The organism is Sunxiuqinia sp. A32 (assembly GCF_052690465.1).
The window spans coordinates 1-57,671 of record NZ_JBQYLI010000016.1 but is presented as its reverse complement, the minus strand read 5'-3'; the positions used below and the strand labels follow the sequence as shown (position 1 = coordinate 57,671).

General features: G+C 38.2%; 52 protein-coding genes (1 of these 52 running past the window's edge). 42 read left to right on the top strand and 10 right to left on the bottom strand.

The annotated features are described in order from the left end of the window. The 14 genes in view from ACUNWD_RS15655 to ACUNWD_RS15590 are tightly spaced (at most 56 nt apart) and all read left to right on the top strand, a layout consistent with a single transcriptional unit that may run on beyond the window. Positions 1-957 carry the 3' portion of an outer membrane protein assembly factor BamB family protein gene (locus tag ACUNWD_RS15655; RefSeq protein ID WP_445588777.1) on the top strand. Its footprint begins 294 nt before the window's first position, so 957 of the gene's 1,251 nt are visible here — the last part of the coding sequence; its start codon lies off the left edge, out of view; the stop codon is at positions 955-957. Further along, positions 954-2,375, top strand: coding sequence for an outer membrane protein assembly factor BamB family protein (locus ACUNWD_RS15650; RefSeq protein ID WP_445588776.1), 1,422 nt, complete (start codon positions 954-956; stop codon positions 2,373-2,375). The genes ACUNWD_RS15655 and ACUNWD_RS15650 overlap by 4 nt, the downstream gene beginning before the upstream one ends. Positions 2,376-2,377: 2 nt before the next feature. After that, positions 2,378-3,352 (top strand): hypothetical protein, encoded by a 975-nt coding sequence (locus ACUNWD_RS15645; protein ID WP_445588775.1) that lies wholly within the window; start codon positions 2,378-2,380, stop codon positions 3,350-3,352. Further along, on the top strand, positions 3,345-3,539 hold the full coding sequence (locus ACUNWD_RS15640) for a hypothetical protein (RefSeq protein WP_445588774.1): 195 nt from the start codon (positions 3,345-3,347) through the stop codon (positions 3,537-3,539). Before ACUNWD_RS15645 ends, ACUNWD_RS15640 begins: the two co-directional genes overlap by 8 nt. Then, complete coding sequence (locus tag ACUNWD_RS15635; protein ID WP_445588773.1) at positions 3,529-4,113, top strand: hypothetical protein; 585 nt, start codon at positions 3,529-3,531, stop codon at positions 4,111-4,113. The genes ACUNWD_RS15640 and ACUNWD_RS15635 overlap by 11 nt, the downstream gene beginning before the upstream one ends. A 2-nt stretch (positions 4,114-4,115) precedes the next feature. After that, on the top strand, positions 4,116-5,381 hold the full coding sequence (locus ACUNWD_RS15630; protein WP_445588772.1) for a 4Fe-4S binding protein: 1,266 nt from the start codon (positions 4,116-4,118) through the stop codon (positions 5,379-5,381). A 32-nt stretch (positions 5,382-5,413) separates the two neighbouring features. Continuing rightward, positions 5,414-7,294 (top strand): outer membrane protein assembly factor BamB family protein, encoded by a 1,881-nt coding sequence (locus tag ACUNWD_RS15625; RefSeq protein WP_445588771.1) that lies wholly within the window; start codon positions 5,414-5,416, stop codon positions 7,292-7,294. Between the two features lie 6 nt (positions 7,295-7,300). Next, positions 7,301-9,655, top strand: coding sequence for an NAD(P)H-dependent oxidoreductase subunit E (locus ACUNWD_RS15620; RefSeq protein ID WP_445588770.1), 2,355 nt, complete (start codon positions 7,301-7,303; stop codon positions 9,653-9,655). A gap of 39 nt (positions 9,656-9,694) precedes the next feature. Next, a complete protein-coding gene (locus ACUNWD_RS15615; RefSeq protein ID WP_445588769.1) occupies positions 9,695-10,024 on the top strand; it encodes a four helix bundle protein in 330 nt (109 codons plus the stop codon). Positions 10,025-10,080: 56 nt separating this feature from the next. Next, positions 10,081-11,649 (top strand): FAD-dependent oxidoreductase, encoded by a 1,569-nt coding sequence (locus ACUNWD_RS15610; RefSeq protein ID WP_445588768.1) that lies wholly within the window; start codon positions 10,081-10,083, stop codon positions 11,647-11,649. 44 nt (positions 11,650-11,693) lie between these two features. Then, positions 11,694-12,797 (top strand): outer membrane protein assembly factor BamB family protein, encoded by a 1,104-nt coding sequence (locus tag ACUNWD_RS15605; RefSeq protein WP_445588767.1) that lies wholly within the window; start codon positions 11,694-11,696, stop codon positions 12,795-12,797. Between the two features lie 50 nt (positions 12,798-12,847). Then, positions 12,848-14,143 (top strand): glycosyltransferase family 4 protein, encoded by a 1,296-nt coding sequence (locus ACUNWD_RS15600; RefSeq protein ID WP_445588766.1) that lies wholly within the window; start codon positions 12,848-12,850, stop codon positions 14,141-14,143. Between the two features lie 3 nt (positions 14,144-14,146). Continuing rightward, positions 14,147-14,821: an ABC transporter ATP-binding protein gene (locus ACUNWD_RS15595; protein ID WP_445588765.1), complete on the top strand. Its 675-nt coding sequence runs from the start codon at positions 14,147-14,149 to the stop codon at positions 14,819-14,821. A gap of 1 nt (position 14,822) precedes the next feature. Next, positions 14,823-18,059, top strand: coding sequence for an FtsX-like permease family protein (locus ACUNWD_RS15590; protein WP_445588764.1), 3,237 nt, complete (start codon positions 14,823-14,825; stop codon positions 18,057-18,059). Here the strand turns inward: ACUNWD_RS15590 and ACUNWD_RS15585 are convergent. From ACUNWD_RS15585 to ACUNWD_RS15565, 5 genes are all read right to left on the bottom strand, one after another. Then, entirely contained in the window at positions 18,056-20,059 is a 2,004-nt protein-coding gene (locus ACUNWD_RS15585) for a DUF4954 family protein (protein WP_445588763.1), read from the bottom strand. The two genes, ACUNWD_RS15590 and ACUNWD_RS15585, sit on opposite strands and share 4 nt — an antisense overlap. Positions 20,060-20,066: 7 nt before the next feature. Then, entirely contained in the window at positions 20,067-20,783 is a 717-nt protein-coding gene (locus ACUNWD_RS15580; RefSeq protein WP_445588762.1) for a methyltransferase domain-containing protein, read from the bottom strand. Further along, on the bottom strand, positions 20,784-21,071 hold the full coding sequence (locus ACUNWD_RS15575) for a hypothetical protein (protein ID WP_445588761.1): 288 nt from the start codon (positions 21,069-21,071) through the stop codon (positions 20,784-20,786). A gap of 194 nt (positions 21,072-21,265) precedes the next feature. Beyond that, positions 21,266-22,786 carry an OmpP1/FadL family transporter gene (locus ACUNWD_RS15570; RefSeq protein ID WP_445588760.1) on the bottom strand — a complete coding sequence of 507 codons (1,521 nt, stop codon included), beginning with the start codon at positions 22,784-22,786 and terminating at the stop codon, positions 21,266-21,268. 54 nt (positions 22,787-22,840) lie between these two features. Continuing rightward, entirely contained in the window at positions 22,841-24,346 is a 1,506-nt protein-coding gene (locus ACUNWD_RS15565; protein WP_445588759.1) for a hypothetical protein, read from the bottom strand. Between the two features lie 96 nt (positions 24,347-24,442). Here ACUNWD_RS15565 and proS point away from each other — a divergent pair, with 96 nt between their 5' ends. From proS to ACUNWD_RS15525, 8 genes are all read left to right on the top strand, one after another. Further along, entirely contained in the window at positions 24,443-25,918 is a 1,476-nt protein-coding gene (proS, locus tag ACUNWD_RS15560; protein ID WP_445588758.1) for a proline--tRNA ligase, read from the top strand. 78 nt (positions 25,919-25,996) lie between these two features. Further along, a complete protein-coding gene (locus tag ACUNWD_RS15555) occupies positions 25,997-26,677 on the top strand; it encodes a hypothetical protein (protein WP_445588757.1) in 681 nt (226 codons plus the stop codon). A 5-nt stretch (positions 26,678-26,682) separates the two neighbouring features. After that, positions 26,683-27,912: a peptidase T gene (gene pepT, locus ACUNWD_RS15550; protein ID WP_445588756.1), complete on the top strand. Its 1,230-nt coding sequence runs from the start codon at positions 26,683-26,685 to the stop codon at positions 27,910-27,912. Beyond that, on the top strand, positions 27,902-29,227 hold the full coding sequence (gene tilS, locus ACUNWD_RS15545) for a tRNA lysidine(34) synthetase TilS (RefSeq protein WP_445588755.1): 1,326 nt from the start codon (positions 27,902-27,904) through the stop codon (positions 29,225-29,227). The genes pepT and tilS overlap by 11 nt, the downstream gene beginning before the upstream one ends. Before the next feature lie 172 nt (positions 29,228-29,399). After that, a complete protein-coding gene (locus ACUNWD_RS15540) occupies positions 29,400-30,098 on the top strand; it encodes a hemerythrin domain-containing protein (RefSeq protein ID WP_445588754.1) in 699 nt (232 codons plus the stop codon). Position 30,099: 1 nt separating this feature from the next. Next, positions 30,100-30,696, top strand: coding sequence for a response regulator transcription factor (locus ACUNWD_RS15535; RefSeq protein ID WP_445588753.1), 597 nt, complete (start codon positions 30,100-30,102; stop codon positions 30,694-30,696). Between the two features lie 215 nt (positions 30,697-30,911). Then, positions 30,912-32,072, top strand: coding sequence for a hypothetical protein (locus tag ACUNWD_RS15530; RefSeq protein WP_445588752.1), 1,161 nt, complete (start codon positions 30,912-30,914; stop codon positions 32,070-32,072). Beyond that, on the top strand, positions 32,072-32,584 hold the full coding sequence (locus ACUNWD_RS15525; RefSeq protein WP_445588751.1) for an FMN-binding protein: 513 nt from the start codon (positions 32,072-32,074) through the stop codon (positions 32,582-32,584). The genes ACUNWD_RS15530 and ACUNWD_RS15525 overlap by 1 nt, the downstream gene beginning before the upstream one ends. Here ACUNWD_RS15525 and ACUNWD_RS15520 read toward each other — a convergent pair. Then, the gene (locus ACUNWD_RS15520; RefSeq protein WP_445588750.1) at positions 32,579-34,441 is read right to left on the bottom strand and encodes an ABC-F family ATP-binding cassette domain-containing protein; all 1,863 of its coding nucleotides are present in this window, start codon (positions 34,439-34,441) and stop codon (positions 32,579-32,581) included. The genes ACUNWD_RS15525 and ACUNWD_RS15520 overlap by 6 nt on opposite strands. Before the next feature lie 145 nt (positions 34,442-34,586). Here ACUNWD_RS15520 and nth point away from each other — a divergent pair, with 145 nt between their 5' ends. Together nth and ACUNWD_RS15510 are read left to right on the top strand one after the other, a co-directional pair. Continuing rightward, a complete protein-coding gene (gene nth / locus ACUNWD_RS15515; protein ID WP_445588749.1) occupies positions 34,587-35,240 on the top strand; it encodes an endonuclease III in 654 nt (217 codons plus the stop codon). A 127-nt stretch (positions 35,241-35,367) separates the two neighbouring features. Further along, positions 35,368-35,538 carry a DUF362 domain-containing protein gene (locus ACUNWD_RS15510; RefSeq protein WP_445588748.1) on the top strand — a complete coding sequence of 57 codons (171 nt, stop codon included), beginning with the start codon at positions 35,368-35,370 and terminating at the stop codon, positions 35,536-35,538. A 152-nt stretch (positions 35,539-35,690) separates the two neighbouring features. Here the strand turns inward: ACUNWD_RS15510 and ACUNWD_RS15505 are convergent, their stop codons facing one another. Next, the gene (locus tag ACUNWD_RS15505; RefSeq protein WP_445588747.1) at positions 35,691-36,191 is read right to left on the bottom strand and encodes a metallophosphoesterase family protein; all 501 of its coding nucleotides are present in this window, start codon (positions 36,189-36,191) and stop codon (positions 35,691-35,693) included. A 63-nt stretch (positions 36,192-36,254) separates the two neighbouring features. Between ACUNWD_RS15505 and ACUNWD_RS15500 the strand changes: the two genes are divergently transcribed. The 6 genes from ACUNWD_RS15500 (at position 36,255) to ACUNWD_RS15475 (ending at position 40,404) form a co-directional block, all read left to right on the top strand. Continuing rightward, on the top strand, positions 36,255-36,749 hold the full coding sequence (locus ACUNWD_RS15500) for a SixA phosphatase family protein (RefSeq protein WP_445588746.1): 495 nt from the start codon (positions 36,255-36,257) through the stop codon (positions 36,747-36,749). After that, the gene (locus ACUNWD_RS15495) at positions 36,749-37,450 is read left to right on the top strand and encodes a 16S rRNA (uracil(1498)-N(3))-methyltransferase (RefSeq protein WP_445588745.1); all 702 of its coding nucleotides are present in this window, start codon (positions 36,749-36,751) and stop codon (positions 37,448-37,450) included. Before ACUNWD_RS15500 ends, ACUNWD_RS15495 begins: the two co-directional genes overlap by 1 nt. 84 nt (positions 37,451-37,534) lie before the next feature. Beyond that, positions 37,535-38,101 (top strand): hypothetical protein, encoded by a 567-nt coding sequence (locus ACUNWD_RS15490; protein ID WP_445588744.1) that lies wholly within the window; start codon positions 37,535-37,537, stop codon positions 38,099-38,101. 190 nt (positions 38,102-38,291) lie between these two features. Beyond that, positions 38,292-39,221, top strand: a complete 930-nt coding sequence (locus tag ACUNWD_RS15485; protein WP_445588743.1) for a magnesium transporter CorA family protein — start codon at positions 38,292-38,294, stop codon at positions 39,219-39,221. A 263-nt stretch (positions 39,222-39,484) separates the two neighbouring features. Beyond that, positions 39,485-40,099 carry a hypothetical protein gene (locus tag ACUNWD_RS15480; protein WP_445588742.1) on the top strand — a complete coding sequence of 205 codons (615 nt, stop codon included), beginning with the start codon at positions 39,485-39,487 and terminating at the stop codon, positions 40,097-40,099. Positions 40,100-40,104: 5 nt separating this feature from the next. After that, complete coding sequence (locus tag ACUNWD_RS15475) at positions 40,105-40,404, top strand: winged helix-turn-helix domain-containing protein (RefSeq protein WP_445588741.1); 300 nt, start codon at positions 40,105-40,107, stop codon at positions 40,402-40,404. 39 nt (positions 40,405-40,443) lie between these two features. Here the strand turns inward: ACUNWD_RS15475 and ACUNWD_RS15470 are convergent, their stop codons facing one another. After that, a complete protein-coding gene (locus ACUNWD_RS15470) occupies positions 40,444-41,673 on the bottom strand; it encodes an aminotransferase class I/II-fold pyridoxal phosphate-dependent enzyme (protein WP_445588740.1) in 1,230 nt (409 codons plus the stop codon). A gap of 156 nt (positions 41,674-41,829) precedes the next feature. Between ACUNWD_RS15470 and ACUNWD_RS15465 the strand changes: the two genes are divergently transcribed. The 10 genes from ACUNWD_RS15465 to ACUNWD_RS15420 all read left to right on the top strand — a co-directional run bounded on the left by ACUNWD_RS15465 (position 41,830) and on the right by ACUNWD_RS15420 (position 50,991). Then, positions 41,830-42,486: a DUF4159 domain-containing protein gene (locus tag ACUNWD_RS15465; protein ID WP_445588739.1), complete on the top strand. Its 657-nt coding sequence runs from the start codon at positions 41,830-41,832 to the stop codon at positions 42,484-42,486. 52 nt (positions 42,487-42,538) lie between these two features. Beyond that, positions 42,539-43,114: a flavodoxin family protein gene (locus ACUNWD_RS15460; protein ID WP_445588738.1), complete on the top strand. Its 576-nt coding sequence runs from the start codon at positions 42,539-42,541 to the stop codon at positions 43,112-43,114. A 52-nt stretch (positions 43,115-43,166) separates the two neighbouring features. Continuing rightward, entirely contained in the window at positions 43,167-43,397 is a 231-nt protein-coding gene (locus ACUNWD_RS15455) for a 4a-hydroxytetrahydrobiopterin dehydratase (protein ID WP_445588737.1), read from the top strand. Beyond that, positions 43,397-43,975, top strand: a complete 579-nt coding sequence (locus ACUNWD_RS15450) for a hypothetical protein (RefSeq protein ID WP_445588736.1) — start codon at positions 43,397-43,399, stop codon at positions 43,973-43,975. Before ACUNWD_RS15455 ends, ACUNWD_RS15450 begins: the two co-directional genes overlap by 1 nt. 53 nt (positions 43,976-44,028) lie before the next feature. Next, a complete protein-coding gene (locus ACUNWD_RS15445; RefSeq protein WP_445588735.1) occupies positions 44,029-44,322 on the top strand; it encodes a DUF6787 family protein in 294 nt (97 codons plus the stop codon). 81 nt (positions 44,323-44,403) lie between these two features. Next, positions 44,404-44,931 (top strand): peptide-methionine (S)-S-oxide reductase MsrA, encoded by a 528-nt coding sequence (gene msrA / locus ACUNWD_RS15440; protein WP_445588734.1) that lies wholly within the window; start codon positions 44,404-44,406, stop codon positions 44,929-44,931. A gap of 362 nt (positions 44,932-45,293) precedes the next feature. Continuing rightward, positions 45,294-46,736 carry a carbon starvation CstA family protein gene (locus tag ACUNWD_RS15435; protein WP_445588733.1) on the top strand — a complete coding sequence of 481 codons (1,443 nt, stop codon included), beginning with the start codon at positions 45,294-45,296 and terminating at the stop codon, positions 46,734-46,736. A 42-nt stretch (positions 46,737-46,778) separates the two neighbouring features. Beyond that, positions 46,779-49,790: an FAD-dependent oxidoreductase gene (locus ACUNWD_RS15430; RefSeq protein WP_445588732.1), complete on the top strand. Its 3,012-nt coding sequence runs from the start codon at positions 46,779-46,781 to the stop codon at positions 49,788-49,790. Between the two features lie 33 nt (positions 49,791-49,823). After that, the gene (locus tag ACUNWD_RS15425; RefSeq protein ID WP_445588731.1) at positions 49,824-50,501 is read left to right on the top strand and encodes a 3-keto-disaccharide hydrolase; all 678 of its coding nucleotides are present in this window, start codon (positions 49,824-49,826) and stop codon (positions 50,499-50,501) included. Between the two features lie 13 nt (positions 50,502-50,514). Continuing rightward, positions 50,515-50,991: a hypothetical protein gene (locus ACUNWD_RS15420; RefSeq protein WP_445588730.1), complete on the top strand. Its 477-nt coding sequence runs from the start codon at positions 50,515-50,517 to the stop codon at positions 50,989-50,991. Between the two features lie 17 nt (positions 50,992-51,008). On the opposite strand, the gene ACUNWD_RS15415 is transcribed toward ACUNWD_RS15420, so the two are convergent. Further along, positions 51,009-51,887 (bottom strand): MerR family transcriptional regulator, encoded by an 879-nt coding sequence (locus ACUNWD_RS15415; protein ID WP_445588729.1) that lies wholly within the window; start codon positions 51,885-51,887, stop codon positions 51,009-51,011. 274 nt (positions 51,888-52,161) lie between these two features. Between ACUNWD_RS15415 and ACUNWD_RS15410 the strand changes: the two genes are divergently transcribed. Then, positions 52,162-54,210, top strand: coding sequence for a BatA domain-containing protein (locus ACUNWD_RS15410; RefSeq protein ID WP_445588728.1), 2,049 nt, complete (start codon positions 52,162-52,164; stop codon positions 54,208-54,210). Here ACUNWD_RS15410 and ACUNWD_RS15405 read toward each other — a convergent pair. Beyond that, complete coding sequence (locus tag ACUNWD_RS15405) at positions 54,191-56,104, bottom strand: tetratricopeptide repeat protein (protein ID WP_445588727.1); 1,914 nt, start codon at positions 56,102-56,104, stop codon at positions 54,191-54,193. The two genes, ACUNWD_RS15410 and ACUNWD_RS15405, sit on opposite strands and share 20 nt — an antisense overlap. Before the next feature lie 213 nt (positions 56,105-56,317). Here ACUNWD_RS15405 and rocD point away from each other — a divergent pair, with 213 nt between their 5' ends. Beyond that, entirely contained in the window at positions 56,318-57,541 is a 1,224-nt protein-coding gene (gene rocD / locus ACUNWD_RS15400) for an ornithine--oxo-acid transaminase (RefSeq protein WP_445588726.1), read from the top strand. Positions 57,542-57,671 lie beyond the last annotated feature (130 nt).

Below are 57,671 nucleotides of genomic sequence, written 5' to 3'. Positions count from 1 at the left end.
GAGTCCTGGAAGAAATCATTCCCTGATACCAGAAGCACACCTACTATTGAAAACGACCGGATTTATATAATCAGTGGAATTGGCGAACTGGTTTGTCTCAATGCTGAGACTGGTGAGATTAACTGGAAACAGAATGTAGATAAAGATTACCACGCTGACTGGCATATTTGGGGAGTTTCAGAATCTCCTTTAATAGTAGACGACAAAGTGATTTGTACTCCTGCCGGAACCGAAACTTCAGTGGTAGCTTTCAACAAAATAACTGGTGAAGAAGTTTGGGAGTCTGAATGTATTGAAGGACAGCGTTCATATGCGTCACCCACATTGTATGAATATCAAGGAAATCAGTATATCTTAGCAGTTACAGCCAGCCATTTACTTGCACTGAATCCGGATGATGGAGAAATCAAAATGGTCTATAAATATTTTAACCCAGATGTGTGGAAATATCAACCCAAAGGGATGATCTGGACAAATGTCCCCGTGTATAAAGGCGACCAGATTTTTTTAACATTGGGTTATGACTATCCAGCTAAGATGGTTAAAGTAAACAGCGATGCTACGGGGTTTGAAGAAGTATATACCGACACTATTTTTGATAACCATCATCACGGTGTAATTGAATTAGATGGCTATATCTATGGTTCTAACTGGGAAAATAACCGTAAAGGAAGTTGGTTATGTAAGAACTGGGAGACTGGAGAAATCATGTACAACTCTGAATGGAATACTAAGGGTGCAATCATTTACGCTGATGGCATGCTTTATTGCTTCGAGGAAAAAAGCGGAAATGTTGGTTTGGTAAAACCAGATCCTAAAGGATTCGAGGTTGTTAGCTCGTTCCAAATGAAAGAAGGAAGCGGTCCATACTGGTCTCACCCGTATATTTATAATGGTAAACTTTTCCTACGTCATGGTGAAGTGATGCAGGTATACAATATCTCAGCAGAAAATTGAATAACAAACTCGTAAATATCGCAGTTGGGATCACAATTGGCATTGGAATCATTTCATTGATTTTTTGGCTGACAAAAGATCCTACTTCCAATTTTGATATCAGCAAGCCCGGTGCCGACAATCGGAAATCGGGAAGCCTGATTGAAGAAATCATCCGCATTGGTGAAAAATTTAAATTGTTTGACCATTCCGCACCCGAGATGAAGGGCACCTGGCCTCGTTTCAGAGGGGAAGATTTTGATAACATTAAGAAGGATGCCGTTCCATTAAAAGACTCGTGGGATGAAAATGAACCCGAAATTCTATGGTCTGTCGAATTGGGTGAAGGGCATGCCGGTCCAGCTATTTATAAAGGACAGGTTTTCTTACTCGATTACGATGAAGAAAAACGGGAAGATGCTCTTCGCTGCTTCTCGTTAGAAGATGGACAAGAAATTTGGCGGCGTTCATACGGAATCCATATTAAACGAAATCATGGCATGTCCCGAACAGTTCCTACTGTTACTGAAGATTATGTACTTAGTATTGGTCCTCGGGGGCAGGTTATGTGTGTTGAACGTGAAACCGGCGATTTACTTTGGGGATTGGATTTAATGAAAAAATATGAATCTGAACTACCGCAATGGTATACTGCTCAATGCCCATTAATTGATGGCAACAAAGCCATTCTTGCTCCCGGCGGAAAAGCCATCATGATTGCCGTTGATCTGCAAACCGGAGAAATACTTTGGGAAACTCCAAATACGATGTTGTGGAAGATGTCACATTCGTCCATCGTGCCCATGGAGCTGAATGGAAAAAAAATGTATGTGTACAGTGCAGATGGTGGTGTTTGTGGTATTTCTGCGGATGAAGAAACCGAAGGTCAGGTTTTGTTCCAAAGTAATGCATGGAATCACTCCGTGGTTGCTCCGTCTCCTGTCATTTTTAAGGATGGCAGAATCTTCCTGACAGCAGGCTATGGAGCAGGCGGAATGATGATCAAAGTGGTACCAAATGAGGAAAAGTTTGACGTACAGGTTTTAAATGAATACAAAGCGAACGGAGGTCTTGCCAGTGAACAGCAAACACCTGTGGTTTGGCAGGGGCATTTGTTTGGAATTCTACCTAAAGATGGTGGAGCAAACCGTAACCAGCTAATTTGCGTAAATCCCGATGACGTAACGACGCCTGTTTGGATATCCGGAAAAACCAACCGCTTTGGTTTAGGGCCGTATATGATTGCAGATGGTAAAATGTATATTCTCAGTGACGACGGAACATTAACCATGATTAAACCAGATACGAAACAATACATTCAACTGGCCCAAAAGAAAATTTGTGATGGGCATGATGCCTGGGCTCCGCTTGCCATCGCCGACGGACGTCTCTTAATGAGGGATTCAAAAACCATGTTTTGTCTTGACATCAGTAAATAAACATGAAGAACAAAACTATCATAAATACCCTCCTGATTGTAATGGCAATGGCCATTGCCTTTATCATTGTTCGTGACTTTGTGACCAATAAAAAAGGGAAGGACATCGAGAATCCATACGCATTTGATGTAAGTGAATATACGAAAGTCAATCCTTCTGAAATCTTATACAACGAGGTTAAAACCATCCAACTAACTGCTGAATATCCTACAGGAATTGACGTTTCTGAGAACGGAATTTTTGTTGCAGCCAAGGGACTGGTTTCCCAAATCAATGAAAATGGTGAAGAGTTATCATCATTTGAAATAGACTCAACAGCTACCTGTATTAAACTTTCACCAACTGGCGAAATCTATTTGGGATTAAAAAATAAGGTTGTGGCATACAATTCAGATGGAGAATTGCTTACAAGTTGGGAATCATTTGGTCCACGCTCAGTAATAACATCCATTATCCCGACAACTGACAAAATCTTTGTTGCAGATGCCGGAAACCGGGTAGTATATCAATGCTCAAAAGAAGGAGAAATCATTCTTCGAATTGGTGAAAAGGACGATGACAAAGCCGTTCCTGGTTATGTAATTCCCAGTCCTTACTTTGATATAGCATTGAACGAAGAAGGTTATTTATGGGCTGTAAATCCGGGAAGACATAGTTTAGAAAATTATACCGCTGAAGGTGCTTTGCGCTCAAGCTGGACACAATCGTCAGTAAAAACCGAAGGGTTCAGCGGTTGTTGCAATCCGGCACACATGACCATTATGGATGACAACACCTTCGTGACCAGCGAAAAAGGAATCGTTCGGGTAAAAATATACGACCAGCATGGTGAGTATCAGGGAGTAGTTGCTGCGCCAAATCAGTTTGATGAAGCCTCTCCCGCACCAGATGTTGCTGTTGATGATAACGGGAAAATATTCCTGTTGGACTTCAATCGAAATCAGGTACGCATTTTTGAAGCGAAAAAGAATGGATAGAAAAGAATTTATAAGAAAGAGCCTCCAATTGGGGATTGCAGCAGGAATGCTATCCGGAACTGCTATCTTGCTGAAAAGGAACCAGGTTGATGTAATCTGCAAACCTGATCAATTCTGCAAAAACTGCTCAAAATTTGAAGGGTGTGAGTTGGATAAAGCAAAATTAAGTCGGGAAAATGAGCGATAAGAAAAAAATATCAACCAATCGTCGGGAATTTATCCAAAAAGGCATGCAAGTTTCATTAGGGCTTGGCTTGGCCGGGATTGCCGGCTTTTCAGCTCTAAAAGTCAGTGCCGATGATTATGTGTGGCAAATAGATCCCTTTAAATGTGTTCAATGTGGACGTTGCGCCGACTATTGTGTAGTATCGCCATCGGCTGTAAAATGTGTTCACGCATATGATCTTTGTGGATATTGCGATTTGTGCGGTGGCTATCTGAAACCAGATGCCAATGAACGTTCCACTGCAGCAGAAAATCAGCTTTGTCCAACTGCTGCCATCAAACGAAAATTTGTAGAGGAACCCTATTTTGAATATGAAATCATTGAAGATTTATGCATCGGCTGTGCTAAATGTGTAGCCGGTTGCACTGCCTTTGGCAACGGGTCATTGCACCTTCAGGTCAGACATGACATCTGCGTAAATTGCAATGAATGCTCCATCGCCAGAGTTTGCCCGGCGGATGCCTTTCAACGTGTTCCCGCAAGTAATCCATATATGATAAAAGGCGATTTCACCGCCGGTAATGATCCTGCATAAACATGAATAAAGTTAAACATATACTATTTACAATAGCTTCATTTTTAATTAGCCTACCTGTTTGGGCACAGGCCAAGCAGCGCTTTCCAAAACCCGAGTTTGAGACTGGTTATTTGCAACCACCAACGTCCCAAACTGCACCAAGAGCATTGTTTCTCGAATACCTGGATGTAACCGTGCTCATTTTGGTTTTGGGATTGGTAACTTACTTTGCTCTAAAAAAACGCTCGAGAAGTGGCATTTTCTGGACTTCAATCTTTTCGTTGCTCTATTTTGGATTTTACCGGGAAGGTTGTATTTGTTCCATCGGTGCCATTCAAAATGTTGCCTTGGCTATTTTTGATCCCGCTTATACCTTACCATTAACAGCGTTGCTTTTTTTCCTAATTCCACTGGGAGTTGCATTGTTCTTTGGAAGAACCTTTTGTGCCGGAGTCTGCCCGCTGGGTGCTATTCAGGACCTAGTAGCTTTCAGACCTATTGAATTGCCCAAATGGTTACAAAAAGTATTGGGAATCATTCCATATATTTACCTGTCACTCGCCATCTTATACGCGGTCACCAAATCAGATTTCATCATTTGCAGATACGATCCGTTCGTGGGCATTTTCCGCTTTGATGCCGAATTTCAGATGCTGTTGTTAGGTGGATTATTCCTACTGGTTGGCGTGTTTGTTGCTCGCCCCTATTGTCGTTTCTTTTGCCCTTATGGAGTTCTTCTGGGCTGGATGTCAACCTTCTCTAAAAAACATTTGACCATCACCCCCAAGGAATGTATTCAGTGTAAACTTTGTGCCAACTCTTGTCCATTTGGCGCCATCGCCGAGCCTGTTAAAGAAACCGGCAATCGTCGAACAGATGTGAAACGTTTCATTGTTTATTTAATGTTTATCCCTTTATGGATGGGACTAGGTGGTTTAGCTGTGTCCATGTTGCATGTGCCGCTTTCAAAAATGAATCCAACAGTTTCATTGGCTGATGAATTAATCAAACATCCCGAATTGAAACAAAATCCGGATCACATTGATGCCCGCACGTTTATGCAATCGGGAAAAAGCATGGATCAATTAGTTGTAGAAGCTAAAGAAATTCAAAGCCAGTTCTACTGGGGAGGATGGATTATTGGAGCATTCTTAGGATTGGTTATCGGACTTACTTTGGTCAAATTGTCATCACACAGAAGCAGAGAAGATTATCAACCAGACAAAACCAACTGCCTGAGTTGTGGACGGTGTATGGATTATTGTCCAGTCAAAATAAATACCTAAAAAACTAATATCGAATATCAAGTATCGAACATATGAGTATTTCAGTAAAAGATAAAATAAACATTTCAAGAGCCATCGCATGGTTTTCTGCGCTATTCAGCCTGATGATTTGTGTACTACTAATTGCCAACTACCTACAATTCAAATCAGTTGACCCACTGGAAAGCAAAGCTCTAAATACCTTGGTAGAACGGTTAAAAGACAATCCACAGGATGAAGCTCTAAAAGAAGATATTCGTGCGCTTGATTTGTTGATTCGAAAAGCTTATTTCACTAGCCAGTGGCAAGTCAGGACAGGAGCTTATATGCTCATTTTTGGAGTGATTCTATTTACATTGGCTGTCCGTTACCGAAATTCGCTAAAATCAAAATTAGACGAACTGGAGGGCATTGAAAAGGATCCGTTTCTCGATAAACAGCTTGCAAGAAAGTGGGTTATTTATGCAGGAGGAGGTTTATTTACATTGGCACTTGTGGCCGGCTTCTTATCTTTTAATTCATTGGAAGAATACTCCCCAAAACAATTGGCACTAACTGATAGCAACGATAATGCTGGAAACAACCCTGAAGTCATCCAGATCACTACTAAAGCAGAACAAGAATCAAGTGAAATAAAAGAAGAAGCAATTGTTGAAGAACAAGCTCAAGGGGAAACTGAAACTCCAAAAGAAGTAGCAACTGATCAACAAGAAACTTCAGCTGTTCAGAAAGAAACTGAAAAGCCGACATCAAAACCAGCAGTAAGTGAAGGGGTAACTTTGGCTGAGCTCAAAAAGAATTATCCGTTTTTCCGCGGTCCACAAGGGAATGGAGTAGCCTGGAAAACCAATACTCCTGAAAATTGGGATGGTGCAACTGGCGAAAATGTATTGTGGAAAGTAAAAACCCCAAAGCACGGATACAATTCTCCCATCATCTGGGGTGATAAATTATTCATTAGCGGAGCAGATAAAACTGCCAGACAAGTATATTGCTACGATAGAAACACAGGAGCTCTTCTTTGGCAGGCAAATGCTGACAACATTCCAGGATCTCCGGCAAAAATGCCTAATGTAACTGAAGATACTGGATTGGCAGCTCCTACTATGGCAACTAATGGAAATGCAGTTTTTGCAATTTTCGGCACAGGCGATTTGATTTCATTCGACATGAATGGAAATAGGCTTTGGGCAAAAAACCTGGGAGTTCCGGATAACCATTATGGTCATTCATCTTCACTAGTAATTTATAAAGACAAATTAATTGTCCAATACGATACCAATAAAGGAGGTAAGGTCATGGCTTTCAACACGGCCTCAGGTGAACCTGCATGGGAAACCATCCGATCTGGAGTTCGCATTTCATGGGCATCACCGGTGTTAGTCGACACAGGAAATCAGGATCAACTAATTCTCAACGCAGAACCATTGGTGGCATCTTACGATCCTAATACCGGAGAAGAACTTTGGAAAGCTGAATGCATGATGGGTGAAGTTGGCCCGTCAGTTGGGTACACAGATGGCATTGCTTACGCAGCAAACGAATACGCGACTTTAGCAGCGATTGATGTGTCCAATGGAGAAATCCTATGGGAAGACAATGAATATTTACCTGAAGTTTCCAGTCCTTTGGCGGCTGATGGCTTGTTGGTTATTGCAACCAGCTATGGTGTTTTAGCTTGCTATGATCCCAAAGACGGAACCAAATACTGGGAGCAGGAATACAACGATGGCTTTTATGGTTCAGCAATTCTGGCCGATGGGAAAATATACATCATGGATATGAGTGGTAAAATGCACATCATCAAAATGGCGAAAGAATTCGAGTTAGTTGCGGAACCAGAATTAGGTGAAAAAGCAGCATCCACACCAGCATTTTCCGACGGACGGATTTATTTGAGGGGATTTGAAAATTTGTATTGTATTGGAAAATAAAAGGGAATGGCAGAAATCACAATAGATATAATCGGCAAAACAGACGAGATTATTGCTTCAAAAGGAACAACTAAAAAAGCGTTGATTCCTATTCTGCAGGCAATTCAGGATGAATTTAATTATCTGCCTGAAGAAGCATTGCGTCATTTGGCTGAAACAACAGAAATCACTCCAGCTGACATCACAGGTGTTGCTAGCTTCTATTCCCAATTTCGAATGCAGCCCGTTGGCGAGCACATGATCAAAATATGCATTGGAACGGCTTGTCACGTAAAAGGTGCAGTGCAGGTTTATGATGCATTTAAACGCCATTTTAAACTTTCGGGCAATGAAATTACTGATCCATCTGGCAAATATACACTTGACAAAGTTTCGTGTCTGGGTTGTTGCACCCTTGCTCCGGTTGTTCAAATTGATGATGTGACCTACGGCCACGTGACCACCGACATGGTGGAAACATTGATTCACGATTTTGAGAGTCAGGTGGGCAAAACAAGCAAAAAGAAACTATTCAAAGACAGTGGTGATTCAGAATTTCAAGGAGAAATTCGCATTGGACTTGGCTCTTGTTGTGTTGCCAGCGGCAGTGAAGATGTAAAAAAAGAGATTGAAGAATCGGTAGTTGGAAGTGGAATCAATGTCCAACTTAAACATGTTGGCTGTGTAGGAATGTGCCACCAGGTTCCGCTTGTTGAAGTGATTGACAAAGACAAAAAAAGCAAGCTTTACGCCAAAGTAAAGCCACAAGAAGTTCGTCAAATTATAGATACTCATTTTAAGTCACAAAGCCTGTTTAAGCGAGTGGCAAACAAAGCGTATAACTACCTTGAAAAAGTACAAACTGACGAGGTTTGGGAACCTGTGGAGCGATACTCAATTGATGTGCGTGATGAAATGGTTTCCAACTTTTTAGACCGGCAAATTCCGATTGCAACGGAACACCGCGGCTTCATTAATCCGCTGGATATTGAAGAATACAAACAGAATGGTGGTTTCGATGCGCTAAAAATCGCCTTGGAAATGAATCCTGATGAAGTCATTCGCACTGTAAAAGACAGTGGTTTGAGAGGGCGAGGTGGTGCCGGATTTTTAACCGGACTAAAATGGGAACTCGCCAAGAAAGAAATCGGCGAACGAAAATACCTGATTTGCAATGGTGATGAAGGCGACCCTGGCGCATTCATGGATCGCATGCTTTTAGAATCCTATCCTTATCGAGTGATCGAAGGAATGTTGATTGCAGCTAAAGCCGTGCAGGCTGATGAAGGCTATTTTTATATTCGCGCTGAATACCCACTGGCCGTTAGGCGAATCCGTCAAGCCCTCATTAATTGCCGAGAGCAAAACCTGCTTGGCAAGAACATATTGGGTTCCGATTTCAACTTTGATTTACAAATTTATGAAGGAGCTGGTGCTTTTGTTTGCGGTGAAGAAACAGCACTAATTGCCTCCATCGAGGGAAACCGAGGTTTTCCGAGAGTACGCCCGCCTTTCCCTGCACAAAAAGGATTGTGGGGTCAACCCACTCTCATCAACAATACGGAAACGTTTTCAATGGTCTCCTATATTTTCCGTAAAGGGAAAGACCACTTTAGCTCGATTGGTACTGATGGCTCTAAAGGCACCAAGGTATTTTCATTAGCGGGTAAAATTAACCGTGGTGGTTTAATTGAAGTCCCTATGGGAATTACGATTCGACAGATTGTTGAAGAAATTGGTGGTGGTGTTCAGGATGGCAAAAAATTCAAAGCGGTACAGGTTGGAGGCCCTTCAGGCGGCTGCATCCCTGCTTCATTATATGATACACCAATTGATTATCAATCGTTAATTGCAGTCGGTGCCATGATGGGCTCTGGTGGATTGGTTGTCCTCGACGAAACCGACTGCATGGTGGATATTGCCAAATACTTCCTTTCGTTTACGCAGCATGAATCGTGTGGTAAATGTACTTTTTGCCGAGTCGGAACCAAACGGATGTTGGACATCCTCACCAAAATAACCGAGGGAACAGGGACTAAGAAAGATTTGGAAGAACTAAAATATTTGGCAGAATGGACGCAAAAAGGAAGCCTATGTAATTTGGGCAAATCAGCACCAAATCCAATTATTACCACGCTGAAGTATTTCTACGAAGAATATGAAGCACATATTGAAGGCCGCTGCCCGGCAGGAAAATGCACCGGGCTAGTTCAATACTCCATTAATGATGAATGTATTGGCTGCACCAAATGCGCACAAAAATGCCCGGTGGACGCCATTAAATTCGAGCCACATAAAAAACACGAAATAAACACCGAGCTTTGTATTAAATGCGATGCATGCCGTCAGGTTTGCCCGGTGGATGCGGTGGAGGTGAAGTGAGTTACGAGGTACAAGTTGCGGGTTACAAGTTAAAATACTATGAAAAACTACACGGACTTAGACATATACAAATTGGCTCACGAACTGGCAATTAAAGTTCACAAAATGACTATGGGCTTACCGAAACACGAGCTTTACGAACAAGGCAGCCAGGTCAGAAGATCGACAAAAAGTATAAAAGATAATATTGTTGAGGGGTATGGAAGAAGACGATACAAAAATGATTTTATTCGTTTTTTTGTTTATGCTCATGCTTCTTGCGATGAAGCGTTCTCTCAACTTACAATGATAAATGAGTTGTATTTCTCGAATACGGAACTAAACGACCTAATAAGAAGAATACAATTCATTGGGAGCCAAAATCAATAAGTTTATTCAATACGTTGAAAAAAACAGGGAAACAACCCGTAACTCGAAACACAAAGATGATCAAACTCAAAATAAATAACACATCAGTTGAAGTTCCAAAAGGAAAGACAATTCTCGAAGCGGCTCAAACTATTGGAATCCACATTCCAACTATGTGCCATTTGGAAGGAACCGAGCATTTCACATCTTGTATGGTTTGTTTGGTAAAAGACGCCAAAACCGGAAGGCTGATCCCCTCATGTTCCGTTCCGGCGATGGATGGCATGGAATTGGTGACAGACGACGAACTGTGCCGCGAATCACGAAAAGCTTCTCTTGAATTGTTGCTGAGTGAGCATGTTGGCGATTGTGAAGCTCCCTGCCAATTGGTTTGCCCGGCCCATATGAACATTCCGCTGATGAATCGCCTAATTGCAGCAGGAAATTTTGAAAAAGCAATTGAAGTAGTCAAAAAGGACATTGCGCTACCCGCCATTCTTGGACGTATCTGCCCTGCCCCATGCGAAGCAGGATGTCGACGCAAACAGGTTGATAATCCGGTTTCCATTTGTCTGCTGAAAGGATTTGTCGCTGATGAAGACCTTACAAAAGAAAATCAACCTTTAAAAACACCGAAAACATCAGGAAAGAAAGTGGCAATCATTGGTGCTGGCCCCGCTGGATTGGCAGCAGCTTTTTATCTCAGTAAGAACGGACATCAAGTTCAAATCTTTGAGAAAAATGAAAAAGCCGGCGGTGACTTGTTAAAGATTGAAGAAGATGTTCTTCCAAGCCAGGTTTTAGAAAATGAAATTCAAGTCATTCTCCATTCTAATATAAAAATTGACTATCAGGTTGATATTGACAAAGACAAATTCAATCAACTTACAACAGAGTTTGATGCGGTAATTATTGCCACTGGAAACAATCCGGAATTGGCCAATAGGTGGGAATTAAAAACAACAACGAATGGAATTGTCATTAATAAAACCACTTATCAAACTTCTAAAGAAAACGTATTTGCCATTGGAAATGCATTGCGTTCATCAAAACTTGCTGTACGTTCGGTTGGGCAGGGAAAAGAGCTCGCACAAATTCTTGATAAATGGTTTCAATCAGGCGAACTAAATGAACTTCATCAGCGGTTCAACTCCAAATTTGGAAAATTACGTCAACTGGAATTCGCCGAATATTTAAAGGAATCTGACAAATCAGACCGACATCAACCAAAGAATGGAAAAGCAACAGGTTTTACAATAGAAGAAGCAATTGCGGAAGCCAACAGGTGCTTGCATTGTGACTGCCGGAATCCTGAGAGTTGCAAACTACGGGAACTCTCAGACGAATTTGGAGCTGTTCAAAAACGGTTTCAATACGACGAACGAATTTCTGTTCAAAAGAGCTTTTCACCACAAAACATTGTTTATGAGCCATCAAAGTGTATCAAATGTGGAATTTGTGTACGAATAACCCAACAATACCAGGAAACTTTTGGTTTTAGTTTTATTGGCAGGGGTTTTGATGTAAAAGTTGGAGTTCCTTTCAATGAAAGTGTAGAGAAAGGACTGGAAAAAACAGCTGCTTTGGTTGCTGAAAAATGCCCAACCGGAGCACTGTCAATGACTGATATTGAAGAACAACTCTAAATGAAAGGTCGTCCCGAACTTGATTCGGAATTTCAAAATAGCTTATGAAAAAATATTTATTAATTGGTTTAATTCTGTTCTTCACTCCTTCATTGTTCGCACAAAACGAATGGCTAACGTTCCGTGGTGACCGCCAATTAACGGCATCTGTTTCAAACAAGCTTCCCGGTAATCTAAAACTACTTTTTTCGTTCCCCACTGGCGATGACATCAAAGCTTCTCCTGTGGTTAAAAATGATGTAATTTACTGTGGATCAACAGATGGAAGTTTTTACGCAATTAATTTCGACGGAAAGTTAAAGTGGAAATACAACGCTGAAAATGCGATTGAAGCACCTGCAATCATTATAGACGATGCAGTCATATTTGGGATTTTAGATGGGTGGCTAATCAACCTAAATGCAGACTCTGGCAACCTTATTTGGAAATATGAAACTGACAACCAAATCATCGGCTCTGCCAATTGGAATGAAGTAGACGGGCAAAAAGTATTAGCGGTTGGAAGCTACGATTATTACCTGCACGGAGTAGATCTTACAGACGGTACTAATCTGTGGAAATATGAATCAGATAATTTCATTAACGGTGCACCTGCACTATGGGAAAATAACGTTGTTTTTGGCGGATGCGATGGTTATCTGCATGTAGTGGATTTAGAAACCGGGGAAGCAATTCGAAAGATCAATATTGAAACCTATGTGGCTTCATCTCCCGCTATTGTTGATGACTTTGCCTATGTGGGCGACTATGAAGGTCAATTTTTCTGTGTGAATTTAGAAGAAGGTAAAATCGAGTGGACTTATGACAATGAGGAGAAAAACCTTCCTTTTATTTCATCGGCTGCAGTTTCGAAAGACAAAATTGTAATTGGAAATGAAGATAGAAACCTCTATTGTTTTGACCGGAAAACGGGTGAGAAAATATGGGATAAACGGCTGACTAACCGAATCAATTCGTCATCGGTCATTGCTGACAAAAAAATTGTAACAGCGACCATGGATGGGATGCTCTTTATTCATAACTTAGAGGATGGTAGCGAAGTATGGAAATACGAAATTGGCAGTCAAATTGTGAGTTCTCCTGCACTATATAAAGGAAAAATTATCATCGGAGCGAACGATGGACGGATTTATGTGTTTGGAGAATAAATAGAAGTTGGATGCTGAGAGCTGGAAGTTAGTAATTGAAATTTTTAAAGATGAAAATAGCTCATATCATACCTGGTTCCGGCGGTAGTTTCTACTGTGGAAATTGCCTGCGCGATAGTAAATACATGAAGGCCTTGCTTGATTTGGGCAAGCAAGTCATTAAAGTTCCTTTGTACCTCCCTATTTTTGATGACGCTCACGATTTGAATGAAGTGCCTGTATTTTATGGTGCTGTCAATACTTATTTGAAACAGCGGTTCCCTCTATTCCGGCACATGCCTGCTTTTGTTGATAATATACTCGATTCGAAAAAAGTACTTCACCTTGCTGCACAAAATGCAGGATCGACGAGGGCAAAAGGATTGGAAGAAATGACTGTTTCCATGCTTTTGGGCGAAGAAGGTTTACAGAAAGAAGAGTTGGAGCGAATGGTTCACTGGTTAAAAGATGAAGCCAAACCCGATATTGTTCATCTTTCAAATGCCTTATTAATAGGTCTCGCCCGGCGAATTAAACAGGAAATGGATATTCCCGTAGTTTGTTCCCTGCAAGACGAAGATGTTTGGGTAGATGTCATGTCTGATAAATTCCGGGAAGAATCGTGGGAGCTTATGACCGAGCGGGGAAAGGAAATTGACGCATTTATTGCAGTCAGTGATTTTTATGCCGAAGCCATGAAAAAGCGGCTAAAAATTGAAGATGGAAAATTGTTCAAAAATTACATAGGTGTGGATGCAGCCGATTATAAAGTTGTTCCGATTGAACAAAAACAGCCAATTATCGGGTTCATTTCACGCATGTGCGAGGAAAATGGATTGGGCGTTTTGGTTGATGCATTTATTCATTTAAAAGAAGATGAAAAATACAGGGAAGTCAAGCTGAAAATTACTGGTGGAAAAACGAATGATGATACTGCCTTCATCAAAGAGCAAAAACACAAAATAAAAGAAGCGAAGCTCGAAGAAGATGTTTTATGGGTGGAAGAATTTGAAGGTGAAGCCCGTCAAATCTTTTTTGATTCGGTCTCTTTATTATCCGTTCCTGTATTAAATGGAGAAGCATTTGGCCTTTATCAACTCGAAGCTTTAGCCTCCGGAATCCCGTTGGTTCAACCAGCTCTGGGAGCATTCCCCGAAGTAGTTGGACTTTCAGAAGGTGGCGTTACCTATCACCCAAACTCAGCAAAAAAACTAAGCAAGGCCATATCAAGCCTTATTCTTGATAAAGAAAAACTTACAGATCTCAGCAAGAAAGGCCTCGCTGGTGTGAAAGAACATTTTGACGTTAACAAGCAGGCTGAAAAGCTAGTCGATATTTACGAGCAATTCACCAAAAAGAAAGTATAACCCATGCTTGAAGTAAAAAACATTTACAAAAGCTTTTTATCCGGTTCGGGGGAAAAAAGAACCATTCTGGATGATTTAAAATTTAGTATTAAAAGTGGCGAAAAAGTGGCAATTGTCGGGCCATCCGGTTCTGGAAAAACCACCTTGCTAAATTTAATTGGAACATTGGACAGACCAGATTCTGGTGAAATACTTATTGATGATCAGCCCGTTTTCAATAAAAACGAAAAAGAACTGTCGGCATTTCGGAATCAATCCATTGGTTTTGTCTTCCAGTTACATCATTTGCTACCCCAACTTAGTTTGCTTGATAATATTTTGGTTCCCATTTTAGCCAATAAAAAGAAAGTTGACGATGATGATTTGGCTCATGCAAATCAATTAATTCGTTCACTTGGATTAGACGCAGTGAAACAACAAAAACCAGGTCAACTTTCTGGTGGAGAATGCCAACGAACGGCTGTGGCCCGTGCTTTAATCAATCGTCCAAAACTAGTACTTGCCGATGAACCAACGGGTGCATTGGATCATCATTCTTCGTCCCAGCTAACCGATATGATCATTCAACTGAATGAAAGTCAAAAAACGGCTCTGCTCGTTGTAACTCACTCGATAGAACTTGCCAAAAAGATGGACAAAATTTACCAGTTAACTGATGGAAAACTGATCCAACAATAAGATGAATTTGTTTCGCTATACCATAAAATCGTTCCTCCATTTCTTCAAGCTCAATTTAACTGTCATTTTGGGGGTTGCACTTAGTATGGCTATTCTTCTTGGTGCATTTATCATTGGCGACTCTGTTAAATTCAGCCTGCAACAAATTACGGTCAGCCGCCTGGGGAATACTGAATATGTCATTACTGCTGGCGAACGTTTGTTTCGATCAGCCCTCTCTGATGAAATAAATGAAGACGGCCTAAGAACCTCCAGTCTGTTACTAGCCAATGGAATGGCGATTTTAAACGGTGGCGAAGCCCGGGCAAATAAACTACAGGTTTGGGGTGTAGATGATCAATTCAATTCATTTGCGGGGACAGACAGCCTTTTTAATATAGAAAACGGAGAAGCTGTTATTAACGATCATCTGGCGAAGATTTTAGGAATTAAAAAAGGGCAGGAACTTCTTATTCGAGTAAATAAACTGAGTACTTTCCCTTCGAACACCCCATTTGTATCGGCGGATGAAACCAGCATATCCTTTCGCGTAACGATCAAAGATATTGCCCAAATTGATCAAACCGGAAATTTCAATTTGCTAAACATTCAATCATCGCCCAAGAACATCTTCATTTCAAAAGAATGGTTGAATGACCAGTTGGAACTTGCAAATAAAGCCAACGTTATTTTGGTCAATGCACAAAATACAACTGATTCCGAACTCCTTGAGAAGATATCAAAACACTGGCAGCTAGATGATCTCAATTTACAAATCAGACATGATCAGCAGTTGGGATTTACTGAGCTAATTTCTGATCGTGTGTTCTTCGAACCCGAAATTGAAGGATTTGTCAAAAGTAATTTTGAAAACAGCTATTCCGTATTCTCCTATTTTGTCAATGAGTTCAAGCTTGGTGATAAAAACACTCCTTACTCATTCGTAAGTGGTGTGCCCAATGAAATTGAACCAATAAATGAGAATGAGATAACCATCAATCAATGGCTTGCTGAAGATCTCTCTGCCAAAACCCGTGACACAATCAACCTCAATTATTTTGTGGTTGGCCCCTTGAGAAAGTTGGAGAATGAAAGCCACCAGTTTGTCGTCAAGCAAATTGTTCCATTGGAAGGGAAATGGGCAGATCAACTATTGATGCCCGAGATACCGGGGCTTTCAGATGCAGGACATTGCAGTGACTGGGAAACCGGGGTTCCTGTTGACTTGTCTTCTATTCGGCAAAAAGACGAAGACTACTGGAATCAATACAAAGGAACACCTAAAGCATTTGTGAATATCGAAACGGCTAAAAAACTCTGGAAAAATCGCTTTGGTGCTTCAACAGCCTTGCGCTTTAACTCATTGGACAAACAAACGATTCAGCAAAAACTGCTAAATCAACTTTCACCTACCGCTGTGGGGTTTCAGGTTACCGCTGCGAAGTCAGAAGGAATGAATGCTGCAAGTAATGGTGTTGATTTTGGAGGACTATTTATCGGACTTAGTTTTTTTGTCTTGTTTGCGGCTCTCCTACTGGCATACCTTATGTTCAAGCTTTATCTAAATTTCCGTAGGCAAGAAATAGCAACGCTGCAAGCCATTGGATTCAATTCATCAAAAATACGTATTGTATTTTTTAATGAGTCCACTTTTATAATTCTTACTGGAATTATTTTGGGAATCCCGATAGGATTGGCATACAACAGCCTTATTTTAAACGCGATTGGCACGATTTGGTATGACATTGTTTTAACATCAATACTTGTAGCTCATGTAACTTTTTCTGCCATTCTAAAAGCAATAATAAGCATCTTAGTTATTGGACTGTTAACAGTCTGGCTTATATTGAAAAAGTATACAAAAAGCACGTCCAAATCGCTGCGAGAAGAAGAATCTATTGGAAAGAAAAAAGCATCAACCAGTTTTATTATCGGACTCGCGCTATTAGTCGGTTCGATTGGGGTTCTCTTGGGAATGTCAATCAAAGGAGGTGAAGTCAATCCTAATATTTTCTTTGCTAGTGGCTTTGGGTTATTACCCGCTTTAATCTTGTTGCTGAATGCCTATTTCATAAAAAGACAATCTACCAATAGATCTTTACGATCTTATTCACAGATGATTTGGCAACGAATTCATTTCAATCGGAAAAAGAATATCATGCTGGTCAGTTTTCTTTCGGTTGGCATTTTTCTGGTACTTTCAACGGGACTGAACCGTAAAGATTTAACCAGCAACGCAGATCAGCCTTCATCAGGGACAGGTGGTTATACTTTTTTTACAGAAACAAGCTTGCCTGTTTTGCAGGATTTAAATTCCAGCGAGGGACAGTTTGAGTTTGGTCTGGAGAATTCAACATGGAATTTCGTACAATTTCGTGCGTTATCTGGCGATGATGCCAGTTGCCTGAACTTAAATAGAATTAGTCGTCCCAAAGTTCTGGGCTTTGATCCACAGCCTTTTGATGAAAAACAATCATTTACCTTCATTACAAAAACTGATGAATTGGATGAGAAACATCCTTGGCTCTCTTTAAACAAAAAACTCCCGAACGGACAAATTCCTGCAATTGCTGATGAAACTGTTATCAAATGGGGATTTGGAAAAACTGTTGGCGACACCTTAGTCTATAAAAACGAATCCGGTGAAAACGTCACACTAAAATTAATAGGAGGATTGGCAAATTCAATTTTTCAGGGAAATGTATTGATAGCCGATGAATATTTTCTGGAAAACTTCCCTTCTGTCAGTGGTTCTCAAATCTTGCTAGCTGAAGGAGGGTCCAACGATGTGGAAACATTACAATCAGCTTTTCGCAATTACGGAATTGATATTACCCCGACAAAAGAACGTTTGCTTCAGTTTTACCAAATTGAGAATACCTATCTAAATATCTTCCTGCAATTAGGCGCATTGGGACTGCTAATAGGAACCATTGGGCTCGGGATAGTAATATTCAGAAGCTTGATGGAAAAACGAAGCGAGTTCGCTTTATTGAAAGCGACAGGATATACGCGAAGAAAACTCTTCAAGATATCCTTTACTGAATATCTAATTGTAGTCATTCTTTCTATTTGTATTGGAGCTATCCCTGCAGTTATTTCAGCACTTCCAAGTTTATTGTCCAATCTTTATCAAGGGTTAGTCTACTGGACGTTTATTGTAGCCATCCTTGTATTCGCGAGTGCAACTGTATGGATATTGATTGCTGGAAAATTAGCAATGAAGGAACCGCTTTCAGAGGCTTTGAGAAACGACTAATTTAAGACCTTCACCGAATTTAATTGATTGATGACACGCTCCCCCAAAGCTGTTTTCCGTTTGATATGATCCAAAATTTCGGTTACAAAAGTGTTATCCTCAAACTTTCCACGAACGTTTTCAAAATCGAGTTTCTTGATGCGTTTATCGCCATCAATTCCAAAACCAGTCATTGATTCCAGGCGAAATTCTTTTTTAGCATCTTCATACAACATTTCATCAATACCTACAACACTTTTCCTCCATTGATCAATAATTGATACCAGTTCTTCCAATGACATTTCATTGACAGGTTTCCCCATGTATTCAGCTATGAAATCAAAGGTCCAGTTCCACTCATAATTGTAATAATTATCATGCAATATCTTAAAGACTTCGTCAATCTTATCAAGGCTAGATATCTTGCCTGATTCAACGCTATCCAGCATTTCAGTAATTTCCTCATCGGGAGCAATCAATCCTGCCAGATCAATCCATTTTCCTTTTCCAACAATAGAATCAGGAGACAAACATTTGTGAACCTGATCAATATTTTCGAGTTGGCAGGTATTCAAACGGGTAATTACAGAGTTCCCTATAAACTTCATAATTGCCATATGATACAGCTCCAATCCTCTTTTAAGAGCATCACGCCTGAGCTTTGTGTTATTGTATGAAAAAACTTCTGTTGTTTCCCCAGATATCTCCTTAATTTTCTTCAATACATCAATCCCGTTTGACATTTTGCGTATTGTAAATGGGCTCAATAAGTTGAAATTTATGCAATCCAATTTTTCCGGGTCTTTTCGAACGTCTCGACGCGGCCATTTCATCACGTCCCTGATGGTACCTACGCTTTTCAGATTTACACCCGGAGCCAGCCAACTTTCATCCTTATTTTCAACCAAATACGAGAAAGGCATATCCGAAGTGTCTGAATTTTTATAGTGGCGTCCCATCACCAGCGTGAAGGCTCCAATTTTTGCAGGCCATAACAAGTATGAATCACTGGTGGTCTTTGAACCTCTCTCTACAATACCATGATGTATTGGCCCCAACTTATACATGTGGTTACTCTGGTTTGAACCACTCCCTGCATTACAAAAAGAGAACATTCCTGCTATTAGCAAGGTAGATTTATGATGAGTCACCGTATACGGTCCAGCAAATACCGAGCATGATTCACCATGAAAACCCTGGCAATTTGCAAAGAATAGGGAATTTTGCGCAGAGTACTGCGAGCTTAATATACACCCCTGCCCGATAAAACAATGGTCAACAATAGCACCATCTGATATTTCGGAACCTGTTGAGATGATAAAATTCTTAGCGATTACATCGTGACCGATTTTAACCGGTGCAACTTTCTTGCTATTTAACGAAGCATTTTCGAGTTTGCTGGCACCATTCAATTCAGCGTACTCACCAATATTTACATTCTTTATTTCTTTGCAGTTAGCAATTACTGCATGATCACCAATAATACCTTTAGATGAACTTATTTCAGCAGAGTATTCCTGAATTAATTTTTCTATTTTATCGGAAAGCTGATCTCTATGTTTATAAAATGCCTGAATATATGCCAGATGAGCAGATAATTTATTGTAGATCGTAACCTTTCTCCCTCCGGTTTCATCCATTACCTCAACCTTAATACCATTTCCGAAAGAACTAGTTCCGTCAACGGCGCAAAGATCAATATTATCAATTATCACATGATCACCAATTTCGTAATTGGCGATGTAGTTTTTTACGTGATTAATATATACCTGATCCCCTATTTTACAATTATGGATGTGAGCATCATAAATTCCACAATTTCTTTCAATGCCTCCCCAAAACTGTTTTCTGCCATTCAATGCACCGATAAAAATGTTCCCTGAAAAAGTTGAACTTTTTACATTTTCGGCAATAAAACCATCCGCAACATGAATATTATCCCAGTTGTCTGAAAAACATTGGTTCTTCGTTAGAATTTCGATTTCGGTATTCGTTAGACTACGAAAATTTTTCAAATCCATAAATCATCTATTTAGCAATCAGTCTGGCCAGATAATCGAAATGTTCACCTTCAAACACCTGGTCTACTATTAAACCGTTTTCATTGGCTTTTATTGCCAGAATATCTTTGCTGACATACAACCAAGGAAACGGTTTCCCTTTAAAATTTTGAAACTCCGTCTGGTAAATTAACTCTCCATAATAACGGTTCGCATTCAGATCGATTAATGCAGAACCATCATCATCCAGATACAAATATACTAAATCAGATGAGTCTATCAGGATTTGACCATTGGGGTTTAAAAGCTTTTTAAGCTTGCCAAGAAATTTATCTAAGCCCGCAAGAGTACCAGCGATACCTGTTCCATTCATAAGTAATAAAATAGTATCAAAAGTTTCACCTTCATAGTCAAAGATGTCGCTCTTAACAACTTGCTTGATTCCCCTATCTTTTAATACTTCACAGCATAATTCGGAAAGTTCCAGTGCGACAACATCAATTCTTTGCGATTGTAGAACCGTTGAATGACATCCTACGCATGCGCCAACGTCTAACACTTTTCCCTTACAAAGCGATAAAGCCTTTTGCTCTAACGCTGGCATATCGATTAATTTCCTATAAAAATAGGATGGATATACTTCATCCACATCAAAACCATCCGAATGGATTTTTACCGGAATATCTTTCTTTTTAAAATAATAGTGATAAACGCCCCTAGAAATGGGGTCTTCATATTGATTCATTTACTGAAGTGCAGTTTTTATGGTAGAAAACTTCGGTTCAAACTTGAAACAGGTTTCCATTTGTTGTGAATACACATAAAAGCCTTCGTTTTTACCTTCGCCAATGATGAACATTCTAAGGTCAGGATAATTCCTTGAGATTGCTTTTATATTGTCCAGATTAATATTCTCGCGTTGCAACCACTTGGATGTTTTCAAATCTCCAAGCTTTAGCCTCCGCCCGTTGGAGTCAGCCTGCTGAAACATTCGGAGCGACTCGAGATAACTTATTTTTTTAAAATTATCCATTTAATTTTCTTAATCTCTACAAACTAATTTACGGCAATTTGAACTGGAAAAAAATCAATTCTTGTTAAATTTTACAAACAAGTATTAATAACTTGTTGATATCCTTTTAAACCACCAGTAAATACAATAAAAAAAGAGCAATGTATTTTCAAACATATAAATAAACCTTGCTCTTTTCTTTTTATGATAAAGAATTAGAATCTAAATCCTACTGTAAATACAAAATCATCAAGCTTGGTATTGAATTTTGCCAAATCTGAACCTGCATAAACCTCGTGAGATTGCTCGTTCATTTCATGCTTATATGCTGCATCAAGGAAAAAGCCTCCTTGTTTCCAGCCAAATCCAGCAGAAATAGCAGAATCATCGGCATTACTGTTTGGCTGAAATTCACCAAAAGCATTTTTATTAAATGGACTAGGATATCTTTCATATCCACCTCTCAAACTAAAATTATTATCTATTCGGTATTCCAATCCAAGATGCAAGTTGCCAACGGCTTTATAGGCTTCTCCAATTTCATCATTTTCATTGAAAAAGTCATAACCACCGTCACCATCACGAAGCTTAATTGTTGAATAATCCACAAATTCATAATCAACACTTAAAATAGCTGATTTACCGAAAACATATGCCCCACTAAAAATTGCTTTAAAGGGTGTTTCCAATTGATAATTATACCAATCAACTGGAGATAGTGCCTCATAATCTGCAGATCCGTCATCTAAATCGAGTGATGAATACATTGTATTATCAAAATTATCCTGAAGCTTATAGAAAGTCGGAGTATGAACAGCAACTCCCAATCTCAACTCGTTCGTCGGTTTAAAAATTGCTCCTAACTTAAAATTAACGCCTGTTCCTGCAGTTCGCAAATAAGTATTGAAAGTATAATCATTAAAATATTCAATATTGTTATTCTCATCATATTCAAAAAGACTGGTTGTTTCCCGGAAATAAACATCCTGAATACCGACTGTTGCTCCAACGTAAAACTTATGATTAAAATTTGCTGCCAATGAAATTACATACTCATCAATATTTCCTTTTTGGGAGAATGATTTTCGCTGTCCATGTTCGTAATTTGTAAGATCATTGGTAAATGGATTTACTTGCATGTCATGTCCATAAATCAAATCTTCATTCTCTTCTTCTGTAAATATCAGATTTGTACCAAAACCAGAAGATTCATCATAGGCAGCCAATTCCTCATAAAAAGGATCCAATTCCCAAGGTTCGTATCCATCTGCGTTTAAAGAAAATTGATCCAACATCGAAGATGTTACTCCTGATGCATGAACCATCTTTTTTACATCAAAACTCCCCAACCGGTTATATCCAACTCCCAGGCTTAGACTAACCAATGAACTGGAAGAATTACTCATGTTAAAATTTGCTACATACCCAACATTCTGAAATCCCAGATTATACTTGGATTCTTCAGTAGTCATCCCCAAATAACTTGCATCAACACTTGCTCTATTAACATTAGGCGTTATTACAAATTCGCTGCTTCTATAAATCCCAAGCCCTGCTGGATTTATTGATGCTGAAGTAAAATCACCACCGAGTGCTCCAAATGCATTTCCCATTGCAACTGATCTGGCAGTACCCTGTAATCGGAAATCCGAATATCGAAGAGCATCAACTAAATTCTGGCTAATCGCCCCTGAGCTAATAAATAATAATACAATAATATAGTATATCCTTTTCATGGCTGAATGAATTAAATTTTTCAAAATCATAATTAGCAAAAATTCTGTTCTCGATTAACGTCGTCCGCTACCACTTCCACTACTTCTGCTTCCGCTTGATGAACTTCTTGATCCACTAGAAGAGCTTCCTGAAGAATAGCTTTTACTACTACCGGAACTGTAGCTACTTGAACTCCTGCTTGGAGTACTATAACTGTTACTACTTCTACTTGGTGCACTATAGCTGGAACTTTTTGTAGATCGACTACTACTCGAACCTTTGCTATAAGTAGAACTTGATTTATACGTTTTCTTATAACTGGAAGTGCTTTTGGGCGCACTTGTAGAACGAGTAGTTGTACCTGAAGGTTTGCTATAACTTGATGTTCTTGGCTTGCTATAACTATCACTATTATAGTTTGAACGTGTTACGGTTCTTGGTTTGCTGTAGCTTGGTATATACTCCTTTCGTTGAGTTGAAATAGATTTTGTTGTTTGGTAACTTCTTGTTGAACTATTTGTCACAGTCCTTCTCTCTGGAGTACTTGTTGTTGCGGATTTAACAACCGGAGTTTGTGATCTTCCGCCAGAAGAACTACTTACGGATCTACCTGAAGTATTGTCATTTGTTGTAGATAAACTTCTTCGGCCAGTGGAGCTAACACTTGGAGTAGATGTTGAAGTCCTGCGCTTATCTAAAATAGTAGCACTTTTACTGGTAGTACTGCCAGAACTGCTTCGTCCAATACCTGAACCAACAACCGTCGATGTTCTTCTCGAACTGCCATATTGATCATCCCCGGAGGCACTTTTTAATCTGGAGCCACTGCTTGAAGCATTGTAACTTCCCGGACCAAATGCACTTCTGTTTCGAACAACATTTGAATACGATGATCTGCGGTGTCCATAATGATTATCAGGATAATAGTAAGAAGAATAGTATCCGCCACCGTAATAATATGGACTATACCAAGATGAATATGGGCTATAATAATAAGGACTGTACCATGAGCTATAGAAAGGGCTATTCCAACCTATACCCCATCCCCATGAGTAATAAGGATCATAATAACTATACCTCCAAGGGCTGTAGTAGCCTCCATACCATGAATAAGATGGGTAGTACCAGGAATCATAATACCAGGAATCCCAATAGAAAGGATCATAAAAACGAGGACGGTGAAACCTGTTGATTCGATAAGTATAGTCCAACTCATCAGCATCATAGTAGTTATTGATAACGTAATCAATATCACCTTCATTTTCATACATAGTAGTATCTGACTCCATCAACTCCATGTTTTCCATGTCGAAAACTTCAGCATCTACATATTCATCAGCATTCTGAAAAACATGGTTCTTCAGAGTCTTGGATCCATCTTCATTATCTTCCACTTCCTGAATAATAATAGACGCCGGATTATCATTACGTGTTGGCTCTACTCTTTCTTCAACAACCGGAGGTGGAACATCACCGGGGACGAAATAGATATCATCGTACCTGTCAGTCACATAAGTCCCGGTAGAGCAAGCGCCTAATGCAAGTGCGATTGCTACGAGTATGGTAACTTTTGTTTTCATAACTAAACCTCCTGTATCTTTTATGAATAAATTTATTTACTTTGTAGCTCAATTTTCATATACAAAAGAAACAAATACCGTACCAAATCAAAAGAGATGGCCAAAGAATTAACACCCAGAAGTGAAAATTATTCACAATGGTACAATGAACTTGTTGTAAAAGCCGATTTGGCAGAAAATTCTGCAGTACGCGGATGCATGGTTATCAAACCATATGGATACGCCATTTGGGAGAAGATGCAAGCAGAATTGGACCGTATGTTTAAAGAAACAGGACACGTAAACGCCTATTTTCCATTATTTATACCAAAGTCTTTTTTCAGTAAGGAAGCTGCCCATGTTGAAGGTTTTGCCAAGGAATGTGCTGTTGTAACTCATTACCGACTAATGAATGACCCGGATGGGAAAGGTGTAGTTGTTGATCCGAATGCAAAACTAGAAGAGGAACTGATCGTTCGTCCAACATCCGAAACCATTATATGGAATACCTATAAAAACTGGATTCAATCATACCGAGATCTGCCAATTTTATGCAACCAATGGGCCAATGTGGTTCGCTGGGAAATGAGAACCCGTTTGTTCCTTCGCACAGCCGAATTTTTATGGCAAGAAGGACACACAGCTCATGAAACGAAACAAGAGGCCTTGGAAGAAACTGAAAAGATGGTAAATGTGTATGCAGATTTTGCAGAAGAATTCATGGCTGTACCGGTTATCAAAGGCGCAAAATCGGAGAACGAACGTTTTGCAGGTGCATTGGAAACATATACCATTGAAGCTCTGATGCAGGATGGTAAAGCCCTGCAATCAGGAACATCTCACTTTTTGGGGCAAAATTTTGCAAAAGCGTTTGATGTAAAATTCGCCAATAAAGAAGGGAAAGAAGATTACGTATGGGCAACCAGCTGGGGAGTTTCTACTCGATTAATGGGTGCACTAATAATGGCACACTCTGATGATAATGGACTGGTTCTTCCACCTAAATTGGCACCTTTCCAAGTAGTTATTGTACCAATTTATCGCAACGAAGATCAGTTAAAAGCAATTAAAGAAAAAGCTGATGAAATTTCCTCAAAATTAAAAACAAGAGGCATTTCTGTAAAAGTTGACGATAAGGATACAAAAAAACCAGGTTGGAAATTTGCTGAGTATGAATTAAAAGGTGTACCTGTGCGTATTGCAATGGGACCGCGTGATTTAGAAAACGGAACTGTTGAAATTGCACGTAGGGATACTTTGGAAAAACAAGTGGTTTCTATTGAAAATATTGATCAATTCATCAGCGACCTGCTTGAAGATATTCAAAATAATATTTACCAAAAGGCATTTGATTACAGAAAAGAGCACACAACAACAGTTGACAGCTACGATGAATTCAAAGAGGTCTTGAAGAATAAAGGAGGTTTTGTTTTAGCTCATTGGGATGGCTCACCTGAAACGGAACAGAAAATTAAAGATGAAACAAAAGCAACAATCCGTTGTATTCCATTCGACGGTGAAAAAGAAGAAGGGAAATGTATTTACAGCGGAAATCCCTCTTCTCAACGAGTACTATTTGCATTAGCATACTAATTTGAAATTAATGATAGGTGAAAAGCAGTCTAATTAGACTGCTTTTCTTATTTTTATAGAATTCTAAAACCTAATCAAATGCCAAAGAAGAAACTGAATGGACTGGAATCAATTGTAATTAAGTCAAACTCAAAACAATCGGTTTATCAAAATACTCTTTCAACATTCAATTTACTTAAAGAAGTATTAAAAGAGTTAGTTGAAGGCTATTGCAAAGAACTGAAAGGTAAAATACCAGATGAGAGCCTCCCCACTTTTCATGAGAAAGGTTCATTTGAAGCAGAATTCAGATTGGCTGCTGACATGTTGGTGTTTAGTATGCATTCCAATGTATTTGTCTTTAACAGGGAACATCCTATTTGGAAAACAGAATACATAAAAAAGAATCCTCTTAACTCTTATTGTGGAATTATTCACATCTATAATTTTTTATGTGACTCATTTAAATACAATCGTCTGCAAGATATCGGATACCTGATTGCACGTATTTTTATTAATCAGGAAAATCACTTTTTTGTTGAAGGTAAAAGACAATCCGGCGAATTGGTGAAGGATTTTGAAAAAGATATCATGTCCAAGGAGTCACTCAAACAAATATTAGATACTTCAATCCGTTATGCAATTGAATTTGATTTGTTGGTTCCACCATACGACCAGGTGAAAATTGCCTCGGTTGAGCAAATGAAGGAAGAAATTTCTCATTCGAAAATACAAACCGGCAAGCGCCTTGGTTTTAAGTTTAACTCTGATGATGTTTAAATATTATGGAAAAAGTAATTGATCGCTTTATTAGATACGCTAAGATACATTCAACTTCAAATCCCAAAAGCCAATCATTCCCAAGTACTAACAGGCAGCTTGATTTTGCTGATTTATTGGTGCAGGAATTAACTGAGATTGGATTGGTAGATATTGAAAAAGATAAGTATGGGTATGTAATGGCAACTTTGCCCTCTAATACAAAAGAAAAATGCCCAACGATCGGTTTTGTTGCGCATATGGATACCAGCCCTGATTTTTCAGGGGAAAATGTCAAACCTCAAATTTTGGATTACCAGGGAGGAGTCGTTAAGCTAAATGAGAAACTTTCCATTGATCCTAAACAGTTTCCAGAAATTGAAAACTACATTGGCCAAAAAATTATAACCACCGATGGGAACACTCTTCTTGGAGCTGATGACAAAGCCGGAATCGCTGAAATCATGACTGCAATGGATTATTTAAGCAGTCATCCTGAAATTAACCATGGCAAAATCCGCGTTTGTTTTACACCCGATGAAGAGATTGGAAAAGGTGCAGACCATTTTGATGTTGAAAAGTTCGGGGCAAAATTTGCATACACCCTAGATGGCGGTGAAATTGGTGAATTAGAATACGAAAACTTCAATGCAGCAATGGCAACAATTACCATCAAGGGAAGAAGTGTTCATCCTGGTGCTGCCAAAAATAAGATGATCAATGCAATTGTCGTCGGTCATAAACTATTGAATATGCTTCCGGAAGAACAACGTCCTGAACATACTGAAAAATATGAAGGTTTCTTTCACTGCGTTTCTTTTGAGGGAAGCGTTGAAACGACAACTTTAGCATTTATTATTCGGGACCATGACCGTCAAAAATTTGAACAGCGTAAGGATCTGATCAAACAGGTTTGTCAGGTATTAAACATCCAATATGGAGCAGAAACCGTGACTTTAAACTTAGATGATCAATATTACAATATGCGCGAAAAAGTTGAACCGGTAAAATATATTGTTGATTTAGCAGAGGAAGCCATGCGAGAAGTTGGTGTTACTCCAAAAATAAAAGCTATACGCGGAGGAACTGACGGCTCCAGACTTTCATACATGGGGCTTCCTTGTCCAAATATTTTCGCTGGTGGTCACAATTTCCATGGACCTTATGAATACATTCCTGTAAAGTCAATGGTAAAAGCAGTAGAAGTAATCATCCGAATTTCGGAAATGGTGGTAAACTTGGACAATGCATCTTGAATTTCAGCAATATATAGAAAAGGAAAAGCTATTTTCCCCAACAGATAAAATTATTTTAGCTGTTAGCGGCGGTGTTGATTCCATGGTTATGATGGAACTGTTTCGCCAACTTAATCTGGATTTTGTAGTCGCTCATTGTAATTTTAGACTTCGGGGCCACGAATCAGACGCTGACGAGATTTTCATGAGAGATTATTGTGGAGAAAATGCTATTGAATTGTTTGTGAATCATTTTGACACCTTAGAATATGCAAAACTGGAAGGCATCTCCATTGAAATGGCCGCTCGGGAACTTCGATACAATTGGTTTAACGAGTTAATTGAAAGCCTTCAATATGATTTACTCGCAACAGCACATCACCAGGATGATTTGGTAGAAACAATGCTGATTAATTTAAGCAGAGGCACTGGAATCAGAGGTCTTTCAGGAATTCAACCAAAAACAGGAAAAATTATTCGCCCTTTATTATTTGCGAATCGAATACAGATAATGAATTTTGCTTCAAGCGCACAAATCTCTTTTCGAGAAGATTCCAGCAATGAAGAATTGGTTTATCAACGGAACCTGATCCGCCATAAAATAATCCCATTATTTGAAGAAATTAATCCGGCTTTTCGCAAGAATCTGAACCGTACAGCTTCAATCTTACGGGAAACCGAATCAATTTACCAGCAAAAAATTGAGGAAGAGATCGATCGTATAATAGTGGATAATAATGATTCTTATAAAATATCTATTGATTTATTGAGTGAATCAAAGTCAAAAAACACCGTTCTTTTCGAGCTACTTCACCCAAAAGGATTTAACAATGATCAGGTACGGGAAATTATTCAAAGTTTAGATGGAGAAGCAGGAAAAACTTTTTTCTCAAAAACCCATCGATTAGTAAAAGACAGGAAGTTTCTTCTATTAACTCGCATTGAAGAAACTTCTGCGAATCGGTTTTATATTGAAGAAGACTGTTTATCCATTGAAAATCCAATAAGTTTAAGTTTTGAGCATTTCGAAAAAAAATTGGACTTCCGTTTCTCAACTTCCAGGCAAATTGCTGAATTTGACGCCGATCTGTTAAAATTTCCACTCATCATAAAAAAATGGGATCAGGGCGAATACTTTCAGCCCCTGGGAATGGAAGGTTTTAAAAAGATCAGTGATTTTTTTGTCGACGAAAAAATATCCATCCCCCAAAAGGAAAATACCTGGATTTTGTATAGCGGAAGTAAAGTAGTCTGGATTATTGGCAAACGCATGGATAATCGTTTTAAAATCACCGAAAATACGCAGAAGGTTTTCAGAATTATTTATAATCAATAATCCCGTCATCTTTTGAATAGGTTAACCAAAAGAAATCGCACACACTATTTACTTCAAAATCATATTCAAACAGATTCAGTTAGACTAAAGATTAAAATATTCAAAACCTAAACTTCCAAAACTTTGTTAAGAACTAATTGAATACCCAAAAAGAAAGATTGAAATGAAAAAAATGGAGATAATCCATAAAGACATGAAAATGTCGGATTTAATATACATTGATCACTATTTCCTGCTGGTGATAGAACGGTTTGGCATTAAGCTGGGTGTTTCAAATAGAACAATTGAAGAAATATGCACCGAATACCAAATTAGCATTAAAGTATTTTTATCCATTGTACATCTACACCTGAACCCCTCATTGAAATCAACTTTCACATTTAACACTGCTGAACTTAAAAACATAGTTAATTACTTAATCAATTCTCATGAATATTATTTAAAGGAAGTGTTTCCTGAAATCATCAAGAATATTCAACTAATGAGTACCAATAGCAATAAGCCTGAAATGTTGATGGTTGAAACTTTTTTTAATGAGTATAAAAATGAGGTTGAGCAACATTTCGACTATGAGAACCAAACCGTTTTCCCTTACATTCTAAAACTGATAGGTGAAACCGAGTCGCCTAATGATGAAGCGGTTTATTCTGTAGTTGACTACAAAGAACATCATGACGATATTCAGGAGAAACTTGACGATTTAACCAAACTCTTGATTGAACATTTACCTCAAAAAACCGACAACACGTTTCGACGAAAGATTTTATTCCTGCTTTTTGACCTCGATTACGACCTGCAAATACACGCAAAAATTGAGAATGAAATATTGATCCCGGCAACAGAATACATGGAATCTTTACAAAAATCTTAAGTTGAGTCATAAACAAAAAATATTGATCATCGAGCCTTCCATTATCATTAGAGAAGGAATCTCTTCTATTCTGTCGAGCATCGTTCCTAGGATTAAACTTTGCTTTGTTGGCAGTTTTGCTGATGTTTTCACCTTGGCCCGGACTGACTTATTCAACTTAATTTTGATTAACCCGGTAGTATTGAATAACTCTAATGCCAACTCAAAAAAATTGCGAGATTTTTTTAACGGGAAAATTTTGATTGGACTTATATCTACACATTACGACCGTGCTATTTTGAAAGAATTCAATGATAATATCTTCATAAATGACGATGAAGAAACCATTTCCAATACGATTTTAAAAAACTTAAAACCTGGTAATAAGAACAATATACCGGCAAATACGAGCTTAAGCGATCGTGAGATCGATGTACTCAAGCTTCTGGCAATTGGAAAATCGAACAAAGAAATTGCGGAGAGTTTATTTATTAGCATCCACACCGTTGTTTCACATCGCAAAAACATTAGCGTTAAACTCGGTGTAAAATCAACAGCAGCTTTAGTTATTTATGCCGTTGCAAATAACTTAATTAAGCTTGATGAATTTCATCAATAAAAATGAATTCGCTATAAAAATCGGTATACAGTTTATGCCTTTTTAGACTTTCCAGAAAGGAAATAGCATCACACCTATCAGCTATTCTCTCACAAAATCACCATTATTAGCTATATCATATTCGGTAAAATCACAATATAATGTGATTGTGACATCTTTCCTTAGTAGCTATTTTTGCAGTGTATTTTAATTCAATCTAAATTAAAACAGTTAATATGAATAGAAGATTTTTACTTATTGGATTATTGTCCTTTATTTCTGGCTTACCTGTATTTGCTCAAAATACTTCAGAAAAATTATTGGCATCGGAGGAAAAGCTAAGTATTGGAGGATATGCACAAATCGATTATAATCAACCTCTGTCTTCAGATACAAAAAATAACGGAACCCTGGATGTTCATCGATTGGTAATGATGTTTGGTTATCGCTTTAACGATCGAACACAATTTGTAACCGAAATTGAATATGAACATGTTAAAGAAGTATTTGTAGAACAAGCATTTCTTAATTACCGAATTGCAAACTGGGTTAATTTCAGAGGTGGCTTGTTATTAATTCCAATGGGAATTACCAATGAATACCACGAACCTGCAACGTTTAATGGGGTCGAACGCCCAAACCTCGACAATAAAATTATCCCGACTACCTGGAGAGAGATTGGCGCCGGATTTACCGGGCAACTTATTGGACTGGATCTGAAATATCAGGTTTATGTGGTTAATGGATTTAAAAGTTATGATGGAGAAGGAATTCTTCGCGGATCGGATGCATTCCGTAAGGGCCGTCAGAAAGGTGCTGAATCAATATTAACCCACCCAAACCTGGCTGCAAAAGTTAATTACTATGGTATTCCGGGCTTAAATCTGGGTTTAAGTGGTTATTTTGGGAAAACACAATCGAGCCTTTATGCAAATCTGGATGAAACAGATACACAGGCTGAAATGCGGGCAGACTCATCAGTTGTTGGATTGAACCTTATTGGAGTAGATGCCCGTTACAATCATAATGGTTGGCAATTCAAAGGACAGTTAAACTACGGATCAATTAGCAATACTGATCAATACAATCAGTTTACTGGAAAAGATTTAGGAAGTGCGGTATTTGGCTACTATTTAGAAGCTGGCTACAATGTCCTCCAAGGGAAAGGTTCCGATTTACAATTAGTGCCTTTCGTCCGTTACGAAAACTACAATACCCATCAGAAGGTTGAAGGTATTTCAGAAAATCCATCATACAACAGAGATGAAATTACGATTGGAGCTGGTTTATGGCTGGCATCAGGAGCCGTTTTAAAAGCAGACATGCAATTTTTAGGAAATGACGCCATGGATGATTACAATAAGCAACTCAATTTAGGAATCGGAATTATGTTCTAATGAAAACGTTCGCAAGATTATTCACAATTACATTGCTTATCACTTTAGGAACAAGTTTACTGGGAGCTGGAAGTTATTCCAGTTCCCTCAAAGTGATAAAACTAATTTCTAAAGAGAACGGCATTGACAGAAATGCAATATCAGTAATAGAAATTGATAAAGAAATTATAAGTTCAGAGTACATTGACGAAGCCTACCAAGTGAAATATGAAGGGAGCACTATTGGCTTTGCAATTGCAGCTAAAGGAAAAGGTAGATACGATCCTTTCAACTATCTCATCTATTTCAACAAGGATAAAGGAATTGAGTGGATCAGAGTTACCGCCTATTATTCAAATCATGGTGGACAAATTGCATCAAAAAAATGGTTGGAACAATTTAAAGGTTTCACAGGAGGCGAGTTAAAATACGGTGAAGATGTTCAAGCCATCAGTGGTGCTACCCTATCCGGAACATCCATAACAAAAGGAATTGCAGAAATTTCAACGAAACTTAAAAGTTCTGATTTATAAGCGCTCGCTTAATTCAAGCCAGCGCATTTCTTTTTCTTCCAAATCGTCAGTTAGAGATGAAAATCGTTGTGATTTTTCCACCAGTTCTTCTGGTGATAATTTTCCGGAGTTCAACGCTTCTTCCAGTTCCTTCTTTTCTGTTTCTAACTGATCAATTTCTGATTCCAACTGCTCAAATTCTCGCTTCTCATTGAAGCTTAACTTATTGGATTGCTTTTTCGGTTTTTCCTGAACTGGTTTTGCTTTCACCACTGAATCAGCTCTTTTGCGGCTTTCTTCTTCCAAAACATGGTTCCGGTAAATAGTATAATTACCAGGAAAATCTTTAATTCTTCCATCACCCTCAAAGACGAAAAGATGGTCCACAATCTTGTCCATAAAATAGCGGTCGTGAGAAACAATTACCACGCAACCATCAAATCCGGCCAGGTAATCTTCCAACACATTCAGCGTCATGATGTCCAAATCATTCGTTGGCTCATCTAAAATTAGAAAATTGGGATTTTGCATAAGGATGGTACATAGATACAAACGTCTTCTCTCACCACCACTCAATTTCTCAACTAAGTTATATTGAGTCTCTGGTGGAAATAAGAAACGTGTTAACATTTGACTGGCTGTTACCTGCCGCCCATCTTCGTAATGAATAACCTCTGCAATATTTTTAACAACATCAATTACTTTCTCTTCCGGTTTAAAGTCAATACCATCCTGACGATAGTAACCTAATTTAATCGTCTGCCCCCACTCTACCGTTCCAGCATCTGCTTCGATCGAACGAGTAATGATATTTAAAAAAGTAGATTTTCCAGTACCATTTTTCCCAACGATACCAACTTTCTCGAAACGTGAAAAATGATAGGTGAAATTGCTGATCAATATCAAATCACCATAAGCTTTAGAAATATTTTCAATCTCTAAAATCTTCTTCCCAAGCCGTGAAGCGGCAACAGTCAACTCCAAATCATTGTCATTTCGCTTATTTGATGCCTTATCTTTCAATTCATAAAATTGGTCAACCCGATACTTTGCTTTGTGACTTCTGGCTTTTGGCATCCTGCGCATCCAATCCAACTCTGTTCGCAAGAGATTTTTTGCTTTTTCGGTTGCTGCCTGTTCTGCCTCAATCCGCTCTTGTCGTTTTTGCAGATAATAACTATAGTTTCCTTGATAATCGTATGTTTGATTCTGATCGATTTCGATAATTTCATTGCATACACGATCCAAAAAATATCGGTCGTGTGTAACCATAAACAAAGTACAATTGGTTCGTTCAAGATACTTCTCCAACCATTCAATCATATCCAGATCAAGATGGTTGGTTGGCTCATCCAACAATAGTAAATCCGGTTCATTAACCAAGACATTTGCCAATGCCAACCGCTTTTTCTGTCCTCCTGAAAGCTCATAAACAGGCTGGTCAAAATCCTCAATTTTTAATTGAGTCAATATCTGCTTCACTTTAACCTCAAAATCCCAGGCGCTAAGTTCATCCATTCTCACAGTTAGCTCCTCGATTGCCTTCTGATCATTATGCTTTACCGCTGCTTCAAATTGACGAATAACTTCAATCGCAGGATTCTCAGAGCGCAAAGCTTCTTCCAAGACTGTTAAACCTTCATCCAACTCAGGCAATTGGCGCAGATAGCCAATTTTAATATCATTGGTATGCGTAACTTTTCCATCATCCGCAGTATCAAAACTGGCAATAATCTCCATCAGGGTGGTTTTACCCGCTCCATTTTTAGCAATTAATGCAACTTTTTGATCTTTAAAAATTGTAAACGATACATTCTCAAAAAGCATTTGCTCTCCGTAACGTTTCGATAATTGTTCAGCCTGCAGATAAGGGATCATTCTATAAGATTTTGGGCAAAAATAGGAATTTTATGGTTGGAAGCGAGAAGAGTGAAGTTATAAGTTGATTTTACTCGATTAAAACTCCAAGCTTCTATCTTCAAACTTCTTTTTGTTATTTTTGTTCAACCCTGAAAATAACATGATGCAAAAGAAAGAACGATACCAAAAGGTCATTGAATATTTCCAAAAAGAGATGCCTATTGCCGAAACGGAACTGGGTTATAACAATCCTTATGAGTTGCTTGTTGCGGTAATTTTATCAGCCCAATGTACGGATAAGCGGGTTAACCAAATAACACCGGAGCTTTTTAAACGTTTTCCAAAACCCGAGTTGATGGCAGAAGTTGAGCCAGCTGAAGTTTTTGAATACATCCGGTCGTGCTCCTATCCAAACAATAAAGCAAAACACCTGGTAGGGATGGCAAATATGCTGGTAAACGATTTCAAAGGAGTAGTGCCTGATGATGTTGATGAGTTACAAAAACTTCCTGGTGTTGGTAGGAAAACAGCTAACGTTATCGCTTCAGTTGTCTATGAAAAGCCAGCATTTGCTGTAGACACCCATGTATTTCGTGTTGCCAATCGAATTGGCCTGACCACGAACTCAAAAAATCCACTTCAAACAGAAAAAGAGCTGATGAAATATTTTCCCGATGAGATTGTTCCTTTAGCTCACCATTGGCTGATTCTTCATGGACGTTATACTTGCCTTGCGAGAAAACCAAAATGTAAGAAATGTGGATTGACCAGTTTTTGCAAGCATTTTGAGAAGCTTGAAAAGACTGATTCTAAATAAAACACACTCCATGTTAAGCACAGTTTAAGTGTTAATAACATGCCGGATAAAAATCTAAATTTAATTGTTTGATTTTTTATCAATCTTATTACTTTTGCTTGCATTAGTAAACTTAAAACGAAGTGTTATGGCTTATGTAATTTCAGATGAGTGCATTGCATGCGGAACTTGCATCGACGAATGTCCAGTAGACGCTATTGCTGAAGGAGATATTTATACAATTGATCCTGAATTGTGCACTGATTGTGGCTCTTGTGCCGAAGTTTGCCCGGTTGATGCAATTTCTATTGCTGAATAATTTCCGGACAGCATACATTATTCGCCCGTCAATTTTTTGGCGGGCTTTTTTTGTGCAAGAAACTTTGATACTGGATGCCGGATTTAAGAAAATTCGTTATTCAAAGTCATAAATACAACTGCCAACTGTGACTGATCAACGAATTCTTGACCTCAAAATTTAGTTCGCTCCAATTCAAACACTTCCATATCACGAATCTGCTTGCCATCAATTACAAAACGAATGGCTGTGCAAACCCGGTGAAAGCCTTTATTTCCGGCAGCTCCCGGATTAATATGCAAGCAATTAATCTTTTTATCATTAATTACCTTCAAAATATGGGAATGCCCACAAATAAATATCTGTGGAGGATTCGAATAAATTTCTTTCCGGATTCGGGGCTCATACCTGCCGGGGTATCCACCAATATGAGTCATAAAAACTTCAACTTGTTCACATCGGAACCGCAAATTTTCAGGAAACATTCGTCTCAAAACATGCCCGTCAATATTTCCATATACAGCTTTCAATGGTTTCATTGCCGCGAGTTCATCAGCAGTTTCAGGATTTCCGATATCACCGGCGTGCCAGATTTCATCAACTTCCTCCAAAAAATTTAAAATTCGCTTACTTAGCGCTCCATGTGTATCCGAAATCAATCCAATTCGTATCATTATTGTAATTTTATTTTAGCCGGGTCTCAAAAATAATGTAATTTTGAAGAAACATCTATTTCCATGAAACGAGTAGTAATTGTCCGTCACGCAAAGTCTGTTCCTTATGGTTACGACGACGACTTTAACCGAGGATTGAGTGATCGCGGAAAATCTGATGCGAAAAAACTTAGTTCCCAGCTGGTAAAAGATGGAATTCTTCCAGATATGATTGTTAGCAGTCCAGCCAAGCGTGCTTTAAAAACAGCGAAAATATATGCTGAAAGTTTAAGTTTTCCTGAAAATAAAATTTTGTTGGAAGACGATTTTTATGATGGTGTAACCACACAGGAATTCATTGATATTCTGCGTGGACTTCCCGAAAAAGTGGAAACCGTATTCACATTCGGACATAATCCAACAGTTTATTATCTCTGCAATAATCTGGTAAAATATTTCAATAGTGATATGCCAACCTGTTCAACCGTTGGCATAGATTTCAAGGTGGAAAACTGGAAAGATGTTTCAGCCAGAGAAGGAAGTTTATCGTTTCAACTAATGCCACGAATGTTTAAATAATGCAGCTATTTTATACCCCCAACATTACCGGAACAACTTTTAATTTAGACGAAACTGAGTCAAAACATGCAGTGCGGGTATTGCGCTTGAGTAATGGTGATTCTATTCAACTTATTGATGGAAAAGGCAATTTCTTTGAAGCTGAAATCACAGACGCCCACCCTAAAAAATGTTTGATTGAAGTTATTAATACTCAGGCTGAGTTTGGCAAACGTAACCACTACTTGCACCTGGCAGTGGCTCCAACCAAAAATATTGATCGATTTGAATGGTTTCTTGAAAAAGCCACAGAGATTGGGATTGACGAAATTACTCCCATCCTGTGCGAGCACTCAGAAAGGAAAGTGATTAAGCATGAGCGACTTGAAAAAGTAATTATTTCAGCCATGAAACAATCATTAAAAGCTTATCTCCCCAAGCTAAATCCATTAACTCCAATCAATCAGTTTCTTGAATCAGAGTTTGATGGACAAAAATTTATTGCACATTGTTACGAACAGGACAAGCGGGTGTTAAAAAACGAAGTGGTTCCTGGAAAATCTAGTGTTTTACTAATTGGTCCTGAAGGGGATTTCTCACCAGAAGAAATAGACGCGGCCATTCAGCAAAAGTTTATACCCGTTAGTCTCGGTCAAAGCCGTCTACGTACTGAAACTGCTGCCGTTGTTGCTTGCCACACTGTGAATTTGTTAAATGAGTAAGCTATTAATTAATACGAAGCTCCAATCTCTGATATTAATTTGATGATTCGTAACTTGCTATTGGAAATAAAAATCAACAATAAGATGAAAAATTTAATTGGCACTATTAAACGAAACAGCTCCGGCAAAAAAGTATTAATCCTTTTCATTCTAACCAATATCGTTTATGCTTTTATGTTGATGGTAACCATCCCTAAAGTAATGAGCTTTTCAAATGGGATGAAACTATTGGATATGATGCCATCCGGGTACTCCCCTGAGTTTGTTTTGAAACTTCTGGAAACGCTTGGCACTGAAGGACGAAACGTTTATTTATTTCAGCAAATCCCAGTGGATATGGTTTATCCCGGATTATTTGCGATAAGCTATTGCTTAGTCCTGGGTTGGTTGTTAAGCAAAATGAATAATGTAAAAGTTGGTTTCTATTATTTCTGTCTCATTCCTTTCATTGCAGGATTGTTTGATTATTTAGAAAACCTTGGAATCATTCTTATGATTCGCAACTATCCTGATATATCTGATAACTTAATATCAGCAACGAATATTTCCACAATTATTAAAAGCACCTCAACAACAATCTACTTTTTGGTGGTTATTATATGCTTGTCGTTTATCACATGGAATTTCGTGTTTAAACGCACAAATCAATAATTGCTCAAGCTTTTTTTGATAAAAAGTCAGATCAAGTATGATGCAACAAAAATTTTAGACTACTTTTGCTTCGAAATTTAAAATTCAATGACAATGGACGAAGACCCGTATCATAGTATTAAATGGTATTAATAAACCTGTAAGGGGCTTCGTGTGTTTCCTTGCAGAGAAAAAGTAAGGAGACAATTTCATGATTAAAATCTTCAAAACATTTGGTGGTTATAATGAAATCACCGAACCAACAAAAGGTTGCTGGATTAATGTTACCCGTCCAGACCAGCTTGAAATAAGCAGATTATTTTTAGAATTTGGGTTACCAAAAGATTTAATTACCGATATCCTCGATACCGATGAAAGACCTCGTATTGAATTTGAAGATGATTGGACATTAATCATTTTACGAATACCCGTTGAATCGAATAATAACGGAGTACCTTTTCAGACCATTCCTCTTGGAATATTTCTGTCGGAAGATTTTACGCTTACCCTTTGTTTGCAGGATAATCAGGTACTTCCGATCAATCAACCTTCGATTTTGAGAGAACAGTATAAGCAGATTTCTGACAACATTAATTTTGTTCTGCGTTTATTCCTGCGTTCGGGAAACATGTACTTACGGTATTTGAAGCAAATCAATCAAATGACAACTTTAATTGAGCAAGACCTTGAAAAATCAATCAAGAATAAGGAATTGAACAAATTGTTGAAGATGGAAAAATGCTTAGTCTTTTTCATCACCTCGATTAAAGCAAATGAAATTGTACTGGCAAAGCTTCGAAATTCACGAAAGGTTATAACCGAAATCAATGAAGATCTTCTGGAAGATGCTTTCATTGAAAATAAACAGGCACTCGAAATGGCACAAATTTATTCTGATATACAAAGCGGCATGATGGATGCTTTTGCCTCAGTAATTTCCAATAACCTGAACGTAGTAATGAAACAGTTGACCCTGATTTCCATTATCCTGATGATACCTACCTTAGTAGTGAGTATCTTCGGAATGAATGTGCCAAATGGGATGGAAAATCTCTCTTGGGCCTTACCTGCTATTATCTCGGGTTCTCTGATTTTAGCATCAGCCGGGGTTATTTTATTCAGGAAGAGACAGTGGTTTTAACTGGAATCTTAAACAAGAATTAGTAAATACTTCTTTCACATCGATAATCGATGGTGACTTTTTTGATCAGGATTTGTTATGCATCAAGTACTGTAATTGATTGTCATCACTTTAAACAATTTAACTGAAAAGCTGAATTGCTATAATCAATTGATTCCTATCAAGTTTAGTTTTATAAAATAACATCCTTATTTTTTTGGTTTGTAACGCAAACTTAATTAAGTTTGTATTGCAAACTAGTTTTATCAACTAAACACACAATCATGGAAACGATAAAAAAAGAATCAGAATCATTTAGTGAAAAAGAATCGCTTCAAGTAATTAAAGAAATGATTAATGTTTCGAAAAGCAAACTAAGAAAAGATGGAATACTTTTCATTCTATGGGGATGGATATTTGTTATTAATTATTTTTTTCTGAACTATTTAACAAGCATAATCAGAATGCCTTATCTGGTTATGGACATTGTTCACGCTCTTCGAATTATATTGCCCTTAGTTGGTTTAGCTTACAGTGGATATTATATTTTTCAGCAACGAAAAAAAGTAAAAACCTATATTGGAATCTCCCTCAGATATGTTTGGATTTCACTATTCATTTGTTTGTCCTTGGTTAACATGATACAGTTCAATGTACTTCACAGTATCAATTTTGAGCTCCAACACCCAATATTTATGGTTTTCATTGCATTTGCCATAACCGTCACTGGTGGAATACTAAGATATAATTTGATTATAATAGGTGGAGTAATTTTCGCCTTGTTGGCTTACACTTCATCTTATTTTGAGCTTCAGGAACAACTTCTACTTGAATCAATCGCATGGCTAATTGCATTTGTGATTCCCGGTCATATTCTGTATGCTAACCGAAAAAAATAAGGCTCATGTTTAAAGAACTAGATCCCTTGCTACATTCTCAAGTTCGACTAGCCATTATGTCCATTCTAATCAGTGTGAAAGAGGCTGAATTCAGCTATCTTCTTGAAAATATAAAAACGACAAAGGGAAATTTGAGTTTCCAGATGAATAAGCTAAAACAGGCTGGATATATTGAAGTTAATAAATCATTTAAAGGTAATTATCCATTGACGACCTGTACCATCACTCACAAAGGAATTGATTCCTATGAGCACTACGTAAATTCAATTGAAGACTATTTCAAACACTTCAAAAGTTCAGAATAATCACAGTTCTGAACTTTACTATTTTTAAGCACATGGAGTTTAAGCCAAGGCCTTCTCAATGTCTTCAATCAAATCACTGGCTGCTTCAATTCCCACAGACAAGCGCATGCTGGTAGGATTGATCTTCATTTCCCGACGCTGCTCCTCGGAAAATTCAACGTATATTGTAGACCATGGATGAATAATCAAAGTTTTGTTATCATTCAGGTTTGTTGCTCGTCGTATAATCTCCAATTTATTCATAAAAGCAAAACAAGCTTCTTCTGATTCCAAATCAAAAGTCATGATAGAACCCGGTTTGCCTTCAAATTGCTGGGCTGCCAACAGGTAGTTTTCTGAATCTTTTAATCCAGGATAACATACTTTCTTCACCTTAGAATGATTAGACAAATACGCTCCCAATTGCATGCAGTTTTCGTAGGCACGTTCCAGTCGGAGTTCCAGCATATCCAAGCCCATAATCTGGTAATGAGCAGTGTGAGCCGTCATGGCTCCACCTGTATTCCTGTAATAGTTTTTCCTAAGTCGTGCAATGAATGCATCTCTGCCAAACTTTTCTGATACCTCAATCAAATTAGGATTTAGTGACCAATCGAAATTCCCATTATCCAATATCACACCACCAAAAGAAGTAGCTCCACCCGAAATAAATTTAGTAGTTGACATTACTTCAATATTCACTCCAAAGGCTTTAGAATTAAAGACGACTGGTGGAGTAAGTGTACTATCAGCAATCAGGATGAGATTGTATTTTTGAGCAATACCTGCAAGTTTTTTGATATTCGCAATCTCCAATTGAGGATTGGTTACTGTTTCAAAATAGATGGCACGGGTATTTTCATCCACAAGAGTTTCTACCGCGGCTGCATCAGTTGTATCTACAAAGCGTGTTTCAAGACCATAATTTCGCAAGCTCTGATCCATCAAGGAATAACTGTGTGCAAATAAATGATGTCCGGAAATAATATTATCTCCAGTCTTGCACAGTGCCAAAATCGTATTTGAAATAGCCGACATGCCACTGGCAACAGCCAAAGCACCATGCGCCTCTGTTAAATTTTTCATTTTCAATTCAAAGAATTCAACCGTAGGATTGCTTGCACGAGAATAAACATGAGCTGGTAATTCACCTCTAAAATTAGCAGCAATATCTTCCGCAGAATCAAACTCAAATGCTACACTTTCATAAACCGGCATATCTAACGCCCGGTGTGGGTCATCTTTTGGGAAACGCACATGAAGCGATCGCGTTGTAAAACCTTTCTTCATCCTGTAAAAATTTATTTGTTCAAAATAACAGCATTTTTTTCATTTAGTTTCAAATTTCGTGTCTCAAGTTTCAATTAATAGTTGCCGAAACAGCTATTCAACTCTTAATTACCAGCTTCCATCTTCCAGCATTCTTACTATCTTTGAAACTCAATTATGAAAGCAATTCTGTTCACATACTTTTTTGTACTGATCACGCTTTTTTTACAAGCACAGGATCAGCAATTAAAAATTGGCCTTTTAAAATACAAAGGTGGAGGCGATTGGTATGCCGATCCAACAGCCCTTCCAAATTTAGCCCGTTTCTGCAACGCCGAACTGAACACCAATATCAATCCCGATCCGGCAATTGTAGAACCAAATAGTATCGAGATTTTTAATTATCCGTTTGTGCACATAACAGGACACGGAAATATTATTTTTTCGGAAGAAGAAGCTTCAAACCTACAACTTTACATGGAAGCTGGTGGATTCATATATATTGATGACAACTACGGTTTAGACCAATATATTAGGCGCGAAATGAAGAAAGTATTTCCGGATAAGGAATTCGTGGAACTTCCTGATGATCATCCAATTTTTCATCAAAAATTTAATTTTGAAAAAGGTCTCCCCAAAATTCATGAACACGATAATAAACGTCCACAAGGATTTGGAATTTTTGTTGAAGACAAACTAGTATGTTTCTACACCTATGAATCTGATATCAGTGATGGATGGGAAGATCCTTCAGTTCACAACGATCCACCAGAAATTAGGCGAATGGCTTTAGAAATGGGAGCAAACATTATCTCGTATGTCTTTGGAAACTGATCTGAAACATCCGATTTATAAACTTTGAATTCAAACTTGAAATTAACCAAAAATGAAAGTACTTGGTATAAATAGCAGTCCTCGCAAAAACGGAAATACAAAGCATCTTTTAGAAACCGTATTTAAGCCGTTAAACGATGCAGGTATTGAGACAGAGTTATTTCAAATTGGTGGACGACTAGTTCATGGCTGCACTGCCTGCGGAAAATGCCGTGAGGTGTTAAATGGTCACTGCCAAATAAAAAATGACGCCATTAATGAATGTATTGATAAAATGGTTGAAGCAGATGCCATCATATTAGGGTCACCAGTCTATTTCACGGATGTAACAACCGAGATGAAAGCATTGATTGATGTCGCTGGTTATGTCACCCGCGGAAACGGACACTTGTTGAAAAGGAAAGTAGGTGCTGCTGTCGTTTCTGTTCGTCGTGGTGGTCAGTTACATACCTTTGAAACCTTAAATAACTTTTTCCTGATCAGCCAGATGATTGTACCTGGCTCCAGTTACTGGAACTTTGCATATGGAAAAAATGAAGGGGATGTTCTCAATGATGAGGAAGGTATGAAAACGATGCAGATCCTGGGCGAAAATATGGCCTGGTTGTTAACTAAATTAAACAACTAGCAGATTTTGAACTATCCCATTTCAGCCTTGTTTTCACCTGTAAACGAATAACATGAACTGGAAAACAATTAACGGAAAACTTGAAAAAGAATTCACCTTCAAAAATTTCAATGAAGCTTTAAAGTTTGTAAATCAAGTTGGCATTTTTGCCGAGGAATCGAATCATCATCCAGACATCCTGTTGCACAGTTATAAAAAAGTTAATATTAGTCTTTTAACTCATAGTGAGGAAAAAATCACAGAGAAAGACCATAACTTAGCCAAAAAAATTGACAGCCTTTAATGAAGCGACAGCCCAAACTAAAATTTCTGCTTAAAAATATTCTCCGTGGAATATTATGGACTGCTGTAATTGCAGTCTTATACATTCTGTTTAAAGAGTTTATTTACGACAACAACCAGGAAGCCTGGATAGAGCGATTTTATGGAAAACCATTGATTATTTACTTGATCTACCTGGGATCGGAAGTTTTTTTTGGTATTATTCCCCCTGAATTTTTCATGATTTGGGCCTACCATAAAGCAGATATACTTCAATATGTCTTGAATCTCACGTTTTTTGCAGCTATTTCTTATGGTGCCGGTTATTTGGCCTTTTTGGTCGGGCGATTTTTAAGAAGAGTTGTTCTGTTTCGTTATTTAGGCAGAAGATTTTTTAGTAAATATTGGCCACTTTTCCGAAAATATGGATCAGTACTTATTATTGCTGCAGCATTAACTCCATTACCGTGGTCAACTATCAGTATGCTAGTAGGAACGACTGAATACCCAATGAGCAGATATATCTACATTGCTCTCTTTCGAGTGTTGCGTTTTATCGTGTATGGATACATCATTTTTCAAGGACATCAATTCGCATAACAAACCATTTTTTCTTCTTCTTGTTACTTATATCGAGAATCAATTTTACAGACATGATTGAACGATTTAAGGAGCGTTGGGATGTCAAATCCAATTTTCAGTTGCTAGTTATATTCTTTGTTTTCTCAGTGACCGGAAGTGCCGCCGTGATGGTGCGTGGTTGGCTTTTCCACTGGATGGGTGTTGACACAGATATCAACATTTTATGGCTAATCCCAATTTATATTGTGACAATTGTACCAATCTATCAAATGCTATTACTAGTGATTGGCACTGCTTTAGGACAGTTCCAATTTTTCTGGAAGTTTGAAAAAAAAATGCTGCGGAGGTTTGGAGTGAAGTTTTAGAAACGGTGGATGAAAGCGATTTTTCTTTTAATAACCCTATACCTGTCAGTTTTGGCGGGAGCTCAAAGAAATAGTACAAATATGGAAATAGCAACGTTAGGGGCTGGATGTTTTTGGTGTACAGAAGCCATTTATAAGGAACTTCGTGGAGTTGAATCAGTCACATCAGGCTATTCTGGTGGCGACATCATTAACCCATCCTATAAAGAAGTATCTACAGGAAGTACAGGACATGCAGAAGTAATAGAAATTGAATTTGATTCGACTATTATTTCATTTACTGAGATTTTGGAAGTTTTTTTCTCTACCCATGATCCGACGACCTTAAACAGACAAGGTGCTGACGTAGGATCTCAATATCGGTCAGCCATTTTTTACCATAGCGAAACTCAAAAAGAAATTGCTGAAGAAATCGTCAATAGGTTAAATAAAGACAAGGTGTTTAATAAACCGATTGTCACCGAAATAACTGCCTGGAAAAACTTCTTCAGAGCCGAAGAATATCATCAGGACTACTACGAAAATAATCGAGCACAAGGTTATTGTCAATTTGTGATCGTTCCAAAGTTGAACAAGTTCAGAAAAATTTTCAGGGATAAACTTCAATAAACTCTCATATGTGAGAAACTTGGTATTGGGAGCTTTTGAAGGTGGCGAAAGATATCGCAGTCTGTTATTATTCGATATTGAAATCAAAAACGAAGGCTTGAAATTGTAGGCAAAAGCCTGGCAATAATAGCTAAACGCATCGAAATGCAAGCCTTCTACTAATGGGGGACAGAAGAAACAACTCTTCCATAAAGTATGATTAATTAATCTTACCTGTTATGATGCTCTGGGCAAGGTGTAAATTTCGTTTGCGAATCAATAATAGAAACAGCACACTTTTGAATAACACTACGAAATCTAGTGAGGCTTTTTTTTATAAATTTAGCTACTTGTATAAAACCTCTCACTAAACTAGTTAAAAGATGATTACTTTTTTTTCGGCACTGGCTGTACTTTTAATCGGATATTTCATTTATTCAAAAATAATAGAGCGAATTGCCGGGATTGATCCTGATAGGGAAACGCCCGCTTTTTCAATGAAAGATGGTGTAGATTACATGCCCCTCCCCTGGTGGCGGATTTTTCTAATTCAATTCCTAAATATCGCTGGGTTAGGGCCAATCTTTGGTGCTGTTGCCGGAGCCATGTGGGGACCAGTCGCTTTTATCTGGATTGTGTTGGGCTCTGTTTTTGCCGGTGCGGTTCATGATTATTTTTCTGGTATGCTCTCCATCAAGCACAAAGGATTAAGTATTACTGAGATTGTTGGTATCTACATGGGTAATGGAACCAAGCAATTCATGAGGGCTTTCACCGTGTTGCTAATGATCATAGTCGGTGCCGTATTTATTATGGGGCCTGCTAAAATATTATCCGGCCTAACTCCAAATTTTGCCAGCATGACCTTTTGGGTGTGGGTCGTATTCATCTATTATTTGTTGGCAACTATGCTTCCCATTGATAAAGTCATAGGACGAATTTATCCGGTATTTGGATTTGCATTGGTATTTATGGCTGTTGGGTTAATAATAGCTCTTTTTGTAAAAGGGTATCATGTTCCAGAATTAAACTTTGCCAACATTCATAATTATCATGACACTACCGAGAAATTTCCCATTTTCCCCATGCTGTTTATTACCATTGCCTGTGGTGCTATTTCTGGATTTCATGCAACTCAAGCACCACTTATGGCACGCTGCGTTACCAATGAAAAATATGGGAGACGGGTTTTCTATGGAGCAATGATCACTGAAGGTGTTGTGGCATTGATTTGGGCAGCCATCAGTATGAGTTTCTTTGGAGGAATTCACGAACTAAACGAAGTTATGAATGCCAACAGCGGTAATGCTGCTTTCGTAGTTAACGAAATATCCAACTCCCTATTGGGAACTTTCGGTGGGTTCCTCGCCCTATTGGGAGTAGTTGCAGCGCCAATTACCTCGGGCGATACTGCATTTAGAAGTGCCCGTTTGATTGTTGCTGACTTCATGAAATACAAGCAAGGGCCCATTAAAAACCGATTAATTGTAAGTATTCCGCTTTTTGTGGTAGGATTTTTATTGACCCAGATAGACTTTAGTATCATCTGGCGTTACTTTGCCTGGTCAAATCAGACACTGGCTACTATTGTTCTCTGGACTATTACCATTTACCTGGCACAAGAACGGAAATTCTACTGGATAACCTTACTTCCGGCAGTGTTTATGACAGCCGTGATTACAACATACCTGTTATTTGCACCTGAAGGTTTTTCTCTTTCAAAAGACATCTCGTATACCGCAGGCATATTGATCTCCCTGTTGTCGGTTGTTGCCTTTTTCTTTTATCGAAAAACTTACTTTGCAAGAGAGCTCTCAAAAGCTTAAATACGAACAACCGATACCAACTAAATCTAAGCAATCCAAAACATGAAAAGAAGAGATTTTATTTATCAGTCAGCAGCAGGAACCGCCTTTTTAACCATAGGTGGGTTAAAAGCTTTTTCAAATTCAGCAGACGAAACCAAAAAGCAATTTGGATTCCAATCAGCAAGACAGATTCCTGTTGCTTATGTTGTGGATGTGCTGGTGGTTGGTGGTGCAACAGCAGGTGTGGCTGCTGCAATTCAAGCTAAACAGAATGGCGCCTTGACTTTTTTAGTGGCACAGGAACCCTACCTTGGAGAAGACTTATGCGGAACATTTCGCTTGTGGCGGGAAGATTCAAATTATCAAACCGAACTGGAAGAAAAAATCTTCGGGGAAGGTTTACCTACACCAATGCATATTAAACACACCCTCGACCAGGAATTGATTAAAAATAAAATTGACTTCTTGTATTCAAGCTATGTCACGGACGTGGTTCATGATGATCAAAATCAGCTAGCAGGAGTTGTTATTTCCAACCGATCCGGAAGGCAGGCCATTTTGGCAAAAAATATTATTGACGCGACACCCAGAGGCTTAGTTGCCCGATTGAACAATGTAAGCTTTGGGAAATATCCTTCCGGTGAACAAAAATTTAATTTCACAGTTGTAGGTAACGATATCAAAAAAAGGGACGGCATTAGTGCTAAGATTCAATCAGAAATCATTCAAATTAAAGATAAAGAATATAAGGCGATTGAATATTCTATTACTATTCCTATGCCAGACGGGAGTTGGTCTTCTTTCGCAAATGCAGAGCAAGTTGCTCGTGACTTGGTGTGGGATAGTAATCAGGTTGAAAGTGCTGATCTACTATTTCAGGTTCCACCGGATCGGATGAGTGGACAAAAACGTTGGACAAAACCTGAAATTGACAGTGAAAAAATCAGCATGAAAGTTTTTCAACCTCGAAAAAAGAAAAATCTTTTTGTGCTGAGCGGTTCTGCATGTTTATCCGATCAAGCTGCTGAAAACTTGCTTAAACCGGGAAAACTAATCCGTATTGGTGAACGTATTGGTGAAGCTGCAGCAATAGTATCATCTCAACGAAATGAAATACAAAACCCCAAAATAAAAGGGATACCGCAAGCCAATATGGTAACAGGTAATGTTGGTGAATTGCTCGAAGGTTTGCGTCCTTATCTTAATCAGGGAAGAATTATTGCTGAAGATACCAGCCTTCCTGTACTTGGTCATTGGGATGTTATTGTAATGGGAGGTGGCACAGCAGGAGCACCTGCAGCCTTAGGTTCAAGCAGAAACAATGCAAAAACACTGGTCTTAGACTATATGCACGGCATGGGAGGAATTGGGACCTTGGGGATGGTAGGTCGTTATTACCATGGTTACCGAGAAGGTTTTACCAACGAAGTGGATGCGGGTGTCCGGTCATTAGGTGATAATAATCCGCGACAAAAAGAACGATTGGACGAATGGGTATTTGATTGGAAAACGGAATGGTTCCGTTCAGAAATACGGAAAAATGGCGGAGAAATCTGGTTTGGTGTAATTGGGTGTGGCACGTATGTCGAAGATAAAAAGGTAAAAGGCATAGTAGTAGCGACTCCGATGGGAAAAGGAGTTGTTCTTGGACATACAATCATCGACTCAACAGGAAGTGCTGATATTGCAATTGCTGCCGGAGCTTCCTATGATTATACTGATGCTGATACATTGGCAGTTCAAGGAACCGGTATGCCTTATAAAAATCCAGATGATTTTTATAATAACACAGACTGGACCTTCACCAATGACTCGGACATGCTGGATGTATGGAGAACCTTTGTGGTGGGAAAAGAGAAATTTAAGGACCAGTTTGATATAGGCAAGTTGGTGCAAACACGGGAACGCCGACGTATGGTTGGAGATTTCACTATTTCAGTTTTAGATGTCTATAATGGCCGGACTTATCCTGATACCATTTCCATTCATAAAAGTTCATTTGATACCCATGGCTTTACCGTTGATCCCTATTTCGCACTGAAACCACCGGCTCATTCCGGAGTAGATGTAATTGCATACGTCCCCCTAAGGTCACTACTTCCAAAAGGACTTGATAATATTGCCGTAACAGGTTTGGGGGCTTCTGCCCATCGCGATGCTATGCCAGTCATACGAATGCAGCCCTGTTTGCAAAATCAAGGATATGCCGTTGGAATGGCAGCAGCAATGGTTTCGAAAAACGGTAAACAAATCCGTAATGTTGATATCAAAAATCTTCAGCACAAACTAGTTGAGATTGGTAGCCTAATCCCTGAAGTCATCACTTATAAAGACAACTTCCCTCCAAAACTTGAGCAGATTCAAAATGCTGCAAAAACAGTGGTAAATAATCTGGAAGGACTTGAAATACTTCTTTGGAATCGTGAATCCGGCATTACTGCATTAAAGGATCACTATCACCTGTCAAATAATGCTGAACACAAGTTGGTTTATGCACGTATTTTGGGAATGTTCGGTGAAGAAGATGGATCCAATGAGTTATTGAAAGCTGTTAGTGAATTGGAAGAATGGGATGAAGGATGGAATTACCGGGGAATGGGACAGTTTGGAAAGAGCATGAGCTACATTGACTCCCTGATTATTGCTCTTGGAAATTGCAAAAATCCCGAAGCTATTCCTGCGATTGAAAAAATGGCTCAAAAACTGACTCGTGACAGTTACTTTTCACATTTCAGAGCCGTTGCTATAGCTTTAGAAACCATAGCAAGTGAAGAAGGAGTGAAAATTATTTATGACCTGCTACAAATTGAAGGAATTCAGGGACACGCAATGACTGATATTCAAAAGGCTTTGCGAATTACTCCAGCTAACAGCACCGATACCAGCACAAGAAATAACTCACTTCGTGAATTAATTCTTGCCCGAGCGTTGTATAAATGTGGTGATTTTAATGGAATTGGAAATCAAATTTTATTGGAATATTCTAAGGATTTGCGCGGGCACTATTTTCGTCATGCAAGTGGTGTTCTGCAAAAGTATGGCAAAGAAAAAAGACCGGGAATCGAATTATAATCCATAACTTAGCTATCAGTATTTAGAAAGCTAATGAAAATCTTTGCATTACACCTAATCTTATTGTCTGCCTTTCTTACTGCCAATTCACAAACCATTGATCTTTTTAATAAAATCAATTTGGATGGTTGGCACTTGGATGTTCCTGCAATGGATCAAAATCCGGATACAGTTAAGCCTTTTCTGGTTCGAGATGGACTACTTGTTAGCCTTGGAGTACCCGGTGGACATTTGATCTCCGATTCAATTTATGCCAATTATCGATTGGAAATCAGTTATCGTTTTGCTGGAGAACCAGGGAATTGTGGTGTTTTAGTACATGTTTCCACCCCACGGGTTCTGTACAATATGTTTCCTCAATCGATTGAAGTTCAGATGCAGTCGGGTGATGCTGGTGACTTTTGGTGTATTGGAGAAGATATTCAAACGCCTGAAATGATTAAAAGACGTGGTCCGAAGAAAGATTGGGGTATTACAGAGGGCAAGCAACGAAGAATTAAAAATTTAACGGATGATTCTGAGTATCCATTGGGAGAATGGAATACCATGATTATAAAATGCACTGACAGAATAATTAAAGTGTGGGTAAACGGGGATAAAGTTAATTATGGTTTTGAGTGCACCGCCAATAAAGGACAAATTGCCTTGCAAGCAGAAGGTGCTGAAGTTGAATTTAGAAAAGTCCAGCTTACTTACCTGGATTCGGAATAACAATAGAAAAAGTATGAATAGTTATCGTGACATTGCGAATGATCTTATACAATCGATCCATGAGTTAGAGGGTTGGTTAATTAATTTACCAGACCAAACTGTAAGTGAAAAAAAGAATAACCAACATAGAACCATTAAGCAAATACTGGGGCATATGGTTGATTCTGCTTCGAACAATACCCACCGGGTTATTCACCTGCAATATCAGAAAAGTCCGATCAATTTTCCAGACTATGCTAACCATGGAAATAACGATCGCTGGATTGCTATTCAAAACTACCAAGATGAAGAATGGTCTCAACTAGTTCAGCTGTGGAAATATAGCCATTTACACTACTGCCACGTCATTCAACAAGTTGATGCTGATAAGAAAAATCAAGTATGGATTTCTGACAACAATGAGGAATTCACTTTGGACATGATGGTAATTGATTTTCCAAGACATTTTAAACTTCATGTGTCCGAAATTCAGGAATTGGCGAAAGAATAAATCGGGCTGCAATAAAACTAATGAAGTACTCCAAAATACTTTTTAAACGACTGAATATCAGAAACCACTTTAAAGTTTCGTGGTAAATTTGGTTGGTGTTCCAATATTTGGCGCCCACTAACAAAGACTCTTTTCTTGTTTACCAGCTGACTTAACTGAATTAAATAGTTTTCCAAATCCTCTTTTCCCAAAGCATTAATGAATGCCGAAAAAATATAGTCAATCTTGTTCATTTCAGAAATGTGAACCAAATCATCAAAAGGTACATTCTGCCCAAGATAAATTGTTTTATAGCCTGATTTTAGGGCCAGGTAATTATAAAAAAGAAGACTCAACTCATGCTGCTCATCTTCTTTTAAAAAGAATAAAACTGTTTTGCGTGAATTGGAATTATCAAATCGAGATGATTCACGAATCATGCGCTGCCGCACCAAATTGGAAACAAAATGCTCTTGAGCGGGAAATAACGAACCAGTTTGCCAGAATACGCCAATTTTTTCAAAAAGAGGAAAAATTACATTCATAATGGTTTCCTCAAAACCGCTTTCTTCAATTTCTTTTTCTATCAGCTCTTCAAACCTCGGTTCATTGAAATTGACCATTTGCACAACTAACTGATCTAATATTCCGGAATGATCTGCGGTTTTACCATTCAACTTCAATACTTCTTCTCGAATCGTTTGATCATCAAGAACTGAGACTTTAGAAATTTTATAGCCATGCTTAACCAACATTGACACGTTGAGTAATTTCCTCAACTCCTCATCACTATAATATCGAATATTAGTGTTCGATCGATCCGGACTTAGCAAACCATAGCGTTTCTCCCAAATACGAATCGTATGTGCTTTAATCCCCGAAAGGGTCTCCATGTCTTTAATCGTATAATAATTCATCCCACTCTTTTTTTGATATTGATACAATTTACAGGTTAAAGCAATTGATTGATTACAAAAGTAACTAGTAAAACGTTTGTAGTTGTTAAATGAAAAAGTTTTTATAATTCAATGTAACAATAGCTAATGAAACTTTGTTTTATGTTTCAATAAAATAAATAAACAAATTTATAGTGACAACAGAAAATCACAGCCATCTCTGTGGATTGATTATTAATTTTTCTTTTCTCATCAAACAATTCCATTAATTTTGATTTTTGTTAATTCTGAATAAATGATAAAATTTATATACCCTGAATTTTTACTGGCATTGGCAGCATTGCTAATCCCATTAATTATTCACTTCTTTCATTTCAAACGATATAAAACGGTATTCTTCAGCCAGGTAGGCTTTTTAAAAGCAGTACAACAAGACACCAGAAAAAAGTCAGATCTTAAAAAACTGCTTATTCTAATTAGCCGGCTTTTAATGCTCGCCCTGCTGGTCATTGCTTTTACCCGCCCTTATTTATCATCCCACGACACTGAAGCAAAACAAAACAAACAGACAGTAGCTCTCTATCTTGATAATTCATTTAGCATGAATCAGGAAGGGATCAATGGCCCTTTATTGGAAGAGGCCAAAACAAAAGCGGTTAACATTGCAAATGCATTTGAGCCCGGAACCGATTTTCTTTTACTGACAAACAATGCAACTCCAAAGGAATTATTACCAATTAACAGAGAGCAACTAATACAGCGAATCTCTGCCACAAAAGAAAGTCCCAAATCATTGTCACTCTCGGAAACAATCAATTTAATTAATAAAGGACTTTCATCAACTGCCTCAAACAATCAAAGAAACATCTACCTCCTTTCTGATTTTCAGGCTCATGAATTTGACAATCAGGAGGTAAAATGGGATAGTTTAAGCCATCATTTCCTTATCCGTTTTTCAGGCCAATCAAGCAACAATTTAATGATTGATTCCTGCTGGTTCGAAACCCCGGGTAGAAAATCAGGACAGCATGAAACACTCTTTGTCAAAATAAAAAACCAGTCGGAACAAAGCATCCAGAATCAGGCTGTTCGCTTAAGTATCAATGACTCACTAAAGGCAATTAGTAGTTTACAACTGGAACCAGCTGAAGAAAAAATAGTCACGCTGAGCTATCGAAATAATATGAAAGGATTTCATTTGGGCAAGGTTGAATTAGATGATTACCCGATTATTTACGATAACAACTTTTACTTCAGCTATCAGGTGAAACCCACAATTAAAATATTATTGATCTATAATCCAGAGGAAGGTGGCATCAAACAACTAGAGACCTTATTTGAAAATGATTCACTGATTCAACTTGAAACGATTGAAGACCGAAAGGTGCAAACCAGTGCGCTTGCTCAATCAGATTTTGTCGTTCTATTGAATGTAAATACTCTGGGAAGCGGGTTATCAAAAGCGATCAGTGATTTTATTAAAAATGGTGGTACTACCTGTATTTTACCCGGGAAACAAATCAACACTGATGATTACAATTTGTTGTACAGCCAATGCAAGGTAAATCCTATTAATGGAATCGATACAACCAGAATACGGATGAATTCGCTCAATTATAAACACCGTGTTTTTAATAATGTATTTGAGCAAGAGCAAAAGGATTTGAAACTTCCTGAGGTAAATTTCAGATACCAATTCAAAACGATTAGCTCAGTTAAACAGGAAGCCATTATTAGCTTAATTAATGGCGAATCTGCAATAACAGATTACCCTGTTGGAAAAGGACACTTATACAACTTCAGCTTTCCGGTAAATAGCAACGAATTTATACAAGAAGCCATTTTTGTGCCTTTGCTTTATAATATGGCAATAAACAGTCTGGAAACACAAGCAATTAGTTATACGATTGATAACTCCATCATTTCTGAGGTAAGGAAAGAACAAACGGATACACCCCCATTCGAAATTAAAAAAATCGCGGCCAATGAATCGTTTCGAATACCTGTACTAAATGAAAGCGCCAACTATGCCCGGCTCAATTTCAGTCAACTGATTGAAGAAGCTGGAATTTACGAGCTTACATCAGATGAGGAAATTGTTAGTATGCCAGCGTTCAATTTCAATCGGAAAGAATCACTCAACAATAAACTTTCAGTTGATCAGATTAACGAACTCATTGATGAAAATAACTGGTTAAATGTAAAAGTACTCAACAGTGAATTGCCCGATTTTGAACAACAGATCAAACAAATACAAAATGGAAAAGAGTTGTGGCTTTTATTTGTGATTCTAAGTTTGGTTTTTATTGGAATTGAAACAGCGATTATCCGTTGGATGAAGTAGTATCACTTAAAGGAATGGTAAAACGGAAAGTAGCTCCTTCTCCTTTTTTGCTTTCTACCCAAATAATACCATCATTTTTCACAACAAATTCATGACAAATGGCCAACCCAAGTCCACTTCCCATTTCTCCATTGGTACCATTGGTTGAAAGGTTGTGCTGGTGATCAAAAATTAAAGAATGTTCTTCCAGATCAATTCCAATTCCCTGATCAATTACAGACAACTGCACCTTTTGATTAATTTTTTCAGCCTCTACATGAATTTTTGTTTCAGGCTCCGAAAATTTAATGGAATTAAATACCAGGTTGCGAATAACAGTTGCAATCATGTCCTTATCAGCAAATACGTTAATGCTGGGATCAATCTGAATTGATATAGTTTGATTCTTTTCCTCAAGGTTGGATTCAGCTAAATCCTTCACATCGTCGACAATCGTTTTCAAGTTGAAATTTGTTTTATAAACTTTGATGCGATTCGTTTGTGAACGAGTCCAATACAACAAGTTTTCCAATAAATTAAACCCGCGTTCGGTAGAGGTATTTAAGTCTGTTAAGATCTGGGTTAATTCTTTTTTCGTAAATCGATCAATATCAGTCTTCAACAAACTGGTATAACTAATTAAAGCATTAAATGGATTTTTTAAATCATGAGCAATGATGGAGAAAAACTTGTCTTTATCGGAGTTCAACTTTTTCAGTTCCTGCGTTTTTTCCTGCAACTGTCTAGTCAATTTTCGCTCTTTATTGAACATTAAAAAACCTGCCAATAAAATTACAACAACCAGAAAAATAATAACATACAAGTAAAACTGAATTTCTTTACTCATCTTAATCATTTGTTCCTGATCCAGATTGAGTTGCTGTAAGTTTCTTATTTCACTTTGCTTTTTGTCCAGTCGATATTGAGCTTCCAGCTTTCGTATGTTTCGATTCTTGGCTTCACCAAGTAGACTATCATAAACAACGTTGTACAAATCATAGTAATAAAAGGCATTTTTATAGTCTCCCACTTCTTCATAATACATCGATAAATTGCTATAAATATCGCCTACAAAATCGCTCATTTTAAGCTCGGTTGCCAAATCAAGCGCAGTTTTAAAATTCACCAAAGCTTTATCGTACTGCTTTTTATCCAGATAGATGAGCCCGATATTACTATAAACGGTTGCAACACCTTCCATATCACATCTGCTTTTGTACAGTGACATGGCCCTTTGGTAGTATTCCAGACTTTTATCGTAGTTTTTGCGATCATATTCAACTGTTCCCAGGTTGTTAATCACATTTATTATGGATACACTGTCACCGTGTTTCTCTGCTATCTCCAAGGCTTTTTGGTTCAGTTGAAAAGCTGAGTCCAACTTCATTTTATTTTGAAAGGATATTGCCATGTTCAAATAGGACATTCCTATTCCTTCTTCATTCCCAAGAATACTATCTATTTCAAAAGATTTGCGGTAAAAATGAATGGCCTGATCATAATCTTCAATCTCATCAAAAACCATCCCCAGGTTATTATAAAGTTTACATAGCTGTTTCTGGTCATTTGTTGCTTCTGCTAAAGTAATTGCTTCATAATAGTATGTAGCTGCTTCTTCAAAATTACTGGCTGTATATTCAGACAACCCGTAAAAGTTAAGTGCAGCTATTTTTAAAGAATCATTGTGTCGGTGATCTAAAATCGAAAGTGCTACATCTAAATAAGAAATGGCTTCATCGTGATATCGAGCCGAATCGGAATAGAATTCAGCCAATTTAAGTAAAATGGGTAATTTTTTTATTCCACGATTAGTTTCGCTGAGTTCCTGCTTGAGGGAATCAATTCGCGTAGGCCCGGCAAAGACAGTTGGGACACTGGATAACAGCATAAAAAAAACAAATACGACTCGCTTCATTCACAAATGGATTCCGGTAAATTAGCTATCAAAGATAAAATAAAATCAACAGTTTCATATCAATCTGATAAAACCACTAATGACTAATAAAAAAATTGAAACGAAAAAAAGTTTAGATCATTCCCATATCTTTTTTTTAACACTTTGGATAACTTTGATATCAGCCTGATATTCTGTAATTCTGTATAAAAATAAAACTTAATCTGAAATACGATGGAAACAAAAAATGCTCAATATTTCATGGATCGCGAAGCTCGATACGGAGCGCATAACTATCATCCGCTTCCTGCTGTGTTGGAACGTGGTGAAGGAATTTATGTTTGGGACGTGGAAGGAAAAAAGTATATTGATTTCCTGGCAGCCTATTCCGCCGTTAATCAAGGACATTGTCACCCTAAAATTGTAACCGCACTGAATGAGCAAGCCTCAAAGCTTGCTTTGACGAGCCGTGCATTTTATAACAATGTTTTGGGAGAATGGGAAGAATACATGAACAAATTATTTGGATACGATAAAATGCTCCCAATGAACTCGGGTGCTGAAGCAGATGAAACGGCTTTGAAATTAACTCGCAAATGGGCGTATAAAGTAAAAGGAGTACCTCGCAACGAAGCAAAAATTATTGTTTGCAATGGAAACTTCCATGGCCGTACTATTACCATCGTGTCCATGTCGTCTGATCCGGATGCCTACAATGATTACGGCCCTTATACTCCTGGTTTTGTAAATATTCCCTACAATGATTTGGAAGCACTGGAGCATGCATTGCAAGATCCCAATGTTGCCGGTTTTTTAGTCGAACCCATCCAAGCCGAAGCGGGGGTTTATGTTCCGGAAGATGGTTTCTTAAAAAAGGCAGCCGAACTTTGTAAAAAGCACCACGTATTATTTGTAGCCGACGAAGTGCAAACAGGGCTGGCTCGTACCGGCAGAATGCTTGCTTGTGACCATGAAGGTGTTCGTCCTGATATTTTGATTTTAGGTAAAGCTATTTCAGGAGGTATGTTTCCCGTTTCCTGTGTATTGGCTGATGATGAAATTATGCTGACGATTAAGCCAGGAGAACATGGTTCAACCTATGGTGGAAATCCCATTGCAGGCAAAGTTGCAATGGCCGCACTGGACGTAATTCAGGAGGAAAAGCTGGCAGAGAATTCTGAGAAAATGGGAAAAATTTTCCGCAGGGAAATGCGTGCCGTAAAATCGGATATGATTGAAGATGTGCGCGGCAAAGGCTTACTCAATGCTATTGCCATCAAACCAATGCAAGGAAGATCTGCCTGGGATGTTTGCCTGGGAATGAAAGAAAATGGTATTCTTGCAAAACCGACACACGAACATATTATTCGCTTCACGCCACCATTGGTCATCAATGAAGAACAATTAATGGATGCAATCAGTCGAATAAAAAAAACATTTAACGACTTTGGTTTTTAATTGAAATGATCTGAATCTGTGAAAAATACACTTCACTTTAAGTCATAAAAAAAGAGGCCGTCTCAAAACAAGTTTTTGGGACGTTTTTTTTTTCTTTCTCATTTGGTTTTTTCCTGGTTCTATTTTTAGT

What these genes read in the sequence shown, in the direction of transcription:
- ACUNWD_RS15645 (WP_445588775.1), top strand. Translation starts at nt 2,378, where the DNA reads ATGAAGAACAAAACTATCATAAATACCCTCCTGATTGTAATGGCAATG.
- ACUNWD_RS15640 (WP_445588774.1), top strand. Translation starts at nt 3,345, where the DNA reads ATGGATAGAAAAGAATTTATAAGAAAGAGCCTCCAATTGGGGATTGCA.
- ACUNWD_RS15635 (WP_445588773.1), top strand. Translation starts at nt 3,529, where the DNA reads ATGAGCGATAAGAAAAAAATATCAACCAATCGTCGGGAATTTATCCAA.
- ACUNWD_RS15630 (WP_445588772.1), top strand. Translation starts at nt 4,116, where the DNA reads ATGAATAAAGTTAAACATATACTATTTACAATAGCTTCATTTTTAATT.
- ACUNWD_RS15625 (WP_445588771.1), top strand. Translation starts at nt 5,414, where the DNA reads ATGAGTATTTCAGTAAAAGATAAAATAAACATTTCAAGAGCCATCGCA.
- ACUNWD_RS15620 (WP_445588770.1), top strand. Translation starts at nt 7,301, where the DNA reads ATGGCAGAAATCACAATAGATATAATCGGCAAAACAGACGAGATTATT.
- ACUNWD_RS15615 (WP_445588769.1), top strand. Translation starts at nt 9,695, where the DNA reads ATGAAAAACTACACGGACTTAGACATATACAAATTGGCTCACGAACTG.
- ACUNWD_RS15610 (WP_445588768.1), top strand. Translation starts at nt 10,081, where the DNA reads ATGATCAAACTCAAAATAAATAACACATCAGTTGAAGTTCCAAAAGGA.
- ACUNWD_RS15605 (WP_445588767.1), top strand. Translation starts at nt 11,694, where the DNA reads ATGAAAAAATATTTATTAATTGGTTTAATTCTGTTCTTCACTCCTTCA.
- ACUNWD_RS15600 (WP_445588766.1), top strand. Translation starts at nt 12,848, where the DNA reads ATGAAAATAGCTCATATCATACCTGGTTCCGGCGGTAGTTTCTACTGT.
- ACUNWD_RS15595 (WP_445588765.1), top strand. Translation starts at nt 14,147, where the DNA reads ATGCTTGAAGTAAAAAACATTTACAAAAGCTTTTTATCCGGTTCGGGG.
- ACUNWD_RS15590 (WP_445588764.1), top strand. Translation starts at nt 14,823, where the DNA reads ATGAATTTGTTTCGCTATACCATAAAATCGTTCCTCCATTTCTTCAAG.
- ACUNWD_RS15585 (WP_445588763.1), bottom strand. Translation starts at nt 20,059, where the DNA reads ATGGATTTGAAAAATTTTCGTAGTCTAACGAATACCGAAATCGAAATT.
- ACUNWD_RS15580 (WP_445588762.1), bottom strand. Translation starts at nt 20,783, where the DNA reads ATGAATCAATATGAAGACCCCATTTCTAGGGGCGTTTATCACTATTAT.
- ACUNWD_RS15575 (WP_445588761.1), bottom strand. Translation starts at nt 21,071, where the DNA reads ATGGATAATTTTAAAAAAATAAGTTATCTCGAGTCGCTCCGAATGTTT.
- ACUNWD_RS15570 (WP_445588760.1), bottom strand. Translation starts at nt 22,786, where the DNA reads ATGAAAAGGATATACTATATTATTGTATTATTATTTATTAGCTCAGGG.
- ACUNWD_RS15565 (WP_445588759.1), bottom strand. Translation starts at nt 24,346, where the DNA reads ATGAAAACAAAAGTTACCATACTCGTAGCAATCGCACTTGCATTAGGC.
- proS (WP_445588758.1), top strand. Translation starts at nt 24,443, where the DNA reads ATGGCCAAAGAATTAACACCCAGAAGTGAAAATTATTCACAATGGTAC.
- ACUNWD_RS15555 (WP_445588757.1), top strand. Translation starts at nt 25,997, where the DNA reads ATGCCAAAGAAGAAACTGAATGGACTGGAATCAATTGTAATTAAGTCA.
- pepT (WP_445588756.1), top strand. Translation starts at nt 26,683, where the DNA reads ATGGAAAAAGTAATTGATCGCTTTATTAGATACGCTAAGATACATTCA.
- tilS (WP_445588755.1), top strand. Translation starts at nt 27,902, where the DNA reads ATGCATCTTGAATTTCAGCAATATATAGAAAAGGAAAAGCTATTTTCC.
- ACUNWD_RS15540 (WP_445588754.1), top strand. Translation starts at nt 29,400, where the DNA reads ATGGAGATAATCCATAAAGACATGAAAATGTCGGATTTAATATACATT.
- ACUNWD_RS15530 (WP_445588752.1), top strand. Translation starts at nt 30,912, where the DNA reads ATGAATAGAAGATTTTTACTTATTGGATTATTGTCCTTTATTTCTGGC.
- ACUNWD_RS15525 (WP_445588751.1), top strand. Translation starts at nt 32,072, where the DNA reads ATGAAAACGTTCGCAAGATTATTCACAATTACATTGCTTATCACTTTA.
- ACUNWD_RS15520 (WP_445588750.1), bottom strand. Translation starts at nt 34,441, where the DNA reads ATGATCCCTTATCTGCAGGCTGAACAATTATCGAAACGTTACGGAGAG.
- nth (WP_445588749.1), top strand. Translation starts at nt 34,587, where the DNA reads ATGCAAAAGAAAGAACGATACCAAAAGGTCATTGAATATTTCCAAAAA.
- ACUNWD_RS15510 (WP_445588748.1), top strand. Translation starts at nt 35,368, where the DNA reads ATGGCTTATGTAATTTCAGATGAGTGCATTGCATGCGGAACTTGCATC.
- ACUNWD_RS15505 (WP_445588747.1), bottom strand. Translation starts at nt 36,191, where the DNA reads ATGATACGAATTGGATTGATTTCGGATACACATGGAGCGCTAAGTAAG.
- ACUNWD_RS15500 (WP_445588746.1), top strand. Translation starts at nt 36,255, where the DNA reads ATGAAACGAGTAGTAATTGTCCGTCACGCAAAGTCTGTTCCTTATGGT.
- ACUNWD_RS15495 (WP_445588745.1), top strand. Translation starts at nt 36,749, where the DNA reads ATGCAGCTATTTTATACCCCCAACATTACCGGAACAACTTTTAATTTA.
- ACUNWD_RS15490 (WP_445588744.1), top strand. Translation starts at nt 37,535, where the DNA reads ATGAAAAATTTAATTGGCACTATTAAACGAAACAGCTCCGGCAAAAAA.
- ACUNWD_RS15485 (WP_445588743.1), top strand. Translation starts at nt 38,292, where the DNA reads ATGATTAAAATCTTCAAAACATTTGGTGGTTATAATGAAATCACCGAA.
- ACUNWD_RS15480 (WP_445588742.1), top strand. Translation starts at nt 39,485, where the DNA reads ATGGAAACGATAAAAAAAGAATCAGAATCATTTAGTGAAAAAGAATCG.
- ACUNWD_RS15475 (WP_445588741.1), top strand. Translation starts at nt 40,105, where the DNA reads ATGTTTAAAGAACTAGATCCCTTGCTACATTCTCAAGTTCGACTAGCC.
- ACUNWD_RS15470 (WP_445588740.1), bottom strand. Translation starts at nt 41,673, where the DNA reads ATGAAGAAAGGTTTTACAACGCGATCGCTTCATGTGCGTTTCCCAAAA.
- ACUNWD_RS15465 (WP_445588739.1), top strand. Translation starts at nt 41,830, where the DNA reads ATGAAAGCAATTCTGTTCACATACTTTTTTGTACTGATCACGCTTTTT.
- ACUNWD_RS15460 (WP_445588738.1), top strand. Translation starts at nt 42,539, where the DNA reads ATGAAAGTACTTGGTATAAATAGCAGTCCTCGCAAAAACGGAAATACA.
- ACUNWD_RS15455 (WP_445588737.1), top strand. Translation starts at nt 43,167, where the DNA reads ATGAACTGGAAAACAATTAACGGAAAACTTGAAAAAGAATTCACCTTC.
- ACUNWD_RS15450 (WP_445588736.1), top strand. Translation starts at nt 43,397, where the DNA reads ATGAAGCGACAGCCCAAACTAAAATTTCTGCTTAAAAATATTCTCCGT.
- ACUNWD_RS15445 (WP_445588735.1), top strand. Translation starts at nt 44,029, where the DNA reads ATGATTGAACGATTTAAGGAGCGTTGGGATGTCAAATCCAATTTTCAG.
- msrA (WP_445588734.1), top strand. Translation starts at nt 44,404, where the DNA reads ATGGAAATAGCAACGTTAGGGGCTGGATGTTTTTGGTGTACAGAAGCC.
- ACUNWD_RS15435 (WP_445588733.1), top strand. Translation starts at nt 45,294, where the DNA reads ATGATTACTTTTTTTTCGGCACTGGCTGTACTTTTAATCGGATATTTC.
- ACUNWD_RS15430 (WP_445588732.1), top strand. Translation starts at nt 46,779, where the DNA reads ATGAAAAGAAGAGATTTTATTTATCAGTCAGCAGCAGGAACCGCCTTT.
- ACUNWD_RS15425 (WP_445588731.1), top strand. Translation starts at nt 49,824, where the DNA reads ATGAAAATCTTTGCATTACACCTAATCTTATTGTCTGCCTTTCTTACT.
- ACUNWD_RS15420 (WP_445588730.1), top strand. Translation starts at nt 50,515, where the DNA reads ATGAATAGTTATCGTGACATTGCGAATGATCTTATACAATCGATCCAT.
- ACUNWD_RS15415 (WP_445588729.1), bottom strand. Translation starts at nt 51,887, where the DNA reads ATGAATTATTATACGATTAAAGACATGGAGACCCTTTCGGGGATTAAA.
- ACUNWD_RS15410 (WP_445588728.1), top strand. Translation starts at nt 52,162, where the DNA reads ATGATAAAATTTATATACCCTGAATTTTTACTGGCATTGGCAGCATTG.
- ACUNWD_RS15405 (WP_445588727.1), bottom strand. Translation starts at nt 56,104, where the DNA reads ATGAAGCGAGTCGTATTTGTTTTTTTTATGCTGTTATCCAGTGTCCCA.
- rocD (WP_445588726.1), top strand. Translation starts at nt 56,318, where the DNA reads ATGGAAACAAAAAATGCTCAATATTTCATGGATCGCGAAGCTCGATAC.